The organism is Helicobacter suis (assembly GCF_902196125.1).
Classification (GTDB): domain Bacteria; phylum Campylobacterota; class Campylobacteria; order Campylobacterales; family Helicobacteraceae; genus Helicobacter; species Helicobacter suis_B.
In genome coordinates, this window is record NZ_CABIKG010000004.1 from 1 (window position 1) to 57,671 (window position 57,671).

Consider the following 57,671-nt stretch of genomic DNA (forward strand, 5'->3'; position numbering starts at 1 on the left):
AACACGCAAACAAATAGGATTGAGAAAGCAAACACGGAAGAGCCTCCCGCGTTAGATTTAGGGATTGATGAAAGCGAGATTTTAGAATTATTAGATCAAGTGGCGGGGGTGTTGTAGTTGCGTTTTAAAATGGCTTGAATAGCTTTATTATCAAGCTTATACAGCGGGGTTATTTCCTTAATGTCTGAAACATATAGATCGTATCCCCAGCCACCCATGTCAATTACCAAGCTATCGCCCCCCTCATCACCACTACACACCGCAAAATCATAGCCCAAAAAAACCCCCTCAATAGTAGTGCCTTCATAGATAACTTGATCATTGATTAAAGTAACCCTAACAAACCACCCGCAATACCTCGTATAGTCCTTTAATTCAATCATGTTTGACCTCTAAAAATGGCACAATATGCAACCCCCTTTTATTGAAGTGCACCTTACTATAATTTGTCTTAACCGCTTCTTGAATACCTATTTTTTCATGCGGCAAAACGACACCTTCTAAGTTTGGGTGGTGAATGATTAATTTTTTATTCCATTTTTTTTGGGCATTTATCGCGCTAATTTCCGCGATCGCCTCCCTAACCTCCTCAATTGTAAGGGCTTTTGTGTAGTAACTCCGCCCTTGCTTATAATTTGGGCTATCTAGTACATGCAAATCCTGCCTATCATCTAAAGTTAATAAAAATAGCGCGCTTTTGATAGTAGCTAGTACTCTTTGGGTAAAGGGATAGGGCTTTTCGCTTGGGGCGCGTTTAGCTAACTCATCAAAGTCTAATTTTTGAATTGTAAAGCCCTCTTTCAATATAGGCGCTTCTGTAAAATGTTCTAAACCGGTTAATTCTGTGCCTTGAATTTCTAATTCATACCACCGCCCTAACTTTTGCCCCACTAGCTTTCTTGTATCTTTATGGGAGGCTAATAAAAGCGGAGAGTCTAACACCTCCCTAGCTAAGAAAAAATCAAAGAGATCATTAGCTGGGTTAGCTTTTAGCGTTTTAGCTTTTAGCTTAATTGGCATTGTCTCTAACACCCCAAAGCGCATATCACCCCCATTTTTAGAAAGCCTAATTAATTCCTTAAATCTTGCTTTTTTAGTGGCGATATTTTGTAAAATGCCTTTAAGTAAGCTTGTGGCTTTTGGGTTATTTGCGTAAATAGCTAGCTTGTTTTTGAATTTAGGTAGCGATAGCGGAATAGCTTCCATTTATGGCCTTTATGCGCTAGGTTTAGGCCGTATGTATTGCCAATCCATTAATGCAGATGAGGCTACAAACAAAGTTTTAGGCGCGCTAATTTTTCAAGCTATACAATACCAGTTAATGGCAAGCAATGCGCCTACAGACAATAAAGAGGCTCAAGAACAAGCTAGAAGGCGTGTTGAACAATTACAGGAGGCTTTTTCTGAGTTTTACCGCGATTTTAGCGATGATCTATACACCTTAGCCTGCAGATCACTATAATAATTACAAGAGCCTTTTATAGCTATCTTTATAGTGTTATGCTGCGTATTAGGGCGTTTTAACACACTTAAAAGTTCAAGATTTAGCCCACCTCATTTTTTACATTGTATTTAGAGTTTTTAGATTAACGCAGGTTTGATCCCAAATTAAACTACTTAAGTTTAAACCGCCCCTAAACTCTATCCCCTTAAAACCTCGCCAAAACCTATAACACTAAATGATCTTTAAGCTTTTAAAATGCCAAACCTCTAAAAAATACACTTCTAAAAGCGCTACGCCCCACTAATTCTATGTGTTTTTTCTCGTAGCTGCCCACAGGCTGCACTGATGTCTAAGCCCTTTGAGAGGCGCATGGTGCAGAGTAAACCTCTTTGGTTAAGAAAGTCTGCAAACTGCTTAACTTTTTCTAAGTCGGGGCGCTCAAACTTAGAATGAGGCGTGGGGTTATAGGGGATAAGGTTAATTTTAGATCGCAACCCATTTAGCAATCTAAGCAAAGCCTTTGCATGTTCTAGCCCGTCGTTATAATCTTTAATTACTAAATATTCAAACATCAACCGTTTACGCGCATTGATAGGAAAGCGCCTTGCGGCTTTTATTAACTCTTGGATATTGTAGGTTTTATTAATGGGCATGAGTTTAGAGCGCAGATCATCATTAACTGCGTGCAAAGAAATAGCTAGCTGTACCCCTAAATTAAGCGCCCCTAAAATGTCCATCATAGGCACAACGCCACTGGTTGAAAGGGTGATGCGTTTAGGAGAAATATTAAGCCCATGTGGGTGGCTTAAAATTTTAAGAGAGCGCACCACCTGCTCAAAATTATGCAAAGGTTCGCCCATGCCCATAAACACCAAATTAATCCCCTTAGTGGGTTCTAGCGCGTGCATGCGCTTTAAAGCCACCACCTGCTCTACAATTTCACCCGCTTTTAAATTGCGCACAAATCCCCCCTTAGCTGTGGCGCAAAACACACAACCTACCTTACAACCAATCTGTGAACTCAAACAAAAGGTGAGTTTTTCTTGTGCTAAAATCTGTCCCTTATCCCCTATTTGTTTTTCCCTCATCACCATAAACACGCTTTCAAAGCTATGTTGATCGTGGGTGGCAAATAAACATTTTTCGCTTTTATCTTGGCTACACTCTTTAACCAACAACTTTAAACTTTGGATACAAAAATCCCTCTGCAGGATTGTTTTTAAAGATTTGGGCAAATTATGCATTTGATCAAAAGAGGTAGCATAGCGCTGATAAAGCCAAGCAAAAATTTGTTTAGCCACAAAGGGTTGATAATGGTTATCAGTGGCGTAGGTTTGTAATTCTTCAAAAGTGAGGTTATAAAGTGATTGCATGCTAAGCCTTTTAGAATTGATATTTTAGCCCCAAAATGCTTAAATCGCTGTGCTATAATGGGGATTTTGGAGGTTTATATGGGTTTAAAGGCCGATACTTGGATCAAAAAGATGAGTTTAGAACATGCCATGATTAAACCCTTTTGTGAGAATCAAGTGAGCAAAGGTATCATCAGTTATGGCCTAAGCAGTTATGGCTATGATATCCGCGTGGGCACGCAGTTTATGCTCTTTGAGCAACAAGAGGGGGTGGTTGATCCTAAAAACTTTGATCCTAACTTAGTTAAGAATATCCACACCCAAACTTTTATCACTATCCCGCCTAATGCCTTTGTACTAGCCCATAGTATAGAGTATATCCGCATGCCAAAAGATGTACTCGCCATTTGTTTAGGTAAAAGTACTTATGCGCGCTGTGGGATTATTGTCAATGTTACGCCCTTTGAGCCGGAGTTTGAGGGGTATATCACCATTGAAATTTCTAACACCACTTCTTTACCGGCTAAAGTTTATGCCAATGAGGGCATCGCGCAGGTGATCTTTTTACAAGGCGATAGTATTTGTGCCACCAGCTATAAAGACAAACAGGGCAAATACCAAGGACAACAAGGCATCACTTTGCCTAAAATCAATCCATGACCTCCCTCTCTCAAAGACGGCTTAAAGCCTTTTGTGCTAATAAGCGGGCGTTTTATTCATTTATCATTTTTAGTTTGCTTTTTTTACTCTCTTGTAGTGCTGAGCTTTGGATCAATGATAAACCCCTTTTTATCTACAAAGATCATAAAAGCTACTTCCCCCTCTTTAAAGATTATCCTGAAACCACCTTTGGCGGGGATTTTTACACCACAGCCGACTACACAGACCCCTATGTCAAAGAACACCTGCTTAAAAATGCCTTTGTGATCTGGCCTTTAGTGCCCTACTCTTATAACACCATTATTATGGACCTTAAACAAAGCGCGCCCACCCCCCCTAGTCTTAAGCACCTTTTAGGCACTGATGATCAAGCCCGCGATGTTTTAGCGCGTTTGGTTTATGGTTACCGGGTTTCTATTTTATTTGGATTGATTTTAAGTGTGTGTAGCGTGTTTTTAGGCGTAGCTTTGGGGGCTTTTCAGGGTTATTATGGTGGTCTTATTGATTTATTTGGCCAGCGCTTTTTAGAGATTTGGAGCGCTGTACCCATGCTCTTTTTACTGATGATTCTCTCTAGCATGTTTACCCCTAGTTTTTGGTGGCTTTTATTACTCGTCTTAGCCTTTAGCTGGATGGGTTTAGCCCAAGTGGTGCGCACTGAATTTTTAAGGGGGCGTAATATGGATTATGTCAAAGCCTCTTATACGCTAGGAGTGAGTGATATGCGCGTAATTTTTTATCATATTTTGCCTAACGCCCTAGTGGCTACCATTACTTATATGCCCTTTGTCATGGCAGGGAGTATCACCACTTTAGTGAGTTTAGATTTTCTAGGTTTTGGCATGCCAGTTGGGAGCGCTTCTTTAGGCGAATTGCTCAATCAAGGCAAAAATAACCTTTATGCGCCCCATTTAGCCTTAGTTGGTTTTTTTGCGACTGCAACTTTACTTTCTTTATTAGTTTTTATCGGGGAGGGGGTGCGCGATGCCTTCAGTGGACAGTAAAACCCTACTTAGTATCCAAAATTTAGAAGCAAAGATCGGGCAAGATTTTTATTTAAAAGAGATTAATTTAGAGATATTGTCCGGGCAAAGGGTAGGTTTAGTCGGGGAGAGTGGGAGCGGGAAAAGCTCGCTAGCCCAATTAATCTTACGGCTTGTGCCCTTTATCCGCGCCACTCATGGAAAAATTATATTTGAGGGTGTGGATTTATTAAGCCTTAAAACTTCTGTATTAAGAATGATTAGAGGCGCACAAATTGGCTATATCGCACAAGAACCCCTTTTGGCTTTAAATCCCTTACATAAAATCCACAAACAAATTTTAGAAACGCTTCTCTTACACAATAAACTCTCTAAATCTAGCGCCCATGATCACCTTTTAGAAGTGATAAATCAAGTGGGGCTTTCTTTAGATTTACTAAATCGCTACCCTTATGAACTTAGTGGAGGGCAAAACCAACGCGTGGCTTTGGCTATGGCTTTAATTAACCGTCCTAAGCTTTTAATTTGTGATGAACCCACCACCGCCTTAGATGCACAGATTCAAAAGCAGATTTTAGATTTACTCTTGTACTTGAGTGTGCAAAACCAAATGGCTATTTTAATCATTAGCCATGATTTAGGGGCGATTAAACAGGTGGCTGAACATGTTTATGTCATGCAAAAGGGTAAAATCTGTGAGCATAGCACAACAGAAGAACTCTTTGAAAACCCCAAACACTCTTATACAAAACTTCTTTTAAATGCGCGCCACCTCACAGCTAAGAAAATGCAACCGGGAAAGCAAGAGGTTTTATTGCTTAAAGACTTTGGCGTGTACTATACAAAAAAGAGATTTTTAGGCAAAGATTTTATTTTCCAAGCTATTAGCGGGGTTAATTTAAGCCTACACACCCAAGAAACTTTAGGTGTGATGGGGGCATCTGGTAGTGGAAAAAGTTCGCTAGCACTAGGGATTTTAAAACTTGCTAAAGCTCAAGGAGAAATCTATTTATTAGATCAGCCTATCCATTCTCTTAACTCTAAAGACTTTAGACCCTTAAGAAAATCCCTACAAATAGTTTTTCAAAACCCTTATGCCTCTTTAAACCCCCGCTGGAGTGTACAAGATATTTTATTAGAAGGCTCAAACTCTTTAGACAAAAATCTAGCTATAAAGAGTTTAGAGGCGGTAGGGTTAGAAGCTAAGTATTTAAATTGTTATCCCTTTGAGTTAAGCGGAGGCCAGCGCCAAAGAGTAGCCATTGCACGGGCTATTATCAACCGCCCACAGGTGGTTTTAATGGACGAACCTACTTCGGCTTTAGATAAGAGTTTACAAAAGGTAGTACTTAATTTGCTTTTAGAGTTGCAAGAAAAGATGTGCCTTAGTTATATTTTTATTAGCCATGATTTAGATGTTATTGAAAACATGTGTGATCGGGTTCTTGTGGTAGAACAAGGGCAAGTTGTAGAGAGTGGATTAACTAAAAGTATTTTTAGTGCCCCCAAACACCCCTACACAAAGCAACTTTTAAAGACGCGCTTAACTTGACTTGTTGAATAAATGTTGCTAAAATAGGCGTTTTTATTGTGCGGGAATAGCTCAGTGGTAGAGCACGACCTTGCCAAGGTCGGGGCCGCGGGTTCGATCCCCGTTTCCCGCTCCAATTTTCATTTTAAGAGGTTTTAAATGTTAAATGCTTCTAAACTAGTGTGTGTGTGTGTGCCGGAGTATTAATTAGTGGCTGTGCTCAGCCTCTTCCAGTTGGCGGGCTTGCTACGATGGTAAAACTCCCGGTTTCTGGAAATGATATGCGATCTTCTAAAGAGGGGCATGCTAATTGTTTTAGTATTCTTGGCATTTTTGCTGCCGGTGATTGTTCTGTAGAAAAGGCGGCTAAAAATGGCGGTATCGTTCAGATTAATACGGTAGATCGCACGGTAGCCAATGTTTTAGGTATTGTTGGCATATACACGACAGTAGTTAGAGGCAATTAACTTTGATTTATGCTAGGCGGGCGCGCCTAGCCTTGCCCAGGTGGTGGAATAGGTAGACACAAGGGACTTAAAATCCCTCGGTAGCAATACCGTGCCGGTTCAAGTCCGGCTTTGGGCACCATGGCGACGTAGCCAAGTGGTAAGGCATGGGTCTGCAAAACCTTGATTCCCCGGTTCAAATCCGGGCGTCGCCTCCAAAAATTTAACTTTTTCTTAGCGGGAGATGGCTGAGCGGTTGAAAGCGGCGGTCTTGAAAACCGTTGAGGGTAACACCTCCGGGGGTTCAAATCCCTCTCTCCCGGCCACATTCTCTTAAGGAATTTCTTGGGACATTCTCCCTTAAGCCTACTTGTACCTCTTTTTGTAATTGCTATGGTGATTTTTACGCGCAGAGTAACCCTTGCGCTTTTTAGCGGCATGGTTTTAGGCGCTTTATTGCTCACAGATGGGCATCTCTCTAGTCTTGTGATCTATCTTTATACAAAAACTAGCGCCGTGTTTTATCACAAGCAACCACAAGGCCTAATCCCTAATTTAAATAGCCTATATGTCTTTGGCTTTTTGATTTTACTAGGGATTTTAAGCCAGATTATTGCTAGCAGCGGGGCGATTAACTCTTTTGTGCGTTGGGCTAAAAACCATGTTAAAAGCGCGCGCCAATCAGAGGGCATTGCACTTATAGCCGGGATTGTGATCTTTATTGATGATTATTTTAACGCTTTAATTGTAGGCCAAATTAGCAAATCTTTAAATGATGCGCATAAATCAAGCCGTGAACGCCTAGCTTATATTATTGATTCAACCTCAGCGCCTGTGTGTTTGCTTGTACCGCTTTCTAGCTGGGGGGCTTATATCGTGGGGGTGATGCAAAATGAGGGCTCGCCCTTGCTTAAAGAGGGGTTTGCTTTGCTACTTAAAAGTACGCTGAGTAATTATTACGCGTGGTTTGCACTCTTAGCTGTGTTTTTAACCATTCTTTGGCAAATTAATTTGCCGGCTATGCAAAAATACCAAAATGTAGGCGTGCAAGAGATAAAAATCCAACCCTTTAAAAAAGCCCCTCTTTCTATTTTACTCTTAAGCATTGCTATGCTTCTTGTGAGTACCACGATTTTAATGTTTTATACAGGCTATGTAGGGAGTGATCACAAAGATTTTTTAGATATTTTAGGCCATATTAATAGCGCGCTTTCTCTCTTTGTAGGGGGGATTATTTCTTTAATCTTTTGTCTTTTTTTAGCTTGGCGCTATTTACCACCAAATAGCCTTTTTTCTTTGATCTATCAGGGGTTTAAAAGCATGGCCTCTGCGATTGTAATTTTGATCTTGGCTTGGGCCATTGGGCCTATGATTAGAGATGATTTACAAACGGGGATATATTTAGCTAGTTTGATCGCGCATTTCCAGGGCGTGTTTTTACTCATGCCCTTATTATTATTTTTAATTTCAGGATTTATTGCCTTTAGCACCGGCACTAGTTGGGGGGCTTTTGCGATCATGCTTCCTATTGGCACGGGAATGCTTAGCGTGGTGGGGGGTGATATTGTACTAGTGGTTTCAGCGATTTTATCAGGGGCGGTTTATGGCGATCACGCCTCGCCTATTTCAGATACAACGATTTTATCAGCCACAGGGGCGGGTTGTTCGGTTCAAAGCCATTTTTTAACCCAACTACCCTATGCCACGCTTACGGCTGCTTGTGCGATGCTAGCCTTTCTTATTGCTAGCCTTACTCTTTCTAAGATAATAGGCTTTATCGGGGGTGCTTTATGTTTGGTGGTTTTGTTTTACTTTTTAAAGCGCATGTTTAAAAATAACTAAAACTAAGCTTTGGCCCATGAATGGAGGTGTTAATGGCAATTAGCTGGCTTCTAAGCGCGCGGTAATAGGTATTGGTTTCTTCAATGGCTTCATGCTTGGTTTCAAAGGTACGCACGCGGGTATAAGAATTAGAGATTTGTGAAACCAACATTTTTAAAGATTTTTCAGCTTGCATAGTGTCATGGCTATCTAAAGCTCTTTTCAAAACCACGATTTGGGATTCAAGTTGCTTAAAATGGGGGAGATCAAAAGAGAGCATGGGTACTTTTATAACGCCATATAAAATCTTATTAGTGAAAGCATACAAAGGAATGTTATACACGACTTGGTAGAGTTGCAAACAGGCAAGCACATCTGAAATGTGATTAATGGTGGTGTTGACTTGGGGGTTTTGATCTAGGGTGTATAAAATTCTTAAAATCACGGATAAATTCTGCTGATCATGGATAATTGCTTGTTCATGGCTAAAACAAGCATGGTGTGAGTAGCGACTCTTGAGTTTTTCTAGGCTATGATAAACATGTTCTAACTTATGGGTGATGTGGGGGGAATTATCAGCATTATCTACCATGAAAGTTTCTAAATAGCGTTCTAAACTATGGTTAGAGGGAGCTAAAAGGGTGTGATAAACATGCAAGATGTGGTTAGTATAAAGGGTTAAATCAGGTGTTTCTAACCAGATATTATCAAAGGGAGTATTAGATAAACTCTGGGCTATGGATTTGAGGGTATTAGCTAGCAAATAGGATCGAATCTTAGCATGGACAGATCCGCTATTTTGATTAATGCTATCTAAAAGAGATTGCAAGGCTTGTTTGAGATTAGGATCATTTGGGTGGGTTTGCATATGCTCTTGTACACTTTTAAATTTTTCAATCAGTGCTTTTGTTGCAAAGGGGAGGGGTGAGGGAAAGATAAGTTGGGTGGTGGCTACTTGCATGAATTGGGGTAAGAGTGTAGCTTTAAAAGCTAAAAATCTCTGTGTAAAAGCTCTATAAAGGGGTCTATCAAGCGCTCTTAAATGGGCACTGACGATTGTATAAATTTTGAGTGCAGATTGCATAGCCGTACTGGTTTGTACAACAGAGGTTACTCTTTGATCAAAACCTAGAGAATAAATTAAATGTCTAGTAGGTTTAAGTAAGTTTGTATCATGGACATTTAAAGGGAGTAAGGCCTCTAAAAAGGCTAAACCCTTTTGTTGTATGGGGGTGGTGTATACGCAGGCTTTGCATTTGTCTTTGAAATTTAAAATTAGAGTATTAATACTTGGGGCTTCTAGGTCTTCATGAAGAGTTTTTGAAAAGAAAGAAATATCAGGCGATGGTAATGGAGGGTTAGCAAAGAGAGCTGTAACAAGAATGGGAGGGATTAAAATTTCTTTATTCATGGGCGTACTCCAGATAAAAAAAATGATACATTCTATAAATTCATAATAAAATCAACCTTAAAAAATAATCGTATGAGAAACAGCACGGGTATGTAAGTGTAGCAAAGCAAACAAAAAGTAAATAAAATGTGTAATTAGCTTAGAATTAACGCTTTCTGTGTTTCTAAAATATGAGAAAAAGCACAGGGGCTTTTTTGCATTTCATGGAATTTACTACTACAAGCATGTAGAACAATGCTTAAGAATAAAAGAAAAGAAAATTTCATGAGTGTTCCTTAGAAGCGTTTTGAATCTGGATTTGGGCTGTTGAGAGGGTTTGTATACTAAAAGAGGGTTCTTGTTTTTCTTGTGTGCTGGTATGGGTGGTGTGCTTGGTGGTTATATCAGAGGATATAAAGGAGGTTAACAAACTTTGGGTGTGTTGGCGTACTAAATTTTTACTAGCTGTGCTAATGCTAGCTAGATTAGCTAACCAACCTTTAGTACCAAAAAGCCCATTGATAAAAATAGGGACTCTCTTGGTTAAAAAAAGCGTTAAAAGGGTGCTAGCAATTAAAATTAAATAGTTTTCTATGAGTGAAGGGGTGGGCGATTGCAGCGGAGTAGGTGGGATATTAATAATGAGGGTTTTAAGAATTTTAGCGTTATAAAAGGCTATAAGAATGATAAGGGGCTGATAAAAACTTAAAGCCAAACACTTTTTAAAATATAGCCCTAGTAGGCGCAAACCAAATAATCCAAGTGGCAAGATAAAAATAGCCAAAGCTAGCCATAAATACAGCTCAATAGAGATCATTACAGTTAAAGCTAGAATATAAATAAGAAGTATCCCTTGAGATATAACAAGGGTTAAAATTAGCATGACAGAAATAAGGGTTTCTAGGTTGATAGGCTTAATTTGGCTGATGAGTAAAACAAGGGTATGAAAACTTTGGTTAATGAGAAATTCTAAATCTAAATGGGTTTCTTCTAAATCAAGAGCAGATGCAGAGGCTTTTAAACTTGCATGGATAAGCTCTGTTAAAGTATTGGCCGGGTAGAAGATGAGGTGTTTAAGTTGTGTGTAAAAATCTTGGGGGTGGTGGATTGCATAATTAAAGAGAGTAAAAAAGAGAGCAAAAGAGGCGAGGCTAAAAAGGGTTTTCCATTTAAAAAAGTCTAAGGCGCGTACTCTTTGATAAGCCCATAACATCAAGGCTAAAACCATGCACAGATTACAAAATAAAGAAAATTGTGGCAACTCTAAAATCTGAGTCCCTAAATTAGAGAGAAGAGTTTGGGTTGGATCAAGAAAAAAATGCAAAACACTCTGGTAGAGTTGCAAAGACTGCAAATAATAACCTTAAGGGTTGGGTTTTAGCGATTATAGTGGGCGGGAGTTTAATACAGACTAAAATAAAGTTTAAATTGTAAAATCGCGCTTTTTTAGATAAAATGGCGGTTTTAACGCGAATAATTAGATAAGGGAAATGATGAACAAGTATTTTACAATGGGGGTTGTATCGTCTATTTTGAGTGTATGGCTGGTAGCCCATAGTTTAGAAGTGGCTCAGGTTACCCCCACGCATGCCAGAAGCTTTAAAAAAAATAACAAACCCACCACTGCCGAACGGCTCAATGCTTTAAAGAAATTTTCTAGCGTGGTGGAGGAAATTGAGCGCTACTATGTAGATGAGGTGAGCATTAATGATATTGTAGATAAGGCCATTGATGGGCTTTTAAGTAATTTAGATGCCCACTCCTCTTACTTAACGGCTAAGAAGTTTAGAGATTTTAGAGCCCAAACAGAGGGTGAGTTTGGAGGATTAGGTATTACGGTTGGAATTCGCGATGGCGCGCTTACAGTGATTGCCCCCCTAGATGATACACCCGCCTTTAAAGCTGGGATCAAAGCTGGAGATGTGATTTTAAAGATCAACCAAGAAAGCACGCTTAACATGAGTATTGATAATGCGGTTAATTTAATGCGAGGCAAGCCTAAAACCCCTATTGAACTTACTATCGTGCGCAAATCTGAACCTAAACCCATTGTGATTAAAATGATTCGCGACATCATTAAAATTAAATCCGTACACGCTAAAAAAATTGAGGGCACAAACTTTTTATATGTACGGGTTAATTCCTTTGATCGCAATGTGGTTAAAGGCGTACTTGGCGAACTTAACAAGGCTAAAAATTTACAAGGAATTGTACTAGATTTGCGCTCTAACCCGGGAGGATTACTCAACCAAGCCATCGATCTTTCCAATCTCTTTATCAAGCATGGCATCATTGTCTCGCAAAAAGGGCGCATTAAATCTGAAGACATTGAATACCGCGCCAATGGCAGAGCCCCTTATGCTAACTTGCCCATTGCCGTACTAGTCAATGCCGGTACAGCTAGTGCTAGCGAGATTGTCTCCGGTGCGCTCCAAGATCACAAAAGGGCAATTATCATTGGTGAGGACACCTTTGGTAAGGGTAGTGTACAAACAACTTTCCCTGTAGGCAGAGACGAGGCGATTAAAATCACCATTGCTCGCTATTATTTGCCCAGCGGGCGCACTATTCAAGCAGTAGGAATCAAACCAGATATTTTAATTTATCCGGGCAGTGTACCCCAAGATGGAAGCAAGTTTAGCTTGAAAGAAGCCGACTTAAAACACCATTTACAACAAGAACTCAAAGAGTTAAACACCAAAAAAGACAATAAAAAACCCACCCCGGGTAAAAAAGAGAATAAAGAGGAAAAGGCCATCACGCTTAAGGACATCAACGCAGATATCCAGCTTAAAGTTGCAATTGATACGCTTAAGGTGTGGGATATTCTTATGGCTGCTAAAAAAGAGAGCGCGCATAAGTAAAAAAATAGGGTTGGGGCATTTTATAGGCTATATTTTAGGGTTTTTACTTTTCTTATTAGGTTTATACGCAGAGGAAGAGCCTAAGGCTAAGGTTGTTTATCTTAAGGTGTTAAATTTACAAGAACTGAGTAGTAAACCTGTGTATGTGGGGCAAAGTGTTTCTGTACAATATAACCTTTTACTTTTCCCACAAGCCAAATTTTTAGGCGCTGAACTCTCTAAAATTCCAGATTCTAAACAACTCAAGCGCCTTAATTTCACACCCGCTTGGAAAGATTTAGGCAACGATACTTTTAGCGCAACCTATATTTATAAAGTAATGGGAACTCAGGCAGTAATTCCTGAACTTAAAGTGAGTGCCTTTGTTAAAGATCAAGGCTATGTAGATAGCTCTAGCGCGCCTAGTATTGCTTTACAAGTGCTTGATCTTTCTTTACACCCTAATTATGTGGGGGTGGTCGCGCGTAACTTAAAAGTTATAGGTTATAAGGTTAAAGAGTATGATAGCACCCATAATATTTTAGTCTTTGAGATACAAGCTAAGGGAGCGAATTTAGAGGATCTTAAAATTGCAGGGAGTATCAAACAGGGGTTTGAAAGCACGCATTTTGGGATAGATCATTCTAGCGGGCTCTATTACTGCATTTTGCCTAAAAATATGCAATCTCTTTCCTTTAATTACTTTTCCTTAGAGGAGGAGCAGTTTAAGGAATTGCATTTTTCTCTGATCCCCATTGATGAGAGTGTGAGTACACAAAGCAACCTCAAACCTAAGAATAATTTATTACTCTTTTCTAACTTGCTTTTAATCTTTTTATTACTGGTGATGCTAGCACTTTGCTTTCTTACCTCTTATAAAAAAACCACCCTCTCTTTTGCTGTGATTTTGCTAGGTGTGTTGTTGTTTAATATCTTTTCTACTTATCGCAATGGGCTTTTAAAGGCGCAAGCAGAAATTAAAATTTTACCCACAGAAAATTCCACTTTACTAGCCATTCCTAAGCAGGTTTTACATGTAAAAATCATCGGTTCGCATGCTAAGTATTATAAAATCATGACTAAAGATGAAAAAATAGGCTGGGTGAGAAAAGAAGATGTGGAGTAAGATACGCGGGATTTATGCGCTGTTGGTGGTCGGATTAGGGCTTGGCTTTATTATCCTGATGAATTTTCTTACCCGCAAACACAACAATTCGCGCCGGACTCGCAAATGGTGCCGTTCTTTCTTCTTTTTAATGGGCTCGCCCTTAGAAACAATAGGCGAATTTGATACTAGCGCTAGTTTAATTGTACTCAACCACCAAAGCATCATTGATATTATTTGTTTAGAGGCCTACCACCCTAGCAATATCTGCTGGATTGCTAAAAAAGAATTAGGCGACATTCCCTACTATGGCTATGCGCTTAAAACCCCTGAAATGATTTTAATTGATCGAGACGATAGAAGAGGTTTAGCCTCTTTAATTAAAATTGCTAAAGAAAAATTAGATCAAGGGCGTCCACTGGTGATCTTTCCAGAAGGCACGCGGGGCAGGGGCGAGGGAGCGTTTTTACCCTTTAAACCCGGGGCTAGGGTTTTAGCCGAAAAACTCCGACTTAAAATCCAGCCTATTTTATTACTCAATACCCGTAAAATTTTTAACACTAAGCCTTTAGAATCGCATGCCACACACCTGCGCATGGTGCTTTTAAAAGCCTTTGAGCCAGATTTAAGCAGCAATTGGTATCAAGAATTAGAGGCGTATATGCAAGCAGAATATAGCAAGCATTATCAAGAACTGCATGGTTAATTTATTGCTTTTTATGTTTGGGCATGTTAAAATAGGCAATTCTTGTTGGGGTGTTAGCTCAGTTTGGGAGAGCGCAACGCTGGCAGCGTTGAGGTCAGGGGTTCGAGCCCCCTACACTCCACCAACTGAGAGTCTTATAAATAGAAATCTTTACAGGGGGTTTTTATGTTTAGTTCTTCTCTGATCAAATGGGGGGGTATGGGATTAGTTGGCGCTTTTTTCATGTTAGGCTGTTCTAAGGTTGCTAGCATCAATCCAGGCCAGCCCACTACTGGACAGGTAAAACCCATTCATGGATACAGTTGTAATAAACAAAAAATGTGGCCTATTTGGCCCTATGGCAAAAAAGGGATAGAAAATCTCAAAAAAGAGGCCATGCAACAAGCACAAGATCAAGCTGATGCTTACGCTAAAAGCTTAGGCAAAAGTGAAGGGGAACTTATCAACACCACTGTAACCCTAGAAAGTTGGCCTTTACCCCGCTATTTGTTTTTCCTTGGGAGCAAATGCGTAAAAGTACAGGGTTATGCGCGCGCTAAAGATTAAAGGCTTGTTGCTCTAATTAAGTGCGTAAGTCAAGGCTTAAGGGTTTTGGTGTGTTGTTGTTTTTTACAAAGACGCCAACGGGGGATAGAGCGCTTTCTAGCAATAGCTAGAGCTGAGGCCTTGTTTTAAAGCAAACACCTAAGTTATTCTGCCTTTATAAAATTTTTAAGCTTTTTGCCCTTGTAATTTTTTATTTGTAAGCGACCCTCAAACGCTCTTGCCTAAAAAATCTTGAATCGCCTCCACCTTGTCTAATGCCTCCCAGCTAAAACCCTCCCGTCCAAAATGCCCGTAAGTGGCGGTTTTTCTATAAATGGGGCGCAATAGATTAAGACTTTGCATAATGCCCTTTGGTGTGAGTTTAAACAGGGCGCGCACGCATGATTCTAGCACCTCCGGGCTATAAGAGCTAGTATTATGGGTGTTGATATAAACTGAGATAGGATCAACAATGCCAATTGCATAAGCAAGTTGTACCGTAGCGCGCATACAAACCCCGCTAGCTACAAGATTTTTAGCGATATAACGCGCCATGTAAGCTGCGCTTCTATCCACCTTTGAGGGGTCCTTACCGCTAAAAGCCCCGCCTCCATGCGGGCAACTCCCGCCATAAGTATCTACAATGATTTTACGACCCGTCAAACCCGCATCGCCTTGTGGCCCGCCGATAACAAATTTACCTGTAGGGTTGATGTGGTACTTAATATCATCGTTGATAAATTCTTGAGGCAAAACCTTATACACAATCTCCTCAATGATAGCCTCTCTTAAGGATTTTTGATCGATCTCTGGGGAGTGCTGGGTGGAGATCACAATCGTATCAATCCCAATAGGTTTATGCCCCTCATAGCGCACGGTTACTTGTGCCTTGCCATCGGGTCTTAAAAAGGGTAAACAGCCGCTTTTTCTAGCCTGAGCTAGACCTGAGGTGATTGCGTGGGCAAGATGAATGGCTAGGGGCATAAAATTTTGTGTCTCGCTACAAGCATAGCCAAACATCAAGCCTTGATCACCTGCGCCCACTTCGCCATCAGCTCTATCCACCCCTTGGTTAATATCTGGGCTTTGCTCGCCTATACCATTGAGTACGGCCGCACTTCTATAATCAAATCCATAAAGCGCATCGGTATAGCCAATGTCTTTAATCACACCGCGGGCAATTTCTTGCATGGGGGCATAGACGCGGGTTTTAAGCTCGCCTGTGATCACACAAAACCCATTAGCTAATAAAGTTTCACACGCCACCCGCGCCCCTTCATCGCGCTCAATGATATAGTCTAAAATGGCATCGCTGATTTGATCGGCCATTTTATCTGGATGCCCCTCTGTAACCGACTCTGAGGTGAAAAGATAGCGCCCCATAAACTCTCCTTACTGCATTTGTGCGGCCACTTCAGCTGCAAAATCCTCGCTTTTTTTCTCAATCCCTTCGCCCACTTCAAAACGCACAAACTCCACAATTTCTATTTTGTCATGCATTTGCGCGCTCTTTTCCTCTAAAATCTGCTGGATAGTCTTTTTCTCATCCATCACAAAAAATTGCCCTAAAAGGCTGAGGCGTTGATCTAAAAGGGTGTTATCTGCAATGAAGCGCTCCATTTTACCCGGAATGATCTTTTCAAAAATCTTTTCTGGCTTTTTCTGGGCGCGTAGCTCCTCTTTAAACACCTCCTCTTGCGCGCTTAAAACCTCAGGGGTTAATTCCACACGGCTAACATAAGTAGGCATGGTTTTTAAAGGCTTGCCTAAGCGTTTAGCCTCCTCATTTTCCTTTTCTATCTCAGCTATCAAGGCAATCTTTTCTTTGGCTATAAACTCCGGACTAAAGGCTTTATAGCTCAGTACAACCGGCTTCATTGCAGCTGCGTGCATGGCAATTTGGCGGGCTAGTTCTTTGAGTTCTGGGGCATGTTTGGGGTTTTGGTGTACTATTTTAACCACCACCCCCACGCGGTGGTTAGCATGCAAATAGGCATTAATCACCTCATTAGATTTAGCCTGCATAGAGATCAAACGCCTCACCACAATATTTTCCCCAATCTTAGCAATAGCCGCGTGCAAATAATCCTGATAGCTTTGCCCATTTAAAGAGGCTTTTAAAAGCGCTTGCTCACTTGAGATATGTTGATCTTTTGCTAGTTTAAGGGTTTGTTGTACTAGCGCTTTAAAATGCTCGTTTTTAGCCACAAAGTCTGTTTCGCTATTAATCTCTAACATAATGGCCTGTTTATTATCCACATCTAAAGCAATCACCCCCTCGCTTGCCACGCGATCAGCCTTTTTAATGGCCTTACTTAAACCCTTTTCACGCAGATATGCCACCGATTTTTCTAAATCCCCGCCACATTCTACTAAAGCCTTTTTACAATCCATCATAGGCGCATCTGTCATTTCTCTAAGCTGTTTGACCTGCGCTGCACTTACACTACTCATGGCTTTCTCCTAATTCTTGCGCTTGCTCTTGCACTTCCTCTAAAATTTGCTCAGCCCCACTCACCGCTACCATTTCTTCTACCACTTCTTCTACCACTTCTTCTACCACTTCCTCGCTTTTGCCCACTAATTCGCGCCCTTCTGTAATGGCCTCTGCCATTTCTTTACAAAATAAAGCAATAGAGCGAATCGCATCATCATTACCCGGAATAGGGTAGTCAACCAAATCTGGATCGCAGTTAGTATCTAGGGGAGCGATAATAGGAATACCTAATCTTCTAGCCTCAGCAACGGCGATCTTTTCTTTGACTACATCAATAATAAACATCATATCTGGCATCTTTTTCATATGGCGCACGCCCCCTAAATACTTCTCTAGCTTTTCCTTTTTGCGCAAGATCATGAGTTTTTCTTTCTTGGTGAGTAGATCAATTTGGCCGCTATTTTCCATCTCTTCCATGATTTCTAACTTGCGTACAGATTTTCTAATCGTGCTAAAGTTAGTGAGCATGCCGCCTAACCAGCGATAATTAACATAGGGGACATTAACCTGAGTAGCATACTCTTTTAAAGTGTCGCTAGCTTGCTTTTTAGTGCCTACAAACATGATTGTTTTGCCCTCAGCGCTAGCGTCTCTAACGATGTTATAAGTGTAGCGAAAATAGCGCAGGGTTTTTTGTAAGTCTATGATGTGGATATTTTTACGCACACCAAAGATAAAGCGCGCGGTTTTAGGATTCCAACGCCTTGTTTGGTGGCCAAAATGTACGCCACATTCCAATAAATCTTTCATAGTAATCATCAATTCTCCTTAAAGTTTGCCTCCACGCCCCTTTAACACTTTAAGGCTGGGCGTGTGTGATTTTGCATAAAGCAAGTGGCGACTTTAGCACAGATAGCCTAAAAAACAACTAAGCTAAGCCACCTAAAGCTAATGTTTAGAATGATGGGGGTGGCCAGTATGTGGGTTGCCCTTGCCTCCGACATAAGAAAGATTGCCATGGGCATCTACATCATAAGCCTGACCAAACCCTTTTACAAAACGACCCTTGATAAATTCTAATTTGATCAAATGAAAATCTTGCATGTGGCGGATAGTTTCTAGCCCTCTTCCTTTGCCATGTTTATTTAAAAAGCTATCATAGACGCGATCAAACTCCGCCCCCCTGTCTATAAAGTGTAGGTGGGTTTTATAGCGCAAACGACGGCGTAAAATGGGGGATTTAGCGCTAGCTTCATCTTCTAAAAACATGATTTCTACATTGTCTGGGTGGGCTTTAAAGGCTTTAAAATGCTCGGCTACCTCGCTGACATAAATATAAAATTGAGGATGGCCCTCTAGCTCATCTACTAACAAAGCACTATAAGAACAAACCACTTGATTTTCTGGGCTAAGGCTAGCAATACACACACTGCTAAAGCCGGCACGGAAGTTTTCTAAATCTTGTTGCACGCCATGTAAATCGGTGGTTTGTGGGATAGAAGTACATAAACTAATAATGGCATCTTTAACCCCATTAAAATCGCTTACTTTAGAGGGGTAATCAATTTTTAAGCTATTTTGCTTACCCTCTGCGCTGTAGCCAATTTCAATATGCTCAAAGGTGGCTTCTTTTAAATGCACTTCTTGGGCATGTTTAACATTTCCAAACTTAGCTAGCAAGGCCTCCATGTCTTTAACATGGTTTTTATTCATGTGATCAAGGATAAATTGCTTATCCATACAAAGCTCCTTATGTTGGTTTAAAAGCACCATTCTAGCATGGGCAAAATTTATTTTCATTTTAGAAAAATGATTTACAACGCGATTTTAGTACCACTATGCTAGCATGTAATGAAGAGATTTTTAGAAAGGAGTCTTATGCAGGTGTTTGTCAATGGGCAGGCTAAAGAGTTTGTAGAAGTTTTAAATGTCCATGCGGTTATTAAACAACTAGGGATTGAAAAACATGTATGCGCAGTAGCCCTAAATGAAAAGGTAGTTAAAAAAGAGAATTGGGAAAATACAACGCTACAAGAAAACGATCGCTTAGAGTGCTTGCAGTTTATGGGCGGGGGGTGAGAGTAGCCCAGCCAGTCCTTGAAGGGGCTATTTTTGTATCTGATGTCCACCACCAAGAGGGTTTATCTCACTTCCCCAACCTTTTAGATCACCTTCTAGCTAATCCGCCCAGCCAGCTTTTTTTAATGGGGGATATTTTTCAGATTTTAGTAGGCAGTGTCAAAAGTAGTTATAAGCCTTATATCCGTATTTTAGAACAACTAGAATTACTTAGCCAAAAAAGTACCCTTTTTTATTTTGAGGGCAACCACGATTTTGGATTAGACCAACTTCCCTACTTAAAAAATATCCAAATTTATCCTAGAAAGATCCAGCCCATTCCCTTTATTTGCCAACATAAACTCTTTTTATTAGCCCATGGGGATTTATTTTTAAAATGGGGGTATGAAATTTATATTAGGCTTTTATCTAGCCGGTTTTCTATCAAGACTTTAGGATTTTTAGATCAAATAATCCCCCTTTATGCCCCCCTTACAGCCCCTATTTATCGTAAGAAAATTAGATCTCTAAGACCAAATCAAGAAGTCTTTAAAGACTTTAGTAAGCAACGCCTAGCTTGCTATAAACATTGGCGCAATAAGATCGCCCCTACGCTTGATTTAGGCGGTGTTATTGAGGGGCATTTTCACATCGGCCGTTTTTATAAGTCTAATCAAGATTTGTTGTATATAGCTTTGCCCTCTTTTTATCATAACCAAGAAATTTGCCAATACACAGGGATTAAAACAGGGTTACAAATCCGCTGTTTAAACTAATAGAAATTAGGGTAAAATCAAGCCATTAAACCACCCAATAGGAATAATTTTGACAGAGCAAAGTTTAGATACGGCGTTGAATTTAGGAGAAATTGAGTTGGTGGATTTTAGAATTTTTGGCTTGCAGGGGGATAAACCCTATGAGGGCATTTATGGAATCAATGTTTCTAAAGTACAAGAAATTATCATGATGCCTGAAATCTTTGAATTCCCCACCAATTTAAACTATATCTTAGGTGTTTTTGATCTGCGCTCTACAATCATTCCTCTAATTGATCTATCTACTTGGCTTGGGATTGTCCCTGATGAAAAGCGCGTTGTAGAAAAAGTGGTGGTGATCACTGAATTTAGCAATGTCAAAATGGGTTTTGTGGTGCATGAAGCCAAACGCATCCGCCGCATTGATTGGAGTGATGTAGAACCGGCTACTTTTAGCTCGCATAATACGGTAGATGGCAATAAGATCACAGGAATTACCAAAGTTGAGGGCGATAAGACTTTGCTTATTTTAGATTTAGAAAGTATTTTAGATGATTTAGAACTCCATGTGGCTGAACCTAAGAAAGAATCACAAAAACAGCAGATTAAAAAGTTTGAGGGGACTGTTTTATTTGTAGATGATAGCAGGACTGCTAGGAAAGCCATTAAACACGCTTTATTAAAACTAGGTTTTGATGTGGTGGAGGCTGTAGATGGTAAAGATGGGTTAGAGAAGTTAGAAAAACTCTATGAGCAGTATCAAGAGAATTTAACCAAACACCTTAAATTAATCGTGTCTGATGTGGAGATGCCTAAAATGGATGGGTATCATTTCTTTTCTAAAATCCAAGAGGACGCCCGCTTTGCTAATATCCCGGTGATTTTTAATTCTTCTATCTGTGATGATTATAGCGCGCAAAAGGCTTTAGATTTAGGGGCTAAGGGCTATTTGGTTAAATTTGATGCTAATCGCTTTATAGATGAGGTGAGCCGGGTTCTGGGTTAAGTGGGCAATTAAGTATAATACAACATCAAAAAATTAGAGGTGCTTAATGGATGATATGAAAGAAATCATGGAGGACTTCTTAGTAGAAGCCTTTGAAATGAATGAACAACTCGATCAGGATTTAGTGGAGTTAGAGCATAATCCTGAAGACCCAGATTTATTAAACCGCATTTTTAGGGTAGCACACACTATCAAAGGCTCTAGTTCCTTTCTTAATTTAGATACCCTAACCCATTTAACCCACAACATGGAAGATGTGCTTAATCGCGCGCGCAAAAACGAATTAAAGATCACGCCTGATGTGATGGATGTGGTGTTGCGCTCGGTAGATTTGATGAAAACTTTACTTGTAACTATCCGCAATACCGGTAGTGATGCTAATTCTGGGGTGGATATTTCAGATGTGGTTAAAAAATTACAAGCCATCGCACAAAGCCCGGAAGCAGGAGCGCAAGAAGCAGAGGCTCAACCAAGTGTACAAACTCCCCCACAAGAAACCCCCCCACAAGAGAGTACAGCTCAAGCACCTCAAGGAGCAGATAATCCTTTAGCAAATGAGCCAGAACCAGATCTAGCTAAGATGAGTCCAGAAGAGGTAGAAAAAGAGATCGCCCGCTTGTTGCAGTTGCGCCAAGAAGCAGATAAAGCCCGCCGTGCCCAGAAAAAAGAGCAAGCCGCTAAAAACCCCCCACCCCCTCCTCCACCCCCTAAAGCCCCTCCAAAAGCTGCCCCCGCTGCTAAAGGCACTAAAGAAAAATCTGTAGCTATTGGGGTGGAGCAAACGGTACGCGTAGATGTGGGGCGACTTGATCACCTCATGAATTTAATTGGGGAGTTAGTGTTAGGCAAAAACCGCTTGATTCGCATTTATGGAGATGTGGAGGAACGCTATGATGGGGAAAAATTCTTAGAAGAGCTTAACCAAGTGGTTTCTTCTATTTCAGCTGTAACTACAGATTTACAATTAGCGGTGATGAAAACTAGAATGCAACCCATTGGTAAGGTGTTTAATAAATTCCCGCGCATGGTACGCGATTTGAGTCGCGAACTAGGTAAAAGCATTGAACTAGCTATTGATGGGGAGGAAACAGAGTTAGATAAATCCATTGTAGAGGAAATTGGCGATCCGCTTATCCATATAATCCGTAATTCTTGCGACCATGGGATTGAAAAACCTGAAGATCGCAAAATGTTAGGCAAACCTGAAACTGGGCGCGTAGAACTAAGTGCTTATAATGAGGGCAATCATATCGTGATTAAAATCACTGATGATGGGGCAGGAATGGATCCGGAGAAGCTTAAGGCAAAGGCTATAGAAAAAGGCATTATTACTGAGCGCGATGCAGCCGCTATGACGGATAAAGAAGCGCTTAACATCGTTTTTAAACCGGGTTTTTCTACGGCTAAAGTGGTGAGTAATGTCTCTGGGCGGGGTGTGGGAATGGATGTGGTAAAAACCAATATTGAAAAACTCAATGGGATTATTGAGCTAGAATCACAAGTGGGTGTTGGCACAGTTGAAAAACTTAAAATTCCATTAACTTTAGCCATTATCCAAGCCTTGTTAGTGGGTGTGCAAGAAGAATACTACGCCATTCCACTTTCATCGGTGCTTGAAACCGTGCGTATTAGCCAAGATGAAATTTATAGCGTTGATGGAAAAAGTGTGTTGCGTTTGCGCGATGAAGTACTTTCTTTGGTGCGTTTAGCTGATATTTTTAAAGTGGATGCGATCTTAGAAGGCTCTAAAGAGGTGTATGTGGTGATCATCGGGCTAGCCGATCAAAAAATCGGGGTGATTGTGGATTATTTAATTGGCCAAGAGGAAGTGGTGATTAAATCTTTGGGCTATTATCTTAAAAGCACTAAAGGCATTGCAGGGGCGACGGTGCGTGGTGATGGCAAAATTACTTTAATTGTAGATGTGGGCACAATGATGGAAATGGCTAAAAATGTAAAGGTAAATGTCAATAGCCTTATTGATCAAGCCCAAAATTCTAATGCCAAAAACGCGCCTAGTGATTATATAGTCTTAGCCATTGATGATAGCAGTACCGACCGGGCGATGATGCGCAAATCTCTTAAACCTCTAGGGGTTACCGTGCTAGAAGCAACCAATGGATTAGAGGGGCTAGAAATGGTTAAAAATGCTGATAAAGTCCCAGATGCCGTACTAGTAGATATTGAAATGCCTAAGATGGACGGTTATACCTTTGCCTCTGAGGTGCGCAAATACAATAAATACAAAAACTTACCCCTCATTGCCGTAACTTCTAGGGTTACTAAAACCGATCGTATCCGTGGGGTAGAAAGTGGCATGACTGAATACATCACTAAGCCTTATAGCCCGGAATATCTAGCCAATGTGGTTAAACGAAGCATTAAATTAGAGGATTAAGGAGAATACATGCAGCAAGATACAATGGCATTAAAAGAGCTGTTTGAAAAGCAAAAGAAAGGGGATAAGGAGGAAAAGCCGGAGGAAAGCGAGGAAATATTACAATTCATCGGCTTTATTATTGGCAATGAGGAATATGCTATCCCCATTCTTAATATTTTAGAAATTGTTAAACCCATTGGTTATACACGCGTACCAGAAACGCCTAACTATGTTTTAGGCGTGTTTAATTTGCGGGGTAATGTTTTCCCCCTCATTAGTTTACGGATTAAATTTGGATTGCCCCCTGAAAAACTCAATAAAGACATGCGTTATTTAGTGGTGCGCCATAACGATCAAATCGCCGGGTTTTATATTGATCGCTTAACAGAGGCAATTCGCATTAAACAATCCGATATTGATCCGGTACCTGAAACCCTTTTAGAAAATAACCAGCTAATCTATGGCATTGGCAAGCGAGAGGATAAATTGGTTTCTATTTTAAAAGTAGAAGAAATCTTGAAAAAAGATTTCTAATACAGGGTAATTTAAATGAATGCACTGCTTTCTAAACTAAAGATTAGTACAAAAATCGTTGTGAGTGTGTGTTTTATTGTAGTGCTAGGGATTGCAATTTTAGGTTTTATTGTGAGTACTAAGGTGCGCAACACAACAAGGGTAAATACCATTGAAGTTTTGAGTTCTGAAATTGAAGAGGGCGCATCGCGTCTGCAGAGAAATATTAATAGAATGTTTGTTGCGCTTAAAAATTTAAATATGGATTTGGCCTCCCTTGATTTAGCCCATAATGAAAAAGAACGGGATAGATTAATGAAGCGGTTTTTAAACGACGAGCACCATGTTAAAGTGGTTAGTGTTTCTTCTTTTAATAGCCCTAATGATTTTTACATGGCACGCCGCATAGGAAAATCTATTGAAATTTCAAAAACTAATAACTCTTATAACCCAGATATTTATCACAAAGTACTACAAGATCATAGCCTGCATAAAGGTAACCCCCATTTTAGAAAGATTGATGGTGAAACGGTTTATGGTTTTGATTTTGGCATACCTTTAAAAAAGGTACAAAATGGTAGTGCTAAAGTAGTGGGTGTGATGATTGCCTTTGTGAGTATTGATAGTTTTAGTGATATGATCTTGCGCGAGAAAAAAGATACCTTTTTAATGCAAGAGAGTGGGTATTTATTGCTTATTTATAGTGAAAAACTTCAGGGTAAACTTTTAGACGAGGTTAATCCTGATCCTTCAGCAAAACAAGTTGTCAATTTAACACGAGAAGGGTATTCAGGGGCTATAGATTACCATGCCTTGCGTACTAATAAAGATAGCTTTTTATTTATTAAAAGCTTTGATATTTTTGACAAAGTGGATTCGGGTGGTTTTAAATTTAACTGGGCTTTGGCTAGATTTGTGAGTAGAGATGAAGTTTTTGCCGTCGCTTATGAATTACAGAAATTGATTTTAATTGCCGGTAGTGTTGTGGTGCTTATTTTAATCGTTGCTGTATATTTACTAGTGCGTTATTTAGTGGGTAACCGTATCGTGGTGGTTTCTACTACGCTAGATGGGTTTTTTAGATTGCTAAATGATCCTAAAAAGGGCGGTGATGTCCATATTGTTAAGACAAATGTACTTGATGAAATTGGGCGCATGCAACAATCCATTAATAAAAATGTTTTAAGAATCCATGAAAATACCAAAGCGGATAATACAACCATTGAGGATATGTTAAATGTGGTGCGCCACATTAAAGAGGGGGATTTTACCCAAAAGATTACAGCTATCCCTAATAGCCCAAGCTTACTCCAACTTAAAGAACTTTTTAATGATGTGATTATCTATCTGCAGCAACATATTGGCTCACACATGCAAGTGATCAACCAAGCCTTTGAGCGTTATAAGGTTTTAGACTTCACACAGGGCATTACTAACCCCTCTGGGGATATGGAAAAGGCTATTGATGATTTAGGGGCAGAAATTAAAAGAATGTTGCGCACTTCTTTAGACTTTGCTAGCGCGCTCACTCAAGAATCACAGGGGCTAAAAACCTGTGTAGATAATCTAACTAGTAGCGCTAACCAACAAAATAAGAACTTGCTACACACTTCTAAATCCATAGAGGCCATTACAGAAAGCATTGCTAGCATTAGCCAAAAAAGTGAGGGAATGATCGCACAAGGTCAGGATATTAGAAATATTGTAGAAATTATTAAAGATATTGCCGATCAAACTAATTTATTAGCCCTTAATGCGGCTATTGAGGCCGCACGCGCAGGCGAACATGGTAGAGGTTTTGCGGTGGTGGCTGATGAGGTGAGAAAACTTGCCGAGCGCACGCAAAAATCCTTAGGAGAAATTGAATCTAATATCAATGTTTTATTACAAAGTATTGCCGATGCTTCTGAATCTATTAAAATGCAAAGCCAGAGTGTGGAGGAAATCAACGCCTCTTTAGAAACTTTCAAACAAGACACACAGAATAATTTAAATATCGCTCACACTTCCCTAGAAGTGGGTAATAACATTGATCACATTTCTAAAGACATTTTAGAGGACGCCAATAAGAAGAAATTTTAATGCAAATTATTAAAAAAATCCTTTGGGTTTTATTTATTTTACCCGTTGTTTTGGGGGGAGTCTTTGGGGGGGTGTATTTGCTGTATTTGTGGATGCAGGCCTCTATTGATGTACAAAAGGTGGTGGATTATAAACCAAATGTGATCACTAAAATTGTAGATAGCAGAGGGCGGCTTATTGCTAATTTATACGATAAGGAATTTCGCATTTACGCGCCCTTTTCTGAGATTCCCCCTAGAATGGTAGAGGCTCTCTTAGCAGTAGAAGACACGCTATTTTTTGAACATGGCGGGGTGAATTTAGATGCGATTTTACGCGCTTTTTTAAAGAATCTACGCAACCAAAAATACGCCGAAGGGGGTAGCACACTCACCCAGCAACTGGTTAAAAACATGCTTTTAACGCGGACTAAAACTCTAGATCGCAAGATTAAAGAAATGATTTTATCTGTAAAACTAGAGCAAGTGTTGAGTAAAGAGCAAATTTTAGAGCGCTACTTTAACCAAACCTTCTTTGGGCATGGGTTTTATGGGATCAAAACGGCAAGTTTGGGCTATTTTAAAAAACCTCTAGCGCTTTTGACTTTAAAAGAAATGGCGATGTTAGTAGCCCTCCCACGCGCCCCCTCATTTTATGATCCAACTAAGCGGCTAGATTTCTCCCTAGCTAGGGCTAATAGCATCATTAAGCGCATGCATGATTTAGGTTGGATAACAGATAATGAGATGTACTTGGCATTAAATGAAGTGCCTAAGGTTTATAACACAACTCTAACCCAAAATGTTGCCCCCTATGTGGTAGATGAAGTGGTGCGTACTTTGGCTTTCTTGCCAGATTTAAAAACGGGTGGATACACCATTAAACTTTATATCAATTTAGATTATCAAAAAATGGCCCAAGATTCCTTGCGATTAGGCTATGAAAATGTCAGCCATAAACTCCATGAGAGTGCAGATAGTACGCTAAATGGGGCGATGGTGGTAACAGAGACTAAAAGCGGGCATATTTTAGCATTAGTAGGCGGAATAGATCACCAAAAAAGCGCCTTTAACCGCGCCACCCAAACCAAGCGGCAATTTGGTAGTGCAGTTAAGCCCTTTATTTATCAAATCGCCTTTAATAGTGGGCTATCTGGCGCGTCGCTAATCCCAGATGTAGCCCGCAGTTTTAATAACGCTAGCGCCACCTCCAAACAACGCCACTGGCGTCCTAAGAATGATAACCATAAATTTAATGGCCTTGTAACCCTTAAAAGCGCGCTCACCCATTCGCTTAATCTAGCCACCCTTAATTTAGTAGATTATGTGGGTTTTGATACGATTTATAGGGATTTAAGCGCCTTTGGATTTGAAAACCTACCTAAAAATATGTCCATTGCTTTGGGTAGTTTTGGAATTTCCCCATTAGAGGCTAGCATGCAATATTCGCTTTTTTCTAATTATGGAAATATCCTTGAACCTATTTTAATTGAGAGTATCACCGATGCTAAAGGGCATGACAAACCTCTTAAAATCCCAGCCCCTAAAACCGTTTTATCTAAAGCACAGGCCTTTCTTACCCTTTCTGTTCTTGAAAATGTTGTAGAAAATGGAACGGGCAAACAGGCCCAAGTTCCCGGGTTAGAAATAGCGGGTAAAACAGGGACTTCTAATAATTATGTAGATGCGTGGTTTTGTGGGTTTAGCCCTAGTTTACAGACCATTATTTGGTATGGGAGAGATGATAATACCAGCATTGGACATGGCATGGCAGGGGGGGCAGTGGCCGCTCCTGTTTTTGCTGACTTTATGAAAAAAGCCCTCCAACTTAACCCCGCGCTTAAACGGCATTTTGAAATCCCAGAAGATGTGATCAAACAAACAATCAATGGAGAGACTTATTACACCACCAAAGAATCCCAAGCGCCTACAATGCAAACCACCGCCCCCTTACTTTTTTAAGAGCTTGACAAACACTTTTAAAAAATGCTAGAATTGGCTTTTTGTGTGATCGACCCGTTAGCTCAGTAGGTAGAGCAATTCCCTTTTAAGGAATGGGCCGCTGGTTCGAATCCAGCACGGGTCACCAAGGCTCCTTCATCTAGTGGTTAGGATACCACCCTTTCACGGTGGTTACAGGGGTTCAAATCCCCTAGGAGTCACCACAAGGTCGCTTAGCTCAGTTGGTAGAGCGCCACCCTTACAAGGTGGATGTCATAAGTTCGAGTCTTATAGCGACCACCATTGGAGCGGTAGTTCAGCTGGTTAGAATACCTGCCTGTCACGCAGGGGGTCGCGGGTTCAAGTCCCGTCCGTTCCGCCACTCTTCCCCAGCTTTTTTATACTTAAGACCCCTTCATCTAGTGGCCAAGGATACCACTCTTTCAAGGTGGAAACGGAAGTTCAAATCTTTCAGGGGTCGCCACTATCTTGGGCATTCTAAAAAGAGATCAAAGCTTGCTTTATTGCGTAGTTCTCGCTTAAAATCTAAATTAATCATGACTTCTTTACTATGGCTAAAGGTATCAATGAGTTGTTTTCTAATTACAATGCGGCAATTTTGGGTGTCAAATTGGTAGGGGATTTTATCAATATCAATTTCAAACCGGGTAGGGGTTTTTTGTGTTAAAGCATAGCGCTGGTAAGCGGTGTTAATGCTATGGTTTTTTTGATCTTTCTGGGAATACTGATAAGTATTAAGACGGCCTTCAATATTGGTGATTTGTGTTGAGGCGTTATTGAGTGTAAAGGTTTGGGTTTGTTGTTTGGTTAAAAACACCTCCCCTTGCATGAATTTTTGTAGTTCTAAGGAATGGGTGGTTAAGAATAATTTACCATGTGATTCTTCTACCCCCACCTCGTTTTGCCTAAGAGGGTAGTAGTTTTCTTGGAGAAAAACCACCTTTTTTAGATCGTCCCCTTTAGCTTTGATGTGTTGTGTAACCTGTTGGCTAGATTGACGGGCTGTTTGCAGATGGTTGTGATTTACCGTATTAGTAATATCTTCCTTATAATTGAAATTGTAAATAGGTACTACATCACGGGGGTGTCCACAGCCTAAAAAAAGCCAGATAGCCATGAAATACACAAATAGCCCATATACACCCCGCACCCTAAACTTATCCATTAAAGACCCTTCTTTAAGTTTTAAAGCTTATAATTCAGGGCTTATAATAAATTAATATGTCTTAAATTTAGAGGGGGTTAGGTTGGTTGTGGTATCTTGTATCCAAAAACTAAAGGAGCTTACATGCTTAAAATTGCTATTTTGGGCAAGCCAAATGTAGGTAAAAGCTCTTTATTTAATTGCTTGCTTAAAAGCCGTAGCGCAATCACCTCTGATATTGCCGGTACAACCCGGGATATTAAAAAGCAAACCTTTTTACTAGCAGGCCATGGGGTGGAGCTTTGGGACACGGGCGGGTTTGATGCAGATAGTATTTTTGGAGCGCAGATTAAATCTTTTAATTTAGAAGCGATTAAAGCTAGCGATCTCATTCTCTATGTTGTAGATGGTAAAATCCCCCCACAAGATGAGGATAAACAGTACCTGCTTGAGATACAAAAACAAAAACGGGCATGTTTTTTACTTGTTAATAAATTAGATAACCAAGTAGAAGAATTAGCGGGTTATGAATTTGCTAGTTTGGGCATTAAAGAGATGTTTTTTATTTCTGTTAGCCATAATAAAGGTCTAAACACCCTTACAAATGCCATTTTAAAACATTTTCATCTAAAACCCTTAGAATCGCCAACCCATTTAAGTAGCAATCCTGCTATCCAAGTAGGAATTATCGGGCGGGTTAATGTGGGTAAAAGCTCTCTTTTAAATGCCTTGATAGAGCAAGAACGCGCCTTAGTCTCTGATATTCCGGGTACCACTATTGATCCGGTTGATCAAAGTATTTCTCATCATAATCAAGAAATTTGTTTTGTAGATACCGCGGGTTTGCGCCAAAGAAGTAAAGTGGAAGGCTTAGAAAAATTTGCCCTTGATCGCACGCGAAAAGTCCTTGAAAAATCCCATATTGCCCTCTTAGTTTTAGATGCTAGTACACCCTTTGTAGAATTAGATGAAAAAATTGCCTCTTTGGCCGGTGAGTATAATTTGGGGGTGATTGTGGTGTTTAATAAATGGGATATTAAACATGCTGGATTTGAAACAATTATAGAGGATTTTAAACATAAATTTAAATTTTTACAATATGCCCCGCTTCTTACAACAAGTGCTATCTCTAAGCGCCATATCCTCCAAATTAAAGATAAAATCCTAGAAGTTTATCGCTACTTCTCCATGCGCATTAGCACCAGTACGCTTAATCAAACCATTATAGAGGCCACAGAAAAACACCCACTCCCAAGCGATCATGGCAAAATTGTGCGGATTTATTACAGCACCCAATTTGCCTCTTGTCCGCCCCAAATTGCTTTGGTGATGAATCGCCCTAAGGCTTTGCATTTTAGCTATAAGCGTTATCTCACTAATACTTTGCGCGCTAAGTTTGGCTTTTTAGGTACGCCTATTTTGCTACTAGCCAGAGGCAAAGAAGAAACTTTGCAAACATGAGTACGGCCTACTTTTTAGATTTTATACAGACTCCAGATGTGGCGCGCGCACATATTTTTTATGCCCTTAAGTGCAGTGTTAAAGAGGCTAAAATTTTACAGTATCTAGGTAGCCAATATCTCAAAGGGCATAGTAATTTAGGGGTGATGCATATCCTAGAAATGCTTTTTGATGCCAAAGAGGAAAAAGCACTACCCCACCTTACTTCTGTTAAAAATCTCTTAGATTTAGGATGGGCAATTCAAGAAAAACACGCTAGAAGACAAGAATTATTACTCCTAGAATTGCTAGATAGCTCTTTAAGTTTAAGCCATGCCTTTTTTAAACTCACAGAAGATGGATACAGCAAACACCCCTTTTTAGAGATCACACCCTATATTGATCATTTAGACTACTTTAATGATTGGTTTTTAAAAATTGAGCTTTTAATCAAACTGCAAAGAGTGGGTTTACGGGGGCGTGCAAAAATCAAAGAGGAACTAGAACTCTTAGAGCATAAAATGAAGGCGCGTATAAAAAGTACAACACCTGCTCTTTCTGTGCAAAAATTTTTGAATAAACACAATCTAACGCCTAAGGAGAGACTTATTTTCTTTGCCCTGCTTAAAGATGTTTATAATAGCCGTGATTATGATAAAGAGGAAGAATCTTTAAACTATTATCAAAATTTATTGCATCTATTGAGTGCAGATGGGAGTGCTCCTGAACAAAATGCTACGCTTTTAAGCCCCACAAGTCCTTTAATCAAAAAAAAGATTGTAGAGTTTGAAGAATCACTTGATCCCTTTGATCAAGGGCTAGTGCGCCAATTCTTTTTACAAGAATCCATTTTAGAAACCATCACCTCCCCTAATAATGCGCGTACCCATGCCACTCTTAAGAATATCCTTAAAGATAGCGATATTTTTGAGGCTTTGGAGTCTAAAGTGGGTTTAGAGGAAGTGGTGTTAAGCCAAAAGACTAAAGAAACCCTAGAGATTTTACTCAAACAAATGAATCCACAAATGCAACAACGGTTAAGAGATTGGGGTTTAGCAAATAAAACTCATAAGGATTTTGAAGCAAAAATTATCTTTTATGGGCCTCCGGGTACGGGTAAAACCATGAGTGCGCTAGCTTTGGCTAAAAGTTTGAAAAAAGAAGTTTTGGGTTTTGATTGCTCTAAAATCCTTTCTATGTATGTGGGCGAATCAGAAAAAAATGTACGCAAAATCTTTGATGATTACCAAAAAATTGCTAAACAATGCAAAAATCCGCCCATTTTACTTTTAGATGAAGCCGATCAATTTTTAAGTACCCGTACTGCAGCTAGCGGTGGCGCGGATAAAATGCATAACCAAATGCAAAACATCTTTTTACACCAGATTGAAAAGTTTGAGGGGGTGTTAATTGCTACAACTAATTTATTAGAAACCTTAGACACCGCCTTTTCACGGCGTTTTAACCATAAAATTGAGTTTAGACTCCCTACTTTTGAACAGCGGGTGGAGTTGTGGAAAAAATATCTACCCAAAAATGCCCCCTACGCGCCCCCACACACTAGAGAAAGTCTAGCCCACAATCTAGCCCGCCATGCTCTCAGTGGGGGGCAAATTGCCTTAGTGGTTAAAAATACGGCCTATAAAATTGCTACCTATGAAAACCCTCTTTTTAGCTTAGAAGATTTGATAGCCGAAATCCATAAAGAAAAACAAGGTAATTTTGATAGCTCTAAAAATATTGGCTTTGGTTTACAAAAATTACAATAAAGGATTGATTTGCATTTAGTGATTGAAAAAACACGGCTAGAAGAGGCGCTTAAAAATCTCATTGCTTTCACCGATCGCAAGGATTTAACCAATATCACCTCCCATGTTTGTTTAGAGGCCAAAGGGGATTTGTTACGCCTAGAGGCTAATGATTTAGAAATGGGGCTGTGTTTGAATCTAAACGCATCGATCTTAGAGGAGGGGGGCGCAACTTTTAATGCCAGACACTTTTTAGACATCGCCTCTAAATTAGAACAAGGAGAACTCACTTTACAAACTAAAGAAAACTATGTGCATATTAGCTTTAAGCGTTCTAAATTTAAACTCCCCCTCTTTGATAGGGCAGATTTCCCCCCCTTCCCTAGCTTTGAAAACTTGCCCTTTGTGCATTTCAGCGATACGGCTTTAGGCGAATATTTTAAAAAACTAACCCATGTTATCAGTACCAATGCTTCTAAATACGAATTTGGGGGTGTACTTTTAGTGTTTAAAGATCGTTTAGAGTTAGTGGCCACAGATACAAGACGGCTTGCATTAGTTCAAATGGATCCGGATAATATGCCAGCGGCTGAAACAACTCAAGAATTTATCCTACCAAAGCGGGCGATGTTAGAAATTAGTAAGTTATTTGAAAGCAATTTTGATATGTTTTATGAAACCCATGATCAACCTAGCATGCTCTTTTTTAAAAACGCCTCTATGGTTTTATACTCTAAACTCATTAGTGGCAAATACCCCAATTATCAGGCCATTATCCCCTCTACATTTACCCACCAACTAGAATTAGACACCCAAAAGTTTAAAGAAGCCATTGAGATCACAAATGCTTTAAGCAGTACCACTAAGATTTGTTTTTATCCGGGTTATATTGAATTTGAATCCTCACAATATGAAAACCCTAGCTTTGCTAGTACTTCTATTGAAGCCCAAACCACTTTAGAGGGTTTTACCCTCCATGTCCATGCCCGCCATGTCCTAGATGCACTTAATGCCCTGCATACCCCTACTTTTACTCTCTTGCTTAATGAGAATACCCAACCTTTTTTAGTCCAAAATGAGGGGTTTAAAACCCTCATCATGCCCGTTATGATCTAAGATAACCACCACACTAGAAAAATGCGTGTAGCTTACATGGGCTTTACTTTTATTGGTGAATTTGACATGCTTTTTTTGGGTGTAATCAATGGGCACTTTTAAAGTTTGTTGGCTAGTGAGTTTGGGGTAGGTTAATTTAGCTAAAAGTTTACAGGCTTTTAATAAAACACTTGAGGAGGGGTTATTAGGGTGAGAAAAGATAAGCATGTGAGCGCTGGGTTTATCTTTAATATGTGCCCAAATATCTCTTGAGCGTGCACTTTTAAGCAAGGCGCGATTTTCTATCTCATTGCGCCCAAAACCCACCCGTATCCCTTCAATTTCAAGGCTTTCCCAAGTATTAGAGGATTTTTTAGAATTTTTAGGGGGGGTTAATATGTGCAATTCCTCTAAACTAGCCTTGTCTAAAAGAGTTATTTTAGAATCTAAAAACGCGCTTTTAGAGAGTAGATTTTCTTTTTGTAACCCGATATGGCTAGCCTTTTGTTGGCATTTTTTAGCTTCTTTAAAGAGTTTATCGGCTGCATCGCTAAAAGAACGCGCATTTTTAGGTAATTTAATTTGCTCTTGTTCTAAGATAAGTATATCTGTATAAAGGTCTTTGGGGTTTAAAGTGTGCAAATAACAAAGAATTAAACAAGCATGGTTGTGTTTTTCTTCAGCCTGCTTTTTAAGCTCTTCAGGGCTTTTTAACTGGGCTAAAAGGGATTGTAATGCCTCTTTCTTTTTAAGCCATGCGCGCTTAAGAGTCTCTTTTTTAGTTTGTAATTGTTTAGCGCTGTGGGCAATATGTAACTTTTCTAAAGAGTCTAAAAGTTCTTTTAATGCCATAGGTTTTAAAGGGGGGCGGCTAAAGAGAGGTTTTTTAAGAGGAGCTAGAGGCTTATTTTTAAGTACAGGGCGATAACTTGAGGATAACCCTACAAAATGCAACGCCTCTATCACAAACCCTTCACTATTTAGTAAAATTACATTGCTGTGCTTGCCTGTAAATTCTAGTTGTAAAGTGGTGTGGGTTTTTTTATAGGTTTCTTTGCCCTCTAAAGTGATTTTTAAAATGCGATCTTCATTTTCCAAACACACATCTACAATTTTAGCGTTGCTTGCATGCCTTTCTAAGGCTAAATTCAAAGGGGTTTTATGGATAAAAAGAGGGTTAGGGTCTATATAAACATAGCTATTACCCTTTTGCATGCAAGCTTTAAAAGCATAGGCTGGAGTATCTAGGCTAAAAATATTTTGGGCATGGCGGACAGTGATTCTAGCCTGTGCCTTGAGTAGATTAGCAAAATGATACAGTAAAGAGTAGGGAATCATTTAGGTTTTAACTTCATCTTGGCATAAGCAATGGCCTCTTGGCCTAAATTAGCATCTACCATGCGCGCAATTTCTAAAGTTTGCTCGTCTTTACTGAGTTGTTTAACCTGCGCGTGTGCGCCATTTGGATAAACCAAAAAATGCCGCTCTGCAAGAGAAGGGAGATGGGGGGCATGGGAGATAGCAATAACTTGGTAATGAGCACTTAGTTCTTTTAAAATCTCAGCCACACTTGTACTTTCGCGTCCGCTTAAATTCGCGTCTAATTCATCAACCAAAAGAATCTGATTAGCCCTTTGTGCATGCAATTTAGCCTTAAGAGCTAAAAGCGCTAAACGCAAACGATTAGACTCCCCTGCGCTAATGTGCTCTGTATTAGCATCGCCTAGACGGATTTGGAGTTGATCTAAACCATGTATACCTAGTGGTACTGATTTAAGCTCTAAGATGGGCTTTTTAAGCCATAACTTATCTGTGTAACTTTCTAAGAGTTCTTGCATGCTAGCAAGGTGTTTTTGGCGCTCTGCTTTAATTTGCAGGGCTAAATGCAAACATTCTTGTTCTAAATGGTTAACATTTTCTTGCAAGGTTTTAAGGTGGTGTTGGTGGTTGTTATACTGCTCATAATTAGCGATTAATTGCTCTTTATGGGCTCTAGCCTGCGCTTCACTGCCATGTTTTTTAACCACCGCACCTAATTGGCTGATTTTATCTAAAAGATCTTGGATATCTAAATTTTCTAATTCCTCTAGGCTAGATTGGGCGTTTAATAAAAAATCTTGGGCTTCTTCTAAGGCTTGGGCTAGGGTTAGAGATTGTGTACTAGGTAGTGCTTTTGTGATTTTATTTGTATGTTCTAGTGCTTTGAGGGCTTCTATAACCTCTATCCTGCGTTTTTCTTGCATTTGGTAGGTTCTTTTGCGCTCTAAAAGCTCTTCATACGCCCCATCGCTTAAATCTAGGCTTTGTAACTGCGCAAGCTCAAAACGCGCTAATTCGCTTAACATATCCAAATGGGGCTGTTTAGCTTGTGATTCTTGTAGGCTGTGTATTGCCTCTTGGTAGCGCTCATAGGTGTGTTTAAAAGAGTGTAGGATTTTCTCTTGTGTGGTGCTATCTAAAAGTTCTATGAGAAAATCTGCATGTAATTCTTGTACATGTTTATGGCTAGAGATGTGCAAGATTAAAGGGGAAAAGAACTCTTTTAAGGCTTTTTTAGAAGTGGGTTTATGGTTATGGGTGTAGGTGGTTTTTTTTCTCTTAAAAGCTTTAATAAGAGAATGCTCAGAGGTTTGCCAATGCATTTGAATAGAATGTGCAGGCATAGGCTTTAAACCCATACTAGCTAAGATACAATCCACTAATACACTTTTTCCACTCCCGCTAATCCCGCTAATCACATTTAAATGCGGGCTTAATTTCAAACGCGCATGTACAAACAACCCGCCTTTAATCTCTATCTCTTCTATCATTACATAACCTGTTGTTTTTTTCAGTCTAACATGGCGCCCTTTAAAGGCAAATTAGGGATGTGATGTCCCCCATGAAAACTTCTCTTTTAAGACTTTGAAATAATTATACTCTAGGGGCTGGATTAATTTAGCTTGCCGGATAGATTTATGGATTTGCAATCTTTGCTTAGATTTAAGGGTGTAGCGTACTTGTCCATCTATGACTACAGAACAGGATTGTTTAGGCACTATCTCTAAGTAGGCTTGATCGTTTAAGATGATAGGCCTTTGGTAAAGAGAGTGGGGGGCAATGGGCGTGATGAGGATATTTTGGCATAAGGGGTGGACAACACTCCCACCTACACTAATATTATAAGCCGTAGAACCTAGCGGAGTAGCAAAAATCAGGCCATCTACTTGGTAGGTGTTGGCTAAAACCCCATCAATGAAAAGTTGTAAGCCTAGCATGCCAGAATACTCTTTTTTACTCACCACAATATCATTAGCGCATAAAAAGTGTTGCTTGGCAATATGCCCCTCTAGCATTAAGTGTTCTTGGATTTGATAATGCCCCCGTGTGAGTGCTTCTAAAAAGTGGGAAGCACCTTCTAAATTAGTGGCCGTTAAAAACCCCAAATGCCCGACATGGATTCCAAAACATGGGCTATTAGAAGGGTGGCGCAGAGCCGCTAAAAGCGTGCCATCTCCTCCAAAACACAATAAAACTTCTTGGGGCAAAGAGATTTCAGGGGATTTAAAATCATAAGCAATTTTAGCCTTTTGTAATAAGTGCTCTAAAGCAAGCAAGAGATCAGAGGATAGGGCTGGCTTGTGTAAAATGTGTACGCGTAAAATGGGTTCTTGGCGTTTTAAAGAAATTCTTAACATCATCTAAGGAAAGTCTCTGGAAAAACTCCAGAGACTAAAAAGGAGGGGGATTTGAATGTTAGCACGCAAAAACTTAAACAGAGATTAAAAAGAATTGTAAAATAAGGTGAGGTAGCAAAAAGCTAAATTTCTCTAATATGGTAAAAATCTGTTTAAAAAGCATAGCGCATCCCGACATTGCCTGTAATATTAATATCTTGATAATCCAAACCAAAGCGTGCTCCAATACCAGCATTGATATAAAAGGAACGAAACAGACGAACCTCGCCCCCTGTGGTGAGACTAGCAAAGGTGTTATACAAGCCTGCATAACGGTAACTTAACATGTCATTACCAATAAAGCGTACCATTTTATCGCCCATAGAATGGACAAATAAATCCCGCCCCAAGCCGGCAATCACATAATAATAGGAGTTTTTCCTAAAATAGTGGCGGCTCTCTAGGGCTAAATTGATCGTCAAAACAGATTTATGCGCCGGATCGGCATTAGCTCTAAACTCGTTATAAATTGGATCATTCATCGTGCCTTGCAAACCTGAGAGGCCAATATAATAATAAGTGAGGCCAATTTGGGGTTTGAGAATAACATGCTTATTTTTAAAAAAGAAATCATAGCCATAGTTAGCGCCAATATTAGTCGTCCAAGTGCTATAGTGATACTGCTGGTTAAGAGGGGTGAGAATAGGATCAGTTGCATCAATGTAGGTTTTGTTATAGCCATAGGTTTCATTAACACTTCCTGTAATCTCATTTCTACCCTTGATAAAGGCGCGGCTATAAAACCCCACATTGACATTATTAGAATTAGCGCTATTGATATTGCCATAAAAACCGCTATAACCATAAGCCATATACCCCCCCACAATCACGCCCTTAATAAAGCGATCATACCCTACATTTAGCCCATAAAGCGTACCTGTACCCCCTGCTACAAAACTCGCCCCCCCTACACCGGTTATCCATAGGTTATTTTTTAATTTATCTCTTTGGGAGTAGGCGGTGATAATATCCATAGCATTAGGCACCGCGCTAGCAAATTTTTTACCCTTAAGACTGACTAAAAAGTCATGAAAATCTGGTAATGCATCGTTAGAAGCAAAGTTTGAAAGTTTAGCCAAACGGCTCATCTGTTTGGTGTGTACACTAATTTGTAATAATTTAGAACTAGTGGCTTTTAAACCAGAAGCGCCCATCCAATCAGTTGCATTTTGAATATCTTTCACAATTTTAAGTAGATCGCTTAAGGAGTGTTGTTCAAGGTAGTAGGGCGCAAAAAGCGGGGTGTTTTTTGTCTCAATTAAAAGTTTGCCAAACCAATTCATCACCCCCGACCCACCTGCATTTTCTAGCGCATTGACTACAGATTGCCCTTGTATTTGGGTGATATACTGCGTAATAGTGGGCGCGATAACATGCAAGCTTTGGCCTATGCCTATTTGTATCTTGTTATAATCAATAGAGGCGCTCACTTCCTGACCATTTGTACCTTGATAATTAACAAGCAAGCCTCGTTGTGAGATATTGACCGCTTGACCATTATAAGTAAGACCTGTACCTTGAGCGTTAAGCTGGAAAGCTGTCCCGTTGATTTTAAGGCTAGTGTAGAGTTCTAAATATTGTCTCCAGTTATTCGGATTAAAAGAGGTGGGGTTGTAATGAATCCAGCTATTAGTTTGAATGAGCGTATAAGCGCCATTTGGAGAAGTGATAGGAGAGGCTGCAGGGTTTGTACTATCCGGAGAAGCCCCACTAGCTGTAGGCGTTTGGCTAGAGGCTAGGGGGGTATTAGGGCTTAGGCTTAATGCAGTTGTAGAGGTTGTTGGGGTAGAACTAGTAGCGCTACTAGTTGTTGTTTGGGGTGAACTAGAACTTGTACTTGATCCTGTATTTGTACTTCCCGTATTACTTGCCTCTGTGTTAAAACTAATGATCGCACTCCCGCCTAAATTTAAATTCACAAGCCCGCCTACTTGGATAAGCGGAATTTGTGTACTAGGGGTGGGGTTAACCGGATTAGCATTAGACCCACTATTAGAGGAGGGGCTATTAGAGCTTGGGCTATTACTTGGGCTACTACTTACATCACCGCTAGAGGGAGCGCTAGATGAATTTGTAGAAGTGCTAGTATTAGCGGTGCTGGTGGAAGTGGTAGAACTTGTAGGCGTAGTGGTGCTAGCTAGAGTTAAAGCTGTGGTTGTTGTAGAACTTGTAGAAGCGCTAGAACTAGTAGAGTCTGAAGTACTAGGAGAGGAGCTAGAGCTATTAGAATTACTAGAACTTGTAGAGGAGCTAGAATCTGTGTTACTAGAACTTGAACTATCCGAGCTAGGGCCTGTAGTTTTAATCGTTGCGCCCGCTACATTAAAAGTTAAAGCCCCTGTACTGTTAAAAGCGCCCCCGATATTGACCCCAGCCCCTTGCGTACTAAAAGTACCATAGGAGTTAAAATTCCCGCTAATATTAAGTAGGTTTTGTGATTGGTTATTAAAGGCGCTTATTGTGGTTAAATTATTAGCCTTAAGGGTGCTATCCTCAGTGAGATTAAGCGTGCCTAAGACGGCTAAACCCGTTACACCGGATAAATCCACAGCTCCATCTGCTTGCACCGTGCCTAAAAAGTCAAAGTTGCCTGCTTGCACGCTAAAACTCTCGTATTGATTAAGGGTGATATTGCCTTTTTGGACATAAAGATTATTAAAGGGGGCATCAATGGTTAAACCGTCAGTGGCATTAAGAGTAGTTAGATCAATATTAGACACATCATTACTTAAAAACTCTAGTGTACCTTGATTGTTGCTAAAATTAATGGTGTTTTGCCCTGCAAAAATAATAGACTTACCGGCTATAAAACTTAAAGTCCCGCCGGAGGCATTACTAAAGGTGCTATTGCTCACTAAAATATCATCATTAGCTAGGAAGTTAAAATAACCTTTTTGCCAGAAATTGCCTAAAGCCTTAGGCGCGAGCAAAGAACCCAAGCCCATACTTTTTAATTGATCTTGCAGTTTATTAGATAAAATACTTTGAAGCCCCTTGCTATAAACCTCTCCTAGACCTTTAGCCTGCATTAAGCCATCAATAACTTGTTTGACATCAGGGTTAGAATTTTCCATTTGTTCTACTGCCTTTTTTTCTGAGCCAAAGACATTATTAAGAATATTATCAAGGATATTTTTTTCAGCAGCGGTAAGCTGGCTTGTAGGGTTGAGTAGATCATCAATGGCGGTTTTAAGCATTTCATCTAAAATTTGTGGGCCTAACCAAGCAATGGTTTTATTAAGTAGGTTTTGATTAGAAAGCAGTTCTTCTAAAACTTGCCCAAAGGTGGTGTTATTTAAAAAATTTTGTACCTGACTTTGCCCACTGCTAGTATTTGGCATGTTTAAAATATTGTCCACATCTTTACCCGTCATAGGAGAGAGGGAGTTAATGAGGCTTAAAAGGGTGTGGTTACCATAAACCCCGTTGGCAATAGAAGCAATGGCCTTTCCCCCAGAAAAATGTAACTCTTTATCAATAGCGCCATAGATTTTATCTTGCTCAGATGGGCTAAGACTAGAAATAAGCCCATTACTTCCTAATACAGAACTCACAGTCTTAGTACTTAAAATATTTTTGATCACATTATCCATACCGGGCATATTTAAAAGCGCACTCACATCTGAGGCGTTTAGTACCTCGCTAAGTTTAATTTTACTAATCTGTCCGCCTAAATCTTTAGCTAGAGGCTGGATAGAACTCGGAATGCTACTAGTTGGATCAAGATTAATACTAGAGCCGTTGGCTAGATCGTAAATGTAATTGCCTAGCATTTGGGCTAACCCTTTTTGGCCTAAGATTTTTTCTATTCCGCCCTCTCCAAGCATATTAAAAATTTGATCTGTACCTTCTGCATCAATGGTGGCTTGATTGAGGGTTAAATTAGTCGCGCTATTAAAGGTTACATCAGCACTCCCACCTATTCCCCAAGCATTCCCACTGCCTACAGTGCCGGTGATATAAATATCTTTAGCTTTAAAATTAGCCTCAATATAGCCTAGTGCAGCAGAAGTTGATCCTAAAAGCTGACCTAAATAAGTGCCTCTTAAATCCTGACACCCTTTTTCAGTTTGTGCAGCCGTACAAGCCGTAGTATAACCATTACCCCCAAACCACACCACGCTACTACTTCCGGTTTGTCCTGCCTGAGGCGAACCCACTACAAGCGTACCATTATTAAAAGTTTGGTTGATATTGCTTGATAACCCGTCTATAAAACTTAAAAGTTCTTTGCTTTGCTGGCTAGTTAATTTAATCCCTGAGTTTTCTAGGTCTTGGATAATATTACTTGGATCGCTTAAATCTTGTAGAATTTGGGGTAAAAGTGTTTTTAAATGAGGCCAAATACTTTGTACAATGCCTACTAAATTATCAAGGGTGGTTGCATTAAACAAACCATTATTAGAAATGTAAAGACCTTGTAAGGGTTGGCCTTGAGCGTTATAAGTACCCGGAATAACCGGTGTTGAGGAAGTTGTACTACCTGAAGTATTAGCCTTTGGATAATACACCCCTTTTAAATTACCGTCTAAAAAGAAAGTCCCGCTTTCATTGCTAGAATAATCATAACTGCTAATATCTGCACTTGCTGAGTCTGTGCTAGGTAGATTTTGTGCGGATTGTTTGTAAAAAAAGAGTTCGGGGGCGATGTTGTGATAATCTGTAGCTACAAAGTGATCGCTATTGCTAATGGTGATAGTGAGTTTACCATTTTGTATTTTTTCAGTAATGGTTTGTGCGCCATCTAAAGGGTTTGTAAAACTCCAGCTTTGGGTATTATTAGTATCAGAATAGGTAGCGTCATTAATTTTAATGCCGTAGTACTCAATTTTTTGATAACCATTAGCCCCACTCATGCCTGTAATGTTACTAGCATTTACAATATTATAGGTGGCAGAGGTAGCGTTATTAGTTTGGCTAGAGAGAGGCGCAGAGAGATCAATATTAGAGATATTAAGAATACCATTTAAATCAAATGTCCCCCCTCCCGTGCTACTAGAACCATTATTAGAAACAGAAATAAGAGGCTGGGCGTTAGCTGCGCTTTGGGTTGTACCTGTAGTTGTAGGCCCAAGTAAAAGGCCATCTAAGTTTAAAGTACCGTTTAAATTAAAGCTTGAGCTAGTGATGAGTGAACGATTTAATGAATTGACCCCAGAATTAATATTAATAGAATCACCAGTCCCCACACTCACCGCCCCTGCTTTAATCTGGCTATTTTGCATGTAAAAATTACCGCCATTTAAATTAAGCGTACCTGCATTAAAGAGGCTATTTTGCATATTGATATTAACAGAATTAGCAAAGGTGGTTTGGCTACTTTGAATATCTGCGTTATTTAAAAGCATGGAGGCATAGTTATTAAACACGAGGTTATTAAACTGCGCGCTATAGTTTTGGTTACTACTTGATCCCCCCCCGCTAATTGTGCCGTTACTGTTTGTGCTGGGGATAAAATCTGTAAAACTCCCATTGATATTTAAAAACGAGTTATCATTAAAAGTTGTAATATCTTGGGTACTTGTTGTAGTGGGCATAAATGTAGCCTTAGCACCACTGTTAAGAGTGATTCCAGAGCTATTATTAAAAGTACTATTGCCTTGAAAGTTAGCTTGAGCGGAGTTGATTAAATTAAAATTAGCGTTATCATTTAGCGTCGTGGTGCTATTCATTGTAATCTTGCTATTGTGATCAAGATTAATTGTAGTGCTACCACTTAGGCTAGCTGAACCATAAAAAGTTGCTTGACTGCCTAAGTTTAAAAAGGAAGTGGTGTTATCTAGGGTGGTGTTGCCATGCAAATACAAGTTAGAGTTTTGGTTGAGGTTGATTGTAGAGTTGTTAATAGTGTTTGTGCTAGATGAATAGCCACTATTACCATTAGCTGTAATTACATTACCAAAAGTAAGCGTTGTATTGTTGCCCACAAAAAAGGCGGAATTATTTAGGGTGGTATTTGCGGAGTTAAGGGTAATACTACTTGCACTACCTATCACGGTGCTATTTGTAAAATTAATGCTGTTTTTACCGGTAAAGTCTAAAGACCCACTAGTATCATCTTCAAAAGAGGAATTAAGCGCGCTAAAACTATTTTGTGCAATAAAGCTACCGTGGCTATGCTGGCTAATAGCAGAGCCAAAGGGAGGGATAGCGGTAGCATCTTGGTGGTAGGTGAGGCCATCAGCGGTAATATTATTATTAGCATTAAAAGTTAGAGTTGCACCCGCCCCACTTAATGAACTGTCCCCAACTTCTATGGTGTTAGTTAGAAAAATATTTCCGGCGTTAAAAACATCGGTGATATAACCTACTGAGCCCACTGCGCCAAATTCTATTTTACCCCCGCTAGCGGCTTGTAAGGTGTTATTACCCAAAACTAAAGTACCATCATTAACCCATTGGCCATTTTGCATCTCCCCAACATTATAAATACCGCCATTGCCAAATTTTGTATAAGTTTGGAGTGTATGGGTGGAAGCGTTATAGCCATCGTGGCTTTGTGGGTTTAAAGGGTTGATATAGGCAATCCCGTCTGCACCCACGCTTTCATTATAAGTTTTAAAACCTGTATGGAAAAGCCCATAAGTACAATTATGCGCAAAAACATTATACGCACAACCGGGAGTCATGGTATATACATCTGACCAAATATCTTTAGCTTGGCTAATAACTTTAAAACTAAGCTCATTGTTGGCAAAGGTTTCTTGTATCTTAATGGGCATGCCATTTATACCAAAGACCACATCCCAAACCTGCGTACCGTTGCTATCACTCATTTCTGTTTCTGAGTTAATAGTAGTCCCGCTGATTTTAATAAGTTGCCAAAGTGCTGAGGCGTATTGTGTATCGCTACTGTAATTAATATTAGCCCCACTTCCGCCTAAGATGTTATAAGTTGTACCAATTTGTAAAGAACTTAAAATATTATTAAGATTAAAAGTGGCGCCACTATTAAAATTAATTGTCCCGCCTAAATTAGCAAAGGGGCTACTGCTGGTATTAATTGTGGTGGTACCGCCAAATATAGTTGTGTGGTTGCCGCCGTTATTTTCAGGTGCAAAGCTGTAGCTGCCATTATTAAATGTATCATTTGTCAGAGTTAATTGGTTAGTTTGAAAAGAGCTGTTATTAGCATTAAAAATTGTGTTACTAAAACTAGCTTGATTAGCGATTACATTAAGCTGTTTAGCTGTGATTTGGCTATTACCTTGATTATCGCTATCTTGTAAAATACCCTTATTTGCTCCCAATGTCAAAGTAGCATTTGGGGTATTAAAACTTGTATTGGTAAGGGTTAGGTTTTGGGTACTTGTAAGGTTAATTTTTCCGCTATTACCACTAATAGTAGTGCTATTAAAGTTTTCATTTTGGGCATTAAACTCAAAGCTACCCCCAGAGGCATCGCTAAAGCTAGAATTGCTAACGCTAATATCTCCACTATTTGCGCTAAAAGTTGCATGCGAATTTTGCGTACCGGCCTTGAGATTTTGGTAATTGAGGCTATTTATTGTGATACCACCAGTAGTAGCGGTGTAATTAAGAGTAGCGCCCCCACCTGTTGCCCAAGCATTGCCCGTTTGGATATTGCCAGTCATATAAATCTTGCCCGCACTAAAAGAGCCAGTGATATAACCTACAAGCCCACTATTCCACCCAGTGCCCCCAAAACGAATCGTACCACTTGTATTAACACTCTCTGTATTATTGCCTAAAATTAAAGTTCCTTGATTATTTAAAGAGGCGCTAAAACTCCTATCATAACCACTCCAAGTATTAAGCGTACCACTATTAGGATCAATATAACCCACCCCGCTACCCACATTGTAGCTTTTATTCTGGAGGTTATAAACCCCATTCCAGATATTTTGAGGCGGGGCAATAAAAGAAAATAATTGCATGGAAATAGAGTTATTATTAAAGGTTTCCCCAAAAATATATTCCGTGCCATTGATCATATAATCCACATAGTAAGTACCATTACCCGAAGTTGGATTAGTCCCATTGCCTGTATATAAATTCCCACTTTGACCTTGATAGTGAATGAGTTGCCATAACTTATTGGTATAGCTATCATAATTAATAGTTCCGCTAGTGTTAATAAGGGTATCTTTGGTGTATTGCCCGTTAACTTGTTGGCTAAGATCTTGGGTGATATTTAAAATTGTGCCACTGCTGATATTAACATTGCCATTAACATGATCTAAAAGCGAACCTTGTTTAAAAGTCTCAGTGCCAGCCAAAGTAAGCGCACCTGTGATAGTCCCGCTAGTGTTGCTATCATTAAAAGTAACATTGTTAAAGGTGATATTTTTACTATTTAAATTGATCTGCCCTTGACCTTCAAAGGTGGAGTTTGTAAAGCTCTCATGAGAATCATCGCTGATTGTTAAAACCCCGTTACTTTGATCGGTGTTAAAAGTGGCGTTATTAGCGGTCGTACCATGATTGCCATGTGTGGTAATATGATTTTGCCCTACTCTTAATTCCCCGCTAAAGTTTATACTCTGGGCATTCCATGTATCTGTAAATGAATGGCCTTGATAGCTATCCATGTTGACATTATAAATATTAAGCGTGCCCTGCGAGTTATTACCATTAATCTGTAGATTAAGCTGACCGCCCTCAAAGTTAAAAAAACTATTACCGGTATAACCAAAGGTATAAGAAGTTTGCGAGCCTACTAAAGTATCGCTTCCATTACACGAGGAATTAGTACATGAATAAATAATATTGCTATAACTCCATGTGCTCCAACTCCATTCTTTTTTATCGTATAAATTTCCCTTAATATAATCATTAATATTAGTGGTGTTCATATTCATCTGACCAGCTAGCACAGGGCTAGCCATAGCCCCTAGAATCAAAGTCCCCTGTGTGAGCAATTTAGGTGCGCTTAATTCAGAACGCTTAGGTTGGGGGAGTTGTTTTTTAAAGACATAAGTACCTACACGCCTAGCTTGGTTAGCTTTAATGCGCCGTGCTAGAGCGTGGCCAAATTTCAATGTGAGAGAATTAAACTTTTTCATAAAGAAAACTCTAGCATAAAATCAGTAATTAAGAAACTAATCAACTAGTTTTAATTAAGGCATGGTTTAACAAACGCCTAACACCTAAAACTTTAGCTAAACTCTCTAGTTAGCCTAAACTTATAGGTTTTTAGCGCTAGGGTTTTAGTGGTTTGTATAAAAACTTTAAGATGAAAACAAAAAAGTAGGATAAAAAGATGGTGTCAAAGGGGGGACTTGAACCCCCGACCTCCGGCTTATGAGACCAGCGCTCTAAACCAGCTGAGCTACCTTGACAGAAAGCTCCCATTATAGGGGCAGTTGGCTTAAATTTTCTTGATTAAAGCATCACATCTAAAGCTTGGTAGGCTTGATCGTAGGCGTTCTTGTAACGATTGACAAAGTTTTGATCCAAGCCTAGCGCTTTTTTAAGTTGGGTTTCTTGCAAAGCCTTTAACCCATCTATCTTTTGCTCCACTTGTTTATCTTGCTGGATTTGGCCGCTATAAAAACTTGTCAGGCTATAAAGCGACTGAGCCGCTAGGCGTTTTTCATTTTCATTCATTCCAGCGGTGGCGCGTAAAAAGGCTTGATACTCATTATCACTCATCAATTCTAAAACCAAAAATCCATAAGTTTCGCGCTTAAGCCCATTTGGTTCGCGCTCCACTTTAGAAACCTCAACAGCTACTTCCGGGTGTTTTTCTTCCTTAGCAGTTGCTGGGGCTTGCCCTCTTTCTAAATGCGAGGCATTTAACAAGGCATATAGGTTAGGTTGGTTATGCGTGTCCTTAATTTCCATGAAAGCCATCCTAAATAAAGAATACCTCTTAGAAAGCAAAAATCAGTCCACTTTAATAACTAATTACGCCATAAAGGGTACAAGCTTAAGCTATAAGAATAAAGAACGCGTGTTAAAGGTTTTGTGTTGCAATATCAATCCTTAAGAGCGCGAGAAGTTGTCAAGCCCTTTCGTGCTATAATCTTTTACATGCAAGATTTAACAGCCCCTTTTTTTCCTCTCAAACCTCCCCCTCGCTTTTTTGCCTCCACCCACGCCCCAATTTCTTTTTACTTTAAAAAGTGCTCTAAAGATTTTAGTGTGCAAGAAGAGCCGCTTTATCCTTTCAGCGGGCAGGGCGATCACGCCATACTTAAGGTACGCAAAAAAGATTTAAGTACCCTAGAAATGCTTTCTTTGCTTGCAGGGGTGAGTGGGGCTAAAATTAAAGAATTTGGCTATGCCGGACTTAAAGATAAACAGGCAATGAGTACACAATATATTTCTTTACCTAGAAGCTATGCCTGTATTTTAGAAAAACATGCCCCTACCCTGCTAGAGCGAGGGGTTAAAATTTTAGACATCACAGCCCATAAGCATAAAATCCGTTTAGGCCATCTTAAGGGTAATTTCTTTTCCATGCGCCTTAAAAAACTCAGTCCCCTAGATGCCAAAAAAATAGAGCAAGTACTCCCCTTTTTAAAAACTTATGGTTTCCCTAATTATTTTGGTACGCAGCGTTTTGGCAAAAGTGGGGATAACTTCAAAAACCACGCCGTGCGTTCTAAAAAGTTACAAGCCTTTTTTCTCTCTAGCTATCAAAGCCACCTTTTTAACCATTGGTTAAGCGCGCGCATGCATCTTAATACCCTTTTGCGCTACTTTGATCCCAAAGAAATACAGGCTAAGTTTGATTTTCTAAGCCTAGAGCAATTAAAGAGTTTAGCTAATCAAGAGCACTATTTTAAATTATTACCGGGTGATATTTTATGCCATTATCCTTTTGGCAAATATTTCACACATGACGATCTAGTTAACTCTAAGCGCCTGCTTGCTAAGCAAGTTGTCCCTACAGGTTTACTTACAGGGCAAAAAGTGCCCCATGCCCAAGAATTAGCCCATGTCCTAGAACAACCCTATATCCACACGCTTAAAGCAAAGGGCGATCGCCGTTTTGCCTTAGTTTTTCCGGACGCGCTGGAATTTGTGTATTTGCCTAAAGAGGCGCAAGCTCAGCTTTGTTTTTTCTTACCAAAGGGGGCGTATGCTACGATCTTTTTAGAAGAAATTGCCGGCCAAACTCTTTTTGGGGCTTGAGTGTTCATGTGTGGTATTTTAATAAGAGGGAAATTTAATATTTGATACAAGATTTATGGAATTTATTATGCGCGCGTATTGGCGAAGATCCCCAAAGAGAGGGGCTGAAAAACACCCCACAGCGGGTTAAACTTTTATGGGAATTTTTAACCTCTGGTTATAAAAGTAACCCTGAGCAAATTTTACAAAGTGCTTTTGAAATTGGGAGTACCGACGGGATTGTTTTACTCCAAAATATTGAATTTTATAGTCTATGTGAACACCATTTATTACCCTTTTTTGGGCATATTAGTATAGGGTATATCCCTAATGATAAGGTGGTGGGGCTAAGCGCTTTAGCTAGATTTGTAGAGAGTTTTAGCAGACGGCTTCAGATTCAAGAGCGCTTAACCACACAGATTGCCCAAACCCTTAAGCGCGTGTTGCAGCCTAAGGGAGTGGGGGTAATTTGCACGGCTAAACATCTATGCATGGCCATGCAAGGCATTCAAAAACAAGATAGCGTGGTTAAAACGAGCGTTTTAGAGGGACTTTTTAAGGAAAATGCGCGCACAAGGTCTGAGTTTATGCAAATGCTTAGCGGGCTTGTTTAGAAAGGCTAAGCACAAGTCCTAAGGCTAAAGAATTGGCCAGTAAAGAACTCCCCCCATAACTTAAAAAGGGAACGGCGATTCCTTTAATGGGGATAATCCCACTCACCCCAAAGGCATTAATAATAAAGGAAAAACCAATGAGTAAAGCCACCCCTAGACAAAAAAGCATGTGTTTGGGATTATCTAGGCGGTTGGTGATTTTAAACATGGCATGTAAAATAATTAAAGTTAGCCCTACACATGTCAAAATAGAGATAAAGCCTAATTCCTCTGCCATACCTGCTAAAACCATATCTGTATGTACCTCGCTTAAAAAACCCAGTTTAATCACCCCCTCTCCAAGCCCCTGCCCTAATATTGCGCCATGTTTAATGGCATTGCTGGCGTGATAAATCTGGTAGGGTTCGGGTAGGTGTTCAATTTTTAGGCTGCTAGCAATTTTAGAGGGCAAAATGGAAAGAATGGAATTTTGTAAATTAGACCACCATAATTTCATGCGCAAAATGCGATGCTCACTAGTTGTAATGGCTATCACTCCAATTACAACCGCAATGCTTAAAAACACTCTAAAGAGTTTAAAACTCCCGCCAGAAAAGATGAGTAAAAACCCTAATACCATTGCTAATAAAATCACCTGCCCTAAGTCATTTTGTAAAACACCAATGAGAAAAGCCGCCACTAAAAATAAAACAAGATAGGGGATCAAAATTGCCATTTCCTCTTTGACACTAGATTTTTTTTGGTTAAAAAAGGTACGCGAAAGACTCCAAGATAAAAAAAAGATAAAGCCCACTTTGAAAAACTCAGTAGGGGCTAGTGAAAAGAAAGGCAGGCGAATCCAGCGCTTAGCCCCCCCTGCGCTACTAGATAAACTCTCGGGTAAGAAATTCATGATAAACATCAAAAGAAAAGACCCTAAAAAGAGAGTAAAACCTAATTTACTAAACCATTTATTTGGATCAAGCCATGAAATCCCCCACATCAGAATAATGCCTATGATCGTGGCAACTAGTTGGCGTAGAAAGAAATGGAATTCTTGATAATGATAAATTAAAGTTGTATAAGTTGAAAGCGAATAACTCAAAAGTACGCTTAAAATCATTAAAATACTAGCGCAGGTAAACAAATGCCGGTATGCCATAAAAACCACCAAATAAGATTGAAATGTGTTATAATTATACAAGAATTTGTTTGCCTAGTTTTTCGTTTGTAAGGCTTGCTGTGGAATGCTCCTTGCTTACACTAGATAGAGGAGTTTATGTATGAACTTGTCAAAGGCTTATCCGTTAGTTTATGAGGCGATGGATTATCGCTCTTTGCGCCAAGATTTGATCGCAAGCAATATTGCCAATGTGGACACTCCCTTTTATCGCCCTAGAGATGTGGATTTTGAGACTATGTTAGCCCACAAAAAAGCGGAGGTTTTTGATCATAAGAAGGATCAGATTTTAGAGTTAGCTAAAACAAATAAAAGGCATTTAAGTCCGGGATTACCTGAAAGCCAAAAAGCCACGCTTTTTTTTAGAGATGGGCACTTGGCAAAAAATGATGGCAATAGTGTAGATTTAGATATTGAAACCTCTGAAATGGGCAAAAATAGCACCATGTATTTAGCGCTAACAACAGCCCTTAAAAAACATAGAGGGATTGTTAACTACGCTATTGATTCGGCAAAAAACATTTAAGGAGCGCGCATGTTTTTATCTAGTTTTGATATTAGCGGGTATGGGTTATCCGCCCAAAGGGTGCGTGCTAATCTAATCTCTTCTAATATTGCCAATGCTAACACAACCCGCACAGATGAAGGGGGTCCTTATCGCCGTCAGGAAGCTGTTTTTAAATCTTTTGATTTTAATAAAGTCTTGAATGAAAAATTGGCAGAAAATAATAATTTAATGGAATATGAAGATCCACTTGATGAAAGCGATGAAATTGAAAAACCAAATCCCCCTATTATGGGTGTTTACATTGAGAAAATCGTGCGCGATGATAGAGCGCCGCTTTTAAAATACGATCCTAGCCATCCAGATGCTGATGCTAATGGGTATGTTTCCTACCCTAATGTTAATCCCGTTGTAGAAATGGCAGATCTCATTGAGGCCACGCGCGCTTATCAAGCCAATGTAGCGGCTTTCCAGAGTACAAAAAATATGGCGGCTAATGCTATTGGCATGCTACAAGCGTAAAAACTAAAAGAAAGGGGTATTTTTTGGGTATTTGAATATTATCCAGAAGAGACGATGTAGGTGATATAGGATGCAAGGAGTTCAAATGAAGACTTTATACACAGATATAGGGTTAAATAAAGCAGGTACTCCTTTAGATTCAAAGGTGCATGAGAATCTAGTGGAGAGAGGAGAGTTCTCTCAGATGCTCAAGCAGTCTATTGACGAACTCAACAATACCCAGATGCAATCAGATAAAGCCCTAGCAGATATGGCAACAGGTCAAGTTAAAGATTTGCACCAAGCAGCCATTGCCATTGGTAAGGCTGAGACGAGCATGAAATTAATGCTAGAAGTGCGCAATAAAGCTATCAGCGCTTATAAAGAATTACTAAGAACGCAAATTTAGGTTTATTGGTGTACCCTCCCTTTTGTAGGAAGTTTCTATGCGGGGAGGTTTATGCAAGAGTTTGCGTCTAAATCTCTTGATTCAAACAAAGACCCCTCCCACCTAAAATCCGACTTAGAACACGGACGCACCGAGCGTTTACTCATGATTTTTGCAGTTGTGGGGGGGTGTTTTATTCTTTTTGTAGTGGTGATGTTGTTTAAAGCCTTGTTGCCTAGGAAAATGCCGGCTTTAATCATCACCAAAACAGACATCGCCACTAGAGGGCGGATTTTTAGCCAAGATGGTTTTAGCCTAGCTAGTAGCCAAAAACTTTTCAAGGTGAGTTTTAACACCCTCTCTATTGATCCAAATAAAAAAGATTTCTTTATTGATTTATTATCAATCTATACCAATATCCCTAGAAACATCATTGCAGGTAAGTTTTCTCAAAATGGATTTGTTACTCTCTCTTATAATGTCAGTGCTAATACCGCTGCTAGTTTAAGACAACTAAATGCTAAATTTCTAACTTATAATGTTTTCCAAGAATATGAAGATCAAAATAGGAAAATCATGCCTAAAATTGGCCTTAGCATTGAGGTAAGCGGGATTGCGCGCAATTATCTTTACAAAGATAACTTTGAACCCTTAGTGGGGTATGTTAAAAAGGTTGATGTTTCTAACATCACTTCTATACAGGGGGTAAAAGGGATTGAGAAGTTTAAAAATGGTGTGTTGGCCTCTAAACATGACGGCAAGGATACGGGTAAACGCGATTTAGGGTTTAATCTTATTGAAGATAAGACTTTTAAAAGTATACCCCGCATGGACGGATCGGATCTAATTTTAAGCATTCCTTTAAAAATCCAAAGAGAGTTAGAAAAAATTTTAGATGCCGCTAAGGCGCGTTATAAGTCCCACCAAATCATCGCCGGGATTTATCTCCCCCAAAATGGCGAGATACTCACCCTAGCCACTACAAATCGTTTTAACCCTAACAATATCCAAAAAAATGATTACCCCTTTTTAAATGTAGATGCGGTGGAATTATCCTTTGAGCCGGGCAGTACCATTAAGCCTATTGTCTACTCGCTTTTAATTGATAAAAAGCGCATTGATACTAGCCAGCCAATTGATCTTAACCACGGGTCTTATAAGCTAGGTAAGTATACAGTTAAAGATGATATTGTCCCTCCTAAACACACCACGATTGAAGATGTTTTGATTCGCTCAAGCAATGTAGGCATGATCAAACTTTCCAAGCGCCTTAGTGGTCAAGAACTCCATGCAGGTCTTAAGAGTTTTGGCCTTTCAGAGTCTACAGGCATTGATTTGCCCTATGAAAAAACAGGGCTTATTCCTAGTATCCGTCTCCTCAATACCGAAGTTTATAAAGGCAGCGCCTCTTATGGTTATGGTTTGCGCACTACATTTTTACAATTAATCCGCGCATACGGGGTTTTTGCTAATGCAGGGGTGATCACCACCCCGCATTTGATCAAACAAGTACGCGCCATTAATGGAGATATTTATATCCCAAACCCTCCTATTAAACGGCAGGTTATTAGCCCTGAGAGTGCGTTAAAAATGCAAAAATTACTCATTAAAGTTGTCAGAGAAGGAACGGGTAAAAGCGCTCAAGTTGAGGGGCTAATTATTGGTGGTAAAACCGGTACAGCTAGAACAGCTAGCAAGGGTAAATATACAGAGGCTTATAACAGTTCTTTTTTTGGATTTGCTAAAGATAAGGAAAATACCTATGTTATTGGGGTGGTGGTTTTTGGATCATTAGGGAGTGAGGAATATTACAGCAGCCAAACAGCAGCCCCTATTTTTAAACAAATTGTACAGATGCTAGTAGCCCACCAGTATCTAAACCCTGCTAAGATTTTAAACACGCCCCACATGCCACAGCTACACACTCCCAACCCTGCCCACACAAAACGCATACCTCACGCAATGTTAAAGAATATTAAGAAAAACTAGGTATAAGCTTTGAGCAGATCTTTTTAAGGATAAAAATGGTTACGCAGGATACGGTTTTAAATGTGTTAAAGACGGTGATTTACCCCAATTTTGAAAAAGACATTGTTAGCTTTGGGTTTGTAAAAAACATCACTCTCCATGAAAAAAAAGTCGCCCTTTTGCTAGATATTCCCTCTAGTTCTATAGAGGTTGCGCAGGCTTTAAGAACAGATATTATGGCAAAGATGCAAGAATTAGACTTGACTTGTCAGATTGATATTAAAACCCCTCCCAAAAGAGAAAGACAAAGCCAACAAGAACAAACAACTAAAAATCTAGCCCCCAATATTAAACATGTTGTGATGATTAGCTCAGGAAAGGGAGGGGTTGGCAAGAGTACTACAAGTGTTAATTTAGCCATCGCACTTGCAGGGCAAGATAAAAAGGTAGGTTTATTAGATGCTGATGTTTATGGCCCTAATGTACCCAGAATGTTAGGCTTAATGACAACTAACCCAACCACCGATCCAAGTGGCAAAAAATTAATCCCCTTAGAGGCTTATGGCATACGGGTAATGAGTATGGGGCTTTTATATGAAGAGGGGCAAAGTTTGATTTGGCGCGGTCCTATGCTTATGCGTGCTATTGAGCAGATGTTAACAGATATTATCTGGGGCGAATTAGATGTTTTGGTTGTAGACATGCCACCGGGTACAGGAGATGCACAACTTACCCTAGCCCAAGCCGTGCCCATTAGTGCGGGTATTACTGTAACAACGCCTCAAACTGTAAGTTTAGACGATGCAAGCCGGAGTTTAGATATGTTTATGCGTTTAAATATCCCCATTGCCGGTATTGTAGAAAACATGAGTGGTTTTATCTGCCCACACTGTGCCCATGAGAGTAATATTTTTGGTAAGGATACTTTACAATCTCTATGCAAGCAGTATAAAACCCAAGTGTTAGCACAAATCCCTATTGAGTTACAAGTTAGAGAAGGAGGGGATAAGGGTACGCCTATTAGCATTCTTACCCCTCATTCTACTATTAGCCAAGCCTACACACAGGCTGCAAGCAAGCTCTTAGAGTTTCTCCACAAAGTCAAAGTAGAGAATCTGGCGGATAATAAGAGTATCCAACCCACCATACATTAGATTAACTAAAACGATGGAAATTTTTAACCGCCTCAAACGCGCGGTTCATCTTTATGATCCGGGCTATTTTAGTTTAATCTATGCTCTTAGAACCACCCTAACAACCTTTTTATGCGCCGGTTTAGGGGCTTTTTTCTTTGGCTATTCTATTACAATTTGGGCGGGTTTTCAGGCCGTTTTTTTATATTTCTCAAGCCTACTTATTAGCGATAAAGAGCATGAAGTTTATTATCTACTAGTCTTTATTGGAGTGAGTTGTTTTAATGCCTTGATCTTTTATCCTATAGCCCATTTTGGGGCATGGCTATGTGTGCCTATTTCAATCACCACCTTTTTAGTGGGCATGGCTATGGCTTATAGCTTAGATTTATATAAAGTATGCAATGCCGCCCTTTCTAATGGTCTAGTTACTTGCCTTTATGTAGATGCTAATGCCCCCCTTGATCTCACACAAACCTTACTTATGATTTCTCTATTAGGTTGTTTAAGTCTTGTAATACAACACTTTATCGTTACCAAATACGGCTACTTTGTCAAAAAGCGTTTTTCTACTCTACTCTCTAGTATGGAATTGATGCTCCAATACATCAATAGCCCCACAGAATACACCCACATTAAAACACAAGTATTAAGCCAAATCCATAACACAAAGGTGATCTTAACCTCGCGCTCAAGCCGCATTAAAAACCCACACACCATCCAAAATCTCCAACGCGCCCTTTTCCAATTACACGCCTTAGAAGAAATTTATCACTCTATCCACTCTATTGGTGGCTATTTAGGCACTTTAGAACCTGTATGCCAAGAAATTATTTTAAATTTACAAACTTTATCCGGGATTTTTACAAAACAGCACATAGAAATACAAAAAACAGCGCTTAACAACCTTAGCCCCCAATTAGATAAAGTGGTGCGCCACTCCATTGCCATTATTTATAATAAAATGGAAATCTTTTTACTAGGAGGAGAGGAACAAGTAGCCCCTATCAATCCTGAATACAAATCCACTTTTAAAAATGTATTCAAAGCCTTTAATATTAAAAATGCCATTTTTCAATACGCTTCTAAATACGCCCTTGCTATGGGTATTGCCGTTTTCATTGCCCGCTATTTTGGGTTTAACCATGGCATGTGGATTGCTATGGCAACTTTATTGATTTCTCGCTCTAGTTTAGGGAGCATTAGAGAAGCCCAATTAGAATTTGTGATGGGTTCTTGTATTGGATTAGTGTTTGGCTTATTGGTGGTGGAATTATTTGATGGCAGTGTTATTTTTTATGTCTTTTTAGTTATAGGTGTCTTTTTATTCATTTATTTAAAAGTCTACTCTTATGCCACTTGGTCAGCAGCTTTAATGTTTGCTTTCATTCTTTGCTTCTCACTTTTAACCCATGATTTTATGGGCATGGTGATCTCTCGTGTTGTGGATTTATTAATTGGTATTGGAATTGTTTATGTGATTTTTTTATTTATATGGCCTAAATACGACAAAGATGAATTTATCCAACACACACGCCATTTAGTAACCACTTTGCGTTGCCTTTTAGAGGCATATAGCGATGCAACACAAGTTTTACATCTCCAAAACACTTTCTTAAGACAGCTAGATGCCTTTAGGCTTTGTTTGAAAAATGCCCGTACAGAAACTTCTGAGCCCAACACTTTAAAATCTCTTTTTAGAGGATTAAAAGCTGTGGATATTTTAGATACCTGTAGCTATCGCCTGTATGATTATTGTCTAAATATCAAGCTTTCCAAAGACAAACAACTTTTACTAGATAACAACGCCCAAATTCTACTAGGACGCTATTTACAGATGTTAAATTATCTTAACAATAAGCCCCACTACTTCAAAGCTAAAGAGGGTAACCGCTTACTTAAAATTGATAGCGAATTAGACGCGCTTTTTAAAACCATGTTTCTTGCCCAAAATAAACTTTTTAGAGAAATTATGTATGTCTTTAAATATTAAGGTTATGGAAATAGGTTTATCCGCGTAGGCTTGGAATAAAATTTTGCGGGGGTGTAAAATTTTCTGAGAGGTAAGCTTAGTAAGCTTTTTAGGCTATTAGGCTAATTAAATTGACAAAGCCCAGTAAGGCAATGTAGCACCATTAAACTTATAAGGGCTTAGGTAGCGATATAAAAACGCTTGAGGCTTGTTTGAAGTAGCTAAAGATTTTAGGCTTGTTTAGCTGGTGTTGGTTGTAAGAAGAGTTGGTTTTACGCTGAGGTGGGGATTTTACTAAAGTTTGAACTCTAATGTATTTTCTTGCAGTCTCACACTTATGTATCCCACCGCTAAAAGAGTGGGATTTTTGCAAGGTGATTAAAGAATTTGGCTAAAGATTTTAGAAAACTTTTAATAAGCCAGTGAGGCTTTTAGAATTTGGCTAAAGCTAAAGCCCTACTGAGCACCCGCTAAAGCTGTGGGGGCTAAGCTTTGCCCACCTAACCCCCTATCATTAATTCTTATTCCACCTCCGCATCAATTACATCGTCCTCTTTTTTCTTAGAGGATTGCGCACCTTGATCTTTTTGCATCATCGCCTCAGTGAGTTTATGTGAAGCTTCAGCAAGGGCTTTCATGCGTGTTTCAACAACCTCCTTACTCGCATTCTCATCTTTAAGGCTAGCCTCCAATTCGCCTAAAGCTTTCTCTATTTTTTCCACCTCGCTAGCCTCTAATTTAGCTTTGTGCTCTTCTAGGCTTTTTTTGGTTTGGTGCGCTAAACTCTCAGCTTGGTTTTTAACCTCCACTACAGCTTTACGGCGGCTATCCTCTTCTTTGTGTAACTCCGCATCTTTGACCATTTTTTCAATTTCACTATCGCTAAGCCCGCTTGAACCGGTGATCTTAATTTCTTGAGACTTACCGGTATTTTTATCTTTGGCTGAGACGGTTAAAATTCCATTCGCATCAATATCAAAAGTTACCTCAATTTGGGGTACCCCTCTTGGAGCGGGCGCAATACCGGTTAAATCAAATTTGCCTAAAGATTTATTATCCTTAGCAAATTCGCGCTCGCCTTGTAAAACCAAAATAGACACCGCTGGTTGGTTATCCTCTGCTGTAGAGAAAACCTGCGCTTTTTTAGCTGGAATAGTCGTACCTTTTTCAATGATCTTACTCATCACCCCGCCTAAGGTTTCAATGCCTAAGCTAAGCGGTGTAACATC

The 57,671-nt window shown here is 39.6% G+C and carries 45 protein-coding genes, 11 tRNA genes and 1 pseudogene (1 of these 57 running past the window's edge); 38 read left to right on the forward strand and 19 right to left on the reverse strand.

All coding sequences use genetic code 11. The features are described 5' to 3' along the window. Positions 1-95: 95 nt before the first annotated feature. A complete protein-coding gene (locus tag G6Q00_RS01935) occupies positions 96-383 on the reverse strand; it encodes a hypothetical protein (RefSeq protein WP_163531790.1) in 288 nt (95 codons plus the stop codon). Next, complete coding sequence (locus G6Q00_RS01940) at positions 376-1,206, reverse strand: polymorphic toxin type 50 domain-containing protein (RefSeq protein ID WP_163531791.1); 831 nt, start codon at positions 1,204-1,206, stop codon at positions 376-378. The genes G6Q00_RS01935 and G6Q00_RS01940 overlap by 8 nt, the downstream gene beginning before the upstream one ends. On the opposite strand from G6Q00_RS01940, the gene G6Q00_RS01945 reads away from it, so the two are divergent. After that, complete coding sequence (locus G6Q00_RS01945) at positions 1,172-1,462, forward strand: hypothetical protein (RefSeq protein WP_163531792.1); 291 nt, start codon at positions 1,172-1,174, stop codon at positions 1,460-1,462. The two genes, G6Q00_RS01940 and G6Q00_RS01945, sit on opposite strands and share 35 nt — an antisense overlap. Before the next feature lie 272 nt (positions 1,463-1,734). Here the strand turns inward: G6Q00_RS01945 and rlmN are convergent, their stop codons facing one another. Continuing rightward, positions 1,735-2,817 carry a 23S rRNA (adenine(2503)-C(2))-methyltransferase RlmN gene (gene rlmN, locus G6Q00_RS01950; protein ID WP_163531793.1) on the reverse strand — a complete coding sequence of 361 codons (1,083 nt, stop codon included), beginning with the start codon at positions 2,815-2,817 and terminating at the stop codon, positions 1,735-1,737. 78 nt (positions 2,818-2,895) lie between these two features. On the opposite strand from rlmN, the gene dcd reads away from it, so the two are divergent. The 9 genes from dcd to G6Q00_RS01995 all read left to right on the forward strand — a co-directional run bounded on the left by dcd (position 2,896) and on the right by G6Q00_RS01995 (position 8,258). Further along, on the forward strand, positions 2,896-3,456 hold the full coding sequence (gene dcd, locus G6Q00_RS01955) for a dCTP deaminase (protein WP_163498982.1): 561 nt from the start codon (positions 2,896-2,898) through the stop codon (positions 3,454-3,456). After that, a complete protein-coding gene (locus G6Q00_RS01960; protein WP_163531794.1) occupies positions 3,453-4,460 on the forward strand; it encodes an ABC transporter permease in 1,008 nt (335 codons plus the stop codon). The genes dcd and G6Q00_RS01960 overlap by 4 nt, the downstream gene beginning before the upstream one ends. After that, entirely contained in the window at positions 4,441-5,991 is a 1,551-nt protein-coding gene (locus G6Q00_RS01965) for a dipeptide ABC transporter ATP-binding protein (protein WP_163531795.1), read from the forward strand. Before G6Q00_RS01960 ends, G6Q00_RS01965 begins: the two co-directional genes overlap by 20 nt. 40 nt (positions 5,992-6,031) lie before the next feature. Then, positions 6,032-6,106, forward strand: a tRNA-Gly gene (locus G6Q00_RS01970). Positions 6,107-6,158: 52 nt separating this feature from the next. After that, positions 6,159-6,437, forward strand: a complete 279-nt coding sequence (locus G6Q00_RS01975) for a TRL-like family protein (RefSeq protein WP_430750782.1) — start codon at positions 6,159-6,161, stop codon at positions 6,435-6,437. Positions 6,438-6,471: 34 nt separating this feature from the next. Beyond that, a tRNA-Leu gene (locus G6Q00_RS01980) sits at positions 6,472-6,558 on the forward strand. Position 6,559: 1 nt separating this feature from the next. After that, a tRNA-Cys gene (locus G6Q00_RS01985) sits at positions 6,560-6,634 on the forward strand. A 20-nt stretch (positions 6,635-6,654) separates the two neighbouring features. Next, positions 6,655-6,742: transfer RNA gene (locus G6Q00_RS01990), tRNA-Ser, on the forward strand. A 19-nt stretch (positions 6,743-6,761) separates the two neighbouring features. Beyond that, complete coding sequence (locus G6Q00_RS01995; protein WP_163531796.1) at positions 6,762-8,258, forward strand: Na+/H+ antiporter NhaC family protein; 1,497 nt, start codon at positions 6,762-6,764, stop codon at positions 8,256-8,258. Here G6Q00_RS01995 and G6Q00_RS02000 read toward each other — a convergent pair. The 3 genes from G6Q00_RS02000 to G6Q00_RS02010 form a co-directional block, all read right to left on the reverse strand. After that, positions 8,245-9,648, reverse strand: coding sequence for a hypothetical protein (locus G6Q00_RS02000; RefSeq protein ID WP_163531797.1), 1,404 nt, complete (start codon positions 9,646-9,648; stop codon positions 8,245-8,247). The genes G6Q00_RS01995 and G6Q00_RS02000 overlap by 14 nt on opposite strands. A 134-nt stretch (positions 9,649-9,782) precedes the next feature. After that, positions 9,783-9,914: a comB7 lipoprotein gene (locus tag G6Q00_RS02005; RefSeq protein ID WP_163531798.1), complete on the reverse strand. Its 132-nt coding sequence runs from the start codon at positions 9,912-9,914 to the stop codon at positions 9,783-9,785. Next, a complete protein-coding gene (locus G6Q00_RS02010; protein WP_163531799.1) occupies positions 9,911-10,981 on the reverse strand; it encodes a hypothetical protein in 1,071 nt (356 codons plus the stop codon). The genes G6Q00_RS02005 and G6Q00_RS02010 overlap by 4 nt, the downstream gene beginning before the upstream one ends. 139 nt (positions 10,982-11,120) lie before the next feature. Between G6Q00_RS02010 and G6Q00_RS02015 the strand changes: the two genes are divergently transcribed. The 5 genes from G6Q00_RS02015 to G6Q00_RS02035 all read left to right on the forward strand — a co-directional run bounded on the left by G6Q00_RS02015 (position 11,121) and on the right by G6Q00_RS02035 (position 14,827). Continuing rightward, positions 11,121-12,491 (forward strand): S41 family peptidase, encoded by a 1,371-nt coding sequence (locus G6Q00_RS02015; protein ID WP_163498932.1) that lies wholly within the window; start codon positions 11,121-11,123, stop codon positions 12,489-12,491. A 10-nt stretch (positions 12,492-12,501) separates the two neighbouring features. Continuing rightward, positions 12,502-13,596: a hypothetical protein gene (locus G6Q00_RS02020; RefSeq protein ID WP_240330929.1), complete on the forward strand. Its 1,095-nt coding sequence runs from the start codon at positions 12,502-12,504 to the stop codon at positions 13,594-13,596. Continuing rightward, complete coding sequence (locus G6Q00_RS02025) at positions 13,586-14,281, forward strand: 1-acylglycerol-3-phosphate O-acyltransferase (RefSeq protein ID WP_163531800.1); 696 nt, start codon at positions 13,586-13,588, stop codon at positions 14,279-14,281. The genes G6Q00_RS02020 and G6Q00_RS02025 overlap by 11 nt, the downstream gene beginning before the upstream one ends. A gap of 47 nt (positions 14,282-14,328) precedes the next feature. Continuing rightward, positions 14,329-14,405: transfer RNA gene (locus G6Q00_RS02030), tRNA-Ala, on the forward strand. 41 nt (positions 14,406-14,446) lie between these two features. Further along, positions 14,447-14,827 (forward strand): SIMPL domain-containing protein, encoded by a 381-nt coding sequence (locus G6Q00_RS02035; protein WP_163531789.1) that lies wholly within the window; start codon positions 14,447-14,449, stop codon positions 14,825-14,827. Between the two features lie 207 nt (positions 14,828-15,034). Here the strand turns inward: G6Q00_RS02035 and metK are convergent, their stop codons facing one another. The 4 genes from metK to G6Q00_RS02055 form a co-directional block, all read right to left on the reverse strand. Beyond that, positions 15,035-16,189, reverse strand: a complete 1,155-nt coding sequence (metK, locus tag G6Q00_RS02040) for a methionine adenosyltransferase (protein WP_163531801.1) — start codon at positions 16,187-16,189, stop codon at positions 15,035-15,037. 9 nt (positions 16,190-16,198) lie between these two features. Then, on the reverse strand, positions 16,199-17,260 hold the full coding sequence (gene tsf / locus G6Q00_RS02045) for a translation elongation factor Ts (RefSeq protein ID WP_163531802.1): 1,062 nt from the start codon (positions 17,258-17,260) through the stop codon (positions 16,199-16,201). Next, positions 17,253-18,062 carry a 30S ribosomal protein S2 gene (gene rpsB / locus G6Q00_RS02050; protein ID WP_205426457.1) on the reverse strand — a complete coding sequence of 270 codons (810 nt, stop codon included), beginning with the start codon at positions 18,060-18,062 and terminating at the stop codon, positions 17,253-17,255. The genes tsf and rpsB overlap by 8 nt, the downstream gene beginning before the upstream one ends. A 129-nt stretch (positions 18,063-18,191) precedes the next feature. Further along, positions 18,192-18,983 carry a HugZ family heme oxygenase gene (locus tag G6Q00_RS02055; RefSeq protein ID WP_163531803.1) on the reverse strand — a complete coding sequence of 264 codons (792 nt, stop codon included), beginning with the start codon at positions 18,981-18,983 and terminating at the stop codon, positions 18,192-18,194. 138 nt (positions 18,984-19,121) lie between these two features. Here G6Q00_RS02055 and thiS point away from each other — a divergent pair, with 138 nt between their 5' ends. From thiS to G6Q00_RS02115, 12 genes are all read left to right on the forward strand, one after another. Further along, positions 19,122-19,322 (forward strand): sulfur carrier protein ThiS, encoded by a 201-nt coding sequence (gene thiS / locus G6Q00_RS02060; protein ID WP_163531804.1) that lies wholly within the window; start codon positions 19,122-19,124, stop codon positions 19,320-19,322. Beyond that, entirely contained in the window at positions 19,295-20,077 is a 783-nt protein-coding gene (locus G6Q00_RS02065; protein WP_240330930.1) for a metallophosphoesterase, read from the forward strand. The genes thiS and G6Q00_RS02065 overlap by 28 nt, the downstream gene beginning before the upstream one ends. A gap of 49 nt (positions 20,078-20,126) precedes the next feature. Beyond that, complete coding sequence (locus G6Q00_RS02070) at positions 20,127-21,062, forward strand: chemotaxis protein CheV (protein ID WP_163531805.1); 936 nt, start codon at positions 20,127-20,129, stop codon at positions 21,060-21,062. 46 nt (positions 21,063-21,108) lie between these two features. Further along, positions 21,109-23,460, forward strand: coding sequence for a hybrid sensor histidine kinase/response regulator (locus tag G6Q00_RS02075; protein ID WP_163531806.1), 2,352 nt, complete (start codon positions 21,109-21,111; stop codon positions 23,458-23,460). Positions 23,461-23,484: 24 nt separating this feature from the next. Continuing rightward, entirely contained in the window at positions 23,485-23,976 is a 492-nt protein-coding gene (locus G6Q00_RS02080; RefSeq protein ID WP_163498986.1) for a chemotaxis protein CheW, read from the forward strand. Between the two features lie 1,470 nt (positions 23,977-25,446). After that, positions 25,447-26,037 (forward strand): methyl-accepting chemotaxis protein, encoded by a 591-nt coding sequence (locus tag G6Q00_RS08800; protein ID WP_240329532.1) that lies wholly within the window; start codon positions 25,447-25,449, stop codon positions 26,035-26,037. Further along, positions 26,037-27,977, forward strand: coding sequence for a transglycosylase domain-containing protein (locus G6Q00_RS02090; RefSeq protein WP_430750783.1), 1,941 nt, complete (start codon positions 26,037-26,039; stop codon positions 27,975-27,977). Before G6Q00_RS08800 ends, G6Q00_RS02090 begins: the two co-directional genes overlap by 1 nt. Positions 27,978-28,028: 51 nt before the next feature. After that, positions 28,029-28,104, forward strand: a tRNA-Lys gene (locus G6Q00_RS02095). A 1-nt stretch (position 28,105) separates the two neighbouring features. After that, a tRNA-Glu gene (locus tag G6Q00_RS02100) sits at positions 28,106-28,180 on the forward strand. A gap of 3 nt (positions 28,181-28,183) precedes the next feature. Next, positions 28,184-28,259: transfer RNA gene (locus G6Q00_RS02105), tRNA-Val, on the forward strand. Between the two features lie 2 nt (positions 28,260-28,261). After that, a tRNA-Asp gene (locus G6Q00_RS02110) sits at positions 28,262-28,338 on the forward strand. Positions 28,339-28,364: 26 nt separating this feature from the next. Further along, positions 28,365-28,440: transfer RNA gene (locus G6Q00_RS02115), tRNA-Glu, on the forward strand. Here the strand turns inward: G6Q00_RS02115 and G6Q00_RS02120 are convergent. After that, positions 28,441-29,142 (reverse strand): cell surface protein, encoded by a 702-nt coding sequence (locus G6Q00_RS02120; protein WP_240330931.1) that lies wholly within the window; start codon positions 29,140-29,142, stop codon positions 28,441-28,443. Positions 29,143-29,265: 123 nt separating this feature from the next. On the opposite strand from G6Q00_RS02120, the gene der reads away from it, so the two are divergent. Genes der through dnaN form a run of 3 tightly spaced genes read left to right on the forward strand, consistent with a single transcriptional unit; the run spans position 29,266 to position 33,425 of the window. After that, on the forward strand, positions 29,266-30,582 hold the full coding sequence (gene der / locus G6Q00_RS02125) for a ribosome biogenesis GTPase Der (protein WP_163531808.1): 1,317 nt from the start codon (positions 29,266-29,268) through the stop codon (positions 30,580-30,582). Further along, positions 30,579-32,330, forward strand: a complete 1,752-nt coding sequence (locus G6Q00_RS02130; RefSeq protein WP_163531809.1) for an AAA family ATPase — start codon at positions 30,579-30,581, stop codon at positions 32,328-32,330. The genes der and G6Q00_RS02130 overlap by 4 nt, the downstream gene beginning before the upstream one ends. A gap of 18 nt (positions 32,331-32,348) precedes the next feature. Beyond that, the gene (dnaN, locus tag G6Q00_RS02135; RefSeq protein WP_240330937.1) at positions 32,349-33,425 is read left to right on the forward strand and encodes a DNA polymerase III subunit beta; all 1,077 of its coding nucleotides are present in this window, start codon (positions 32,349-32,351) and stop codon (positions 33,423-33,425) included. On the opposite strand, the gene G6Q00_RS02140 is transcribed toward dnaN, so the two are convergent. From G6Q00_RS02140 to G6Q00_RS02165, 6 genes are all read right to left on the reverse strand, one after another. Continuing rightward, positions 33,375-34,742, reverse strand: coding sequence for an NFACT family protein (locus tag G6Q00_RS02140; RefSeq protein ID WP_163531810.1), 1,368 nt, complete (start codon positions 34,740-34,742; stop codon positions 33,375-33,377). The genes dnaN and G6Q00_RS02140 overlap by 51 nt on opposite strands. Continuing rightward, positions 34,739-36,214 (reverse strand): DNA repair protein, encoded by a 1,476-nt coding sequence (locus tag G6Q00_RS02145; RefSeq protein WP_240330932.1) that lies wholly within the window; start codon positions 36,212-36,214, stop codon positions 34,739-34,741. The genes G6Q00_RS02140 and G6Q00_RS02145 overlap by 4 nt, the downstream gene beginning before the upstream one ends. A gap of 51 nt (positions 36,215-36,265) precedes the next feature. Continuing rightward, positions 36,266-37,084 (reverse strand): NAD(+)/NADH kinase, encoded by an 819-nt coding sequence (locus G6Q00_RS02150; protein ID WP_163498945.1) that lies wholly within the window; start codon positions 37,082-37,084, stop codon positions 36,266-36,268. Between the two features lie 149 nt (positions 37,085-37,233). After that, positions 37,234-46,122 (reverse strand): vacuolating cytotoxin domain-containing protein, encoded by an 8,889-nt coding sequence (locus G6Q00_RS02155; RefSeq protein WP_163531811.1) that lies wholly within the window; start codon positions 46,120-46,122, stop codon positions 37,234-37,236. Between the two features lie 222 nt (positions 46,123-46,344). Beyond that, positions 46,345-46,422 (reverse strand) — tRNA-Met (locus G6Q00_RS02160). A gap of 43 nt (positions 46,423-46,465) precedes the next feature. Next, positions 46,466-46,927: a hypothetical protein gene (locus G6Q00_RS02165; protein ID WP_163531812.1), complete on the reverse strand. Its 462-nt coding sequence runs from the start codon at positions 46,925-46,927 to the stop codon at positions 46,466-46,468. Positions 46,928-47,116: 189 nt separating this feature from the next. Here G6Q00_RS02165 and truD point away from each other — a divergent pair, with 189 nt between their 5' ends. Together truD and folE are read left to right on the forward strand one after the other, a co-directional pair. After that, entirely contained in the window at positions 47,117-48,223 is a 1,107-nt protein-coding gene (gene truD / locus G6Q00_RS02170; RefSeq protein ID WP_163531851.1) for a tRNA pseudouridine(13) synthase TruD, read from the forward strand. 44 nt (positions 48,224-48,267) lie between these two features. Then, positions 48,268-48,816, forward strand: coding sequence for a GTP cyclohydrolase I FolE (gene folE / locus G6Q00_RS02175; RefSeq protein ID WP_205426461.1), 549 nt, complete (start codon positions 48,268-48,270; stop codon positions 48,814-48,816). Here the strand turns inward: folE and G6Q00_RS02180 are convergent. Then, positions 48,800-49,957, reverse strand: a complete 1,158-nt coding sequence (locus G6Q00_RS02180; protein WP_163531814.1) for an FtsW/RodA/SpoVE family cell cycle protein — start codon at positions 49,955-49,957, stop codon at positions 48,800-48,802. The genes folE and G6Q00_RS02180 overlap by 17 nt on opposite strands. A gap of 121 nt (positions 49,958-50,078) precedes the next feature. Here G6Q00_RS02180 and flgB point away from each other — a divergent pair, with 121 nt between their 5' ends. From flgB to G6Q00_RS02210, 6 genes and pseudogenes are all read left to right on the forward strand, one after another. Beyond that, a complete protein-coding gene (flgB, locus tag G6Q00_RS02185; RefSeq protein WP_163498951.1) occupies positions 50,079-50,501 on the forward strand; it encodes a flagellar basal body rod protein FlgB in 423 nt (140 codons plus the stop codon). Positions 50,502-50,510: 9 nt separating this feature from the next. Then, the gene (flgC, locus tag G6Q00_RS02190) at positions 50,511-51,002 is read left to right on the forward strand and encodes a flagellar basal body rod protein FlgC (protein WP_163498952.1); all 492 of its coding nucleotides are present in this window, start codon (positions 50,511-50,513) and stop codon (positions 51,000-51,002) included. 85 nt (positions 51,003-51,087) lie between these two features. After that, positions 51,088-51,390 (forward strand): flagellar hook-basal body complex protein FliE, encoded by a 303-nt coding sequence (fliE, locus tag G6Q00_RS02195; protein WP_034376995.1) that lies wholly within the window; start codon positions 51,088-51,090, stop codon positions 51,388-51,390. A gap of 51 nt (positions 51,391-51,441) precedes the next feature. Next, entirely contained in the window at positions 51,442-53,358 is a 1,917-nt protein-coding gene (locus G6Q00_RS02200) for a peptidoglycan D,D-transpeptidase FtsI family protein (protein WP_163531815.1), read from the forward strand. Between the two features lie 17 nt (positions 53,359-53,375). After that, positions 53,376-54,491 (forward strand): annotated as a pseudogene (locus G6Q00_RS02205) (P-loop NTPase); the annotation flags it as partial. A gap of 13 nt (positions 54,492-54,504) precedes the next feature. Beyond that, entirely contained in the window at positions 54,505-56,463 is a 1,959-nt protein-coding gene (locus G6Q00_RS02210) for an FUSC family protein (protein ID WP_240330933.1), read from the forward strand. A gap of 500 nt (positions 56,464-56,963) precedes the next feature. Here the strand turns inward: G6Q00_RS02210 and dnaK are convergent, their stop codons facing one another. Further along, a protein-coding gene (gene dnaK / locus G6Q00_RS02215) for a molecular chaperone DnaK (protein WP_163531817.1) crosses the window boundary here: on the reverse strand, positions 56,964-57,671 show its final stretch. Its footprint extends 1,158 nt past the window's final position; only the last 708 of its 1,866 coding nucleotides appear in the window; its start codon lies beyond the right edge, outside the window — the gene reads right to left on this strand; the stop codon is at positions 56,964-56,966.

Bases quoted from the DNA above. Each gene is read 5' to 3' on its own strand.
- G6Q00_RS02210 (WP_240330933.1), top strand. From the start codon at position 54,505: ATGGAAATTTTTAACCGCCTCAAACGCGCGGTTCATCTTTATGATCCG.
- truD (WP_163531851.1), top strand. From the start codon at position 47,117: ATGCAAGATTTAACAGCCCCTTTTTTTCCTCTCAAACCTCCCCCTCGC.
- G6Q00_RS02150 (WP_163498945.1), bottom strand. From the start codon at position 37,084: ATGATGTTAAGAATTTCTTTAAAACGCCAAGAACCCATTTTACGCGTA.
- G6Q00_RS02005 (WP_163531798.1), bottom strand. From the start codon at position 9,914: ATGAAATTTTCTTTTCTTTTATTCTTAAGCATTGTTCTACATGCTTGT.
- flgB (WP_163498951.1), top strand. From the start codon at position 50,079: ATGAACTTGTCAAAGGCTTATCCGTTAGTTTATGAGGCGATGGATTAT.
- G6Q00_RS08800 (WP_240329532.1), top strand. From the start codon at position 25,447: ATGTTGCGCACTTCTTTAGACTTTGCTAGCGCGCTCACTCAAGAATCA.
- G6Q00_RS02145 (WP_240330932.1), bottom strand. From the start codon at position 36,214: ATGATAGAAGAGATAGAGATTAAAGGCGGGTTGTTTGTACATGCGCGT.
- G6Q00_RS02140 (WP_163531810.1), bottom strand. From the start codon at position 34,742: ATGATTCCCTACTCTTTACTGTATCATTTTGCTAATCTACTCAAGGCA.
- G6Q00_RS02035 (WP_163531789.1), top strand. From the start codon at position 14,447: ATGTTTAGTTCTTCTCTGATCAAATGGGGGGGTATGGGATTAGTTGGC.
- G6Q00_RS02090 (WP_430750783.1), top strand. From the start codon at position 26,037: ATGCAAATTATTAAAAAAATCCTTTGGGTTTTATTTATTTTACCCGTT.
- rlmN (WP_163531793.1), bottom strand. From the start codon at position 2,817: ATGCAATCACTTTATAACCTCACTTTTGAAGAATTACAAACCTACGCC.
- rpsB (WP_205426457.1), bottom strand. From the start codon at position 18,062: ATGATTACTATGAAAGATTTATTGGAATGTGGCGTACATTTTGGCCAC.
- metK (WP_163531801.1), bottom strand. From the start codon at position 16,189: ATGGGGCGCTATCTTTTCACCTCAGAGTCGGTTACAGAGGGGCATCCA.
- G6Q00_RS02200 (WP_163531815.1), top strand. From the start codon at position 51,442: ATGCAAGAGTTTGCGTCTAAATCTCTTGATTCAAACAAAGACCCCTCC.
- dcd (WP_163498982.1), top strand. From the start codon at position 2,896: ATGGGTTTAAAGGCCGATACTTGGATCAAAAAGATGAGTTTAGAACAT.
- G6Q00_RS01940 (WP_163531791.1), bottom strand. From the start codon at position 1,206: ATGGAAGCTATTCCGCTATCGCTACCTAAATTCAAAAACAAGCTAGCT.
- G6Q00_RS02015 (WP_163498932.1), top strand. From the start codon at position 11,121: ATGAACAAGTATTTTACAATGGGGGTTGTATCGTCTATTTTGAGTGTA.
- G6Q00_RS02165 (WP_163531812.1), bottom strand. From the start codon at position 46,927: ATGGAAATTAAGGACACGCATAACCAACCTAACCTATATGCCTTGTTA.
- thiS (WP_163531804.1), top strand. From the start codon at position 19,122: ATGCAGGTGTTTGTCAATGGGCAGGCTAAAGAGTTTGTAGAAGTTTTA.
- G6Q00_RS02025 (WP_163531800.1), top strand. From the start codon at position 13,586: ATGTGGAGTAAGATACGCGGGATTTATGCGCTGTTGGTGGTCGGATTA.
- G6Q00_RS02075 (WP_163531806.1), top strand. From the start codon at position 21,109: ATGGATGATATGAAAGAAATCATGGAGGACTTCTTAGTAGAAGCCTTT.
- fliE (WP_034376995.1), top strand. From the start codon at position 51,088: ATGAAGACTTTATACACAGATATAGGGTTAAATAAAGCAGGTACTCCT.
- G6Q00_RS02120 (WP_240330931.1), bottom strand. From the start codon at position 29,142: ATGGATAAGTTTAGGGTGCGGGGTGTATATGGGCTATTTGTGTATTTC.
- tsf (WP_163531802.1), bottom strand. From the start codon at position 17,260: ATGAGTAGTGTAAGTGCAGCGCAGGTCAAACAGCTTAGAGAAATGACA.
- G6Q00_RS01935 (WP_163531790.1), bottom strand. From the start codon at position 383: ATGATTGAATTAAAGGACTATACGAGGTATTGCGGGTGGTTTGTTAGG.
- G6Q00_RS02055 (WP_163531803.1), bottom strand. From the start codon at position 18,983: ATGGATAAGCAATTTATCCTTGATCACATGAATAAAAACCATGTTAAA.
- der (WP_163531808.1), top strand. From the start codon at position 29,266: ATGCTTAAAATTGCTATTTTGGGCAAGCCAAATGTAGGTAAAAGCTCT.
- G6Q00_RS02000 (WP_163531797.1), bottom strand. From the start codon at position 9,648: ATGAATAAAGAAATTTTAATCCCTCCCATTCTTGTTACAGCTCTCTTT.
- G6Q00_RS01965 (WP_163531795.1), top strand. From the start codon at position 4,441: ATGCCTTCAGTGGACAGTAAAACCCTACTTAGTATCCAAAATTTAGAA.
- G6Q00_RS02130 (WP_163531809.1), top strand. From the start codon at position 30,579: ATGAGTACGGCCTACTTTTTAGATTTTATACAGACTCCAGATGTGGCG.
- flgC (WP_163498952.1), top strand. From the start codon at position 50,511: ATGTTTTTATCTAGTTTTGATATTAGCGGGTATGGGTTATCCGCCCAA.
- G6Q00_RS01960 (WP_163531794.1), top strand. From the start codon at position 3,453: ATGACCTCCCTCTCTCAAAGACGGCTTAAAGCCTTTTGTGCTAATAAG.
- G6Q00_RS02180 (WP_163531814.1), bottom strand. From the start codon at position 49,957: ATGGCATACCGGCATTTGTTTACCTGCGCTAGTATTTTAATGATTTTA.
- G6Q00_RS02080 (WP_163498986.1), top strand. From the start codon at position 23,485: ATGGCATTAAAAGAGCTGTTTGAAAAGCAAAAGAAAGGGGATAAGGAG.